This is a genomic window from Ferruginibacter profundus, assembly GCF_054783275.1.
In genome coordinates this window covers 1,034,927-1,092,597 of record NZ_BAAGQW010000001.1, presented here as the reverse complement: position 1 = coordinate 1,092,597, position 57,671 = coordinate 1,034,927, and the positions used below count along the sequence as shown (strand labels likewise).

The following is a 57,671-nucleotide window of genomic DNA, read 5'->3' as shown; positions in this document are numbered from 1 at the left end:
TCCGCAATGGATAAAGGCTAAACAATTGGTGAAAGATGGTGCGATAGGAGAGCTGAAAAATATACAGTCTTTCTTTTCCTATTATAATGCAGATGCCAACAATATCCGCAATAAAAAAGATGCAGGTGGTGGCGGCCTGATGGACATCGGATGTTATTGTATATCCGTGGCCCGTTTTATTTTTAATGAAGAACCCCTGGCTGTTTTTGGAAATATAGAATTTGATCCTGTAATGCAAACCGATCGGATGGCCTCAGGTATTTTAAAGTTCAGTAAAGGCGATTCCACCTTTACCTGCTCTACACAACTGATGCCTTACCAGAGCGTACAAATTTCCGGTACCACCGGCAGGATAGCAATGGACATTCCGTTTAATGCACCACCGGCAACTCCAACACGTATATGGTTGCATACAAAAACAGGAGCAGAAGAGATATTGTTTGAAGCCGTTGATCAATATACTTTACAGGGCGATGCCTTTTCAAAAGCAATCCTGAACGATACAGCGGTACCAACTGACCTGCAGGATGCGGTAAATAATATGGTGGTGACAGATGCTGTTTTTAAAAGTTCGGCAGCAGGGAAGTGGGTAATGATATAAAAAGTAGTTTGTCGTGATTACCCCTTTTAATTTCGTTTTTACACAGCAGTATTATAAAATTGTTGATAGATATTTGTGTTGTTACAACAAATAGCAACAATAACAATAAAAATTAAAAAGATGGAAACACAAAACAAAACCGTGCTTACAATAGCAGCCACTATTAATGCACCGGTACAAAAAGTATGGGCGTACTGGACAACGCCAAAAGATATTGTGCAATGGAATGCCGCATCAGATGACTGGCATACCACAAAAGCAGAAAATGACCTGCGTGTGGGTGGCCATTTCAGCAGCAGGATGGAAGCAAAAGATGGCAGCTTTGGCTTTGATTTCGGGGGCGTATATGATGCAGTAACTCCCGGCGAGTATATTGAATACACATTGGGCGATGGAAGAAAAGTGAAAATTAATTTTACGCCGGTTGGTGATACCACAAAAGTAGTGAGCAACTTTGAAGCAGAGAGCCAGAATCCTGTAGAAATGCAGCAGGGTGGATGGCAGGCTATTCTCGATAATTTTAAAAAATACACCGAAGCCAATTAACCATTACTGTTGATTAATAAAAAGCCCTGTGCACACGGGGCTTTTTTTATTGCAGCTGCCTTAGCTTTGCAGTAAACAATTTTAACCTGGTAAATACAATGGCTGCAATTATTAATTTTCAACCGCTTTTAAAAAATGACCTTGTAATTGCAATGCCGCTGCAGGCTGAAGATTTTGAAGCATTGTACAATGCAGCATCAGATCCTTTAATATGGGAACAGCATCCTAATAAAAACAGGTACCAGCGTACGGAGTTTGAAAATTATTTTAAAGGTGCCATAGAATCCGGCGGCGCATTTGTAGTGAAAGACGCTGTTACCAATGCCATCATCGGCAGCTCCCGTTATAGCGATTACGATGCAGCCACTGATACCGTTGCCATTGGGTATACTTTTTTTATACGCAGCCATTGGGGTACCGGCCATAATTATGCGCTTAAAAAATTAATGCTGCAATATATCTTTCAATTTGTTGAGGTTGTACATTTTTATATTGGTGCCGTAAATAAACGGTCACAAATTTCCCTGGAAAGATTTGGTGCTGTAAAAACAGGTGAAAAAGAAATGGCTTACTATGGAGAGCCTGCCAAGCTGGATTATATCTATACTATTACCAGAGCGCAATGGGCACAATTAAATAAGTAATAATTTTATCTATGTAAAACGGTAGTTAATGTGCTGCTGTTACTGTAAGCTTCACAACAAAAAATATATTTTTGATGTAACCAGGCACCGGAAATTTTTCCGGGGTTAAATTAAAAATTATGATTGGCTTTGTGAATAGTAAGTTAGTTGTTATTTTAAGCATACCGCTCACTTTTTTACTCATCTGTATTGAATTATACATTGGCTACAGGCAACAACAAAAATATTATGCTTATACAGATACCAGGGATAATATTTTACTGGGCCTTTTATTTGCCGGTGCAGAAGCACTGTTGGGTGGTGCCTGCCTGCTGATGCTGATAGCGGTATATGACCATGGTTTTAAGATGGCCCCGGTACATATTTACCTGTATTGGTTAACCCTTTATTTTGCCGAAGACCTTATTTACTATACCATGCATTACCTCGATCATCATGTAAGATTATTATGGGCAGGGCATATCACACATCATTCTTCTGACCAGTTTAATTTTTCAGTAGGGGTAAGGGCCGCTATTTTTGAACCGGTAGAAAAATTCTTTTTCTTTATACCATTAGCCTTGCTGGGGTACCGGCCAATTGATATCCTGCTTATTTACATCATCTCTCAAACCTATGGCACATTAGCCCATACAAGGCTTATAAAAAAGATGGGCATACTGGAATATTTTATGGTTACGCCATCACACCACAGGGTTCATCACGCAAAAAATATAAAATACCTGGATAAGAATTTTGGCATGACCATTATTTTATGGGATAAATTATTTGGCACTTTTCAAAAAGAAGAACAGGAAGAGCCTGTGGAATTTGGAATAAGAAAAGCAACACCGTATAAAGATTTTGCAGATGTGGTTACGTACGAAATAAAACAGCTTGTGAACGATACCCGCAAACCTGTTGCATTCAAACAAAAAATGAAATACCTTTTTGGCCCGCCTGGTTACAGCCACGATGGCAGCACACAAACTACCCGGGAATTGCAAAAGCAACAAGCCCGTGTAAGGGATGTTAACTGATACGTTTAAACAGCACTATTTTATTAGCGGGAAATTGTATAATTTCACAGTATAATCTCACAATATGAAAAAACTTTTTTTGGTGGTATTGCTGCTGCAATTTACATGTACAGGTTTTGCACAAACGCTCAGCCATGTTGCTTTATCCAATGGTATCACCCTTACCTCATTTTCATTTATTACTGATCAGCAGGCTATCATCAGGATTTCTCCCGACGGGAAGATGATGGAATGGGGAACTGAACTGGAACCCGGAAGGATGGGCTATTACCAGGGCAAACTGCAACCTTATATGGGCAGGGTGGAATATTACGGACAGGAAGCTGATGAAGCATTTCGTGGTAAAGTAAAAAGTATCGGCACCTGCAATATTACTTATTACACCTCCTCTCAACCCGAATCACAAAAGGGGAAAGTGAGAACTATCGGCTCGGTATTGCTGGATTATTATATGACCTATGATAACGAAAGCTTTGCCGGTAAGTTAAAATCTGCCGGTAATGTTGCGATTACTTACTATGCTTCATTTGATAACGAATCTTTTAAAGGCAAATTAAAATCTGTTGGTAACACATCGCTTACGTACTACTCTATATTTGATGATAAATTCAACAAAGGAAAAATAAAAAGTATCGGCTCTTATAATTATGCCTGGTATAATAATTTTGACCGTAAAGAATTGCAGGGTGCTCTGAAAACCGGTAATATGTTGCAAAAGATAAATGGCGTTACGTATAATATCTGGCAATAAACCAATGCCCCTGGTATAAGGTTACAGCAAATAAAAAGACCGTTATTAAAACGGTCTTTTTATTTGCTTTTTTACACAGTATATTGGTAAGATTTTATGGTTTATTTTTTTCTCCAGCTTCCCCTGATCCACGTATTACCACGGCGGGAATTTTGCCAATGCCCGGGTGTTCTTACATAACCGGTATGCGGTGATGTTTCCCAATGCCCCCCGGTGTACCGGTATTTTTTACCTTTCGGCTGCCATTCTTCATCTACCCATACATGATTGGGACCGGGTTGCGGTGGTCGCTGTACTGCGTGGTAAGCAGGCTTTACATCTACAAATAATTGTGCCGAAGCTGAACCAGATACCATACAAAGTACCGCAACGGCTAATAGTAATCCTGGTAATCTTTTTTTCATCAGTGAAATATTTATTTGGTTAAAAAATAATGAAGTAACCAAAATATATCACTGCCTGTTTTATAAAACGGTTTGCCGGCAAGCCATTTAACGGTTTTATTTATTGGTTGAATCATCAGATGCAAGATGAGCCATGTTCAGCCATTATTTGTTACACAATGGTTGGTATAAATTACATAATTCACACTTCAAATGCCTGCGGCTGAAAAAAAATAAGCCGCCTTAATTATACAAAGAAAGTTCATGCCGCTGTGTGAACTTTCTTTTTTTATGCAGCATAGATGAATAAAAGTGGTTAGCCCGGAAAGTTTACTTTTGTACTGATGACGCTTAAACAAAAAATATACGATCATTATGTACAGGTGATCGAAGATAAAGTGCAATTGCTGCAACAGGTGCTGGCCGACCTTAAAGAAAGTGGCGCCAACGAAACCAAAAGTACGGCCGGGGATAAACATGAAACGGCATTAGCCATGCTGCAGATTGAGCAAGCCAATAACCGGGAGCAACTGGAAAAACTGTTGTTGCAAAAAGCAGCTATCGGAAAAATTAATCCGGCTATTGTTGCCAATATAATTGTTAACGGAAGCCTGGTTAAAACCAACCGCGGATTTTTGTTTGTAAGCATTGCTGCAGGCAAAGCTGTAATTGATGGTAATACGGTAATAGCACTTTCGCCGCAATCGCCGCTGGGCATGCAGCTAATGGGATTACAGGCAGGTGATAAGGCTGAAGTGAATGGCAATGAGTATGTCATTGAAAATATTGCGTAAGCCAGTTACAAGGTGCGGCTGAAAGCCAGTAAAATCAGGTGTTCCGGTGAAAATACCACTTAGCGGTAATAAAAAAGTAAATCCAAAACTTTATCTTAACAGTCGTAATACCCGGGGCAGAACAGGCGTCATTAAAATTTCAGCTTTATGCCATCACCATTATTTTTTATCAGCTATACACGTACAGATGCAACATTTGCTTTGCAGCTTGCCAAAGACATTAAAAATGCCGGCATCAATTTATGGATAGACCAACTGGATATTGCCGCTGGTGCAAGATGGGATCTTGAAGTAGAAAAAGCTTTAAAAAGTGCCGATGGCATTCTTGTCATCTTAAGTCCGCAATCAGTAAGCTCCAACAATGTTTTAGACGAGATATCCTATGCTTTTGATGAAGGAAAAAGAATTATTCCCATTCACCTGGCTGCCTGCGAAGTGCCATTTCGCATAAGAAGACTGCAATACGTTGATTTTTCAACTGATTATAACGAAGGGCTTACCCACCTGCTGCAACAAATACCAAGAGACGATAAAAGTATAATAATTGAAACGGCAACAGGAGAGCAACGTTTAACGGAAGCGATTACTGCGGCACCTGTAATTAAATCGGCCGGCATTGCTAAACGATACTATATTTTAACGGGCTTGCTGGCCATTATTCTCGCCGTAGCCGGTATTTTCATTCTGCCACGCCTGTTCAGGAATGAAAATGCAAAAAATACAACGGTAGCCACTACTGACAGCAGTATAAAAAAAGATACTGGTGCCGGTACACAAGATACAGATACTGCTAAAATCATAGCGGGTACAGCAGCTGCTGAAAAAGATGCACCCGTAAAAAATAAATTTCCGGAAGAAAAAAACGTAAAGGAGCCTGCTGCTGCAATACCCGGAATTACAGGAACAGATTTTTATAAAAAAGCACTGGTATTCTACAATAGCAAAAACTACGGCGCAGCCATTATAAATTGTTCAGCCGCCATTGACAGGAACTACAGGGATGCTGCGGTGTATAAATTAAGAGGAGAAAGTTACCAGGATAATAAAATGCCCAATGATGCTATTGCTGATTATAACATTGCACTGGGTAAAAACGCCGGCGATGTGGAAGTAATATTGAAACGGGGTATCTGCTATCTCTCCACGGCAAATAAGGAGCTGGCTTGTAAAGATTTTGAAAAAGCAGCAGCTGCCGGTGATAAAACTGCAAAAGATTTTTCTGCAAAGTATTGCCTGAAACCCGCAATGATTGATGCTGCCACAATTGTAAATAAGATATCGGTAAAAGTAACCAGGGTTATAGTGAATACAATATTGATCAAAGGCAAAGCAACCTACAGTTACATGTATTCATTAACGGGAGAAAAAAAATACCTGGAGAATATAAAAGAGATACACTACAAATTTGTTGATGCTGCCGGCAAAAGTTTTTATACTACTTCGTTGGATGCAGCAGGTAGTTTTGCTATAAAGAGAATTCAATCTGAATCAATGAAAGAAATTTACATCACTGTGTATGCAAAAGACGGAACCATTTCTGGTTTACAAAAAAAACAATTTGCCAGCCCGGGAGGGCCGCAGTTATTGAATCCTGTTTTGCATCAATAGTTTTTAATTATTTCACCAGGAAAATTTTATCCGAACCGGCTTTCCTGATATACACCGGTAGGCCTTTGTCGCCGGTTGGTCCGTCTTTACCATGTGAGCCCCTGCCTGCTTCAGGATCGGTGGAAGTGGAGTAATCTGCAGCAGCACTTCCTCCTGAACCTCCATAGCCACCACGGCCACCTTCATTGGAATAAACAAGGCATGGGCAATTGATAAATGCAAAAGCAGTGGAATCAAAATACACTTCAATATTTCCTCCCTTGCCGCCTTTACCACCATCGCCACCCGACCCGCCGGAAGTAGCACTTTTTTTACCATCCTTTGATAAACCTGTTCCGCCTGCACCACCGCTTCCACCATTACCACCGTCGGCAATAAATTTTATTTGCCCCTTCTGCGGATCTAAGTAAAAAGTATCTTTTTGAGCTCTGGTATTTGCAGCAGCAATTATTTGTAATACTACATTATTAGCTTCGGCGGGTATTGCAGCAATATTAATACGCACTGCAGCACCTGCTTTTCCTTCGCTGCCATCCCTGCCACTGTTAGCCATGCGGAATAATCTTATTAATACCCACCTGTGATCACCATCTTTTCCATTTTTAGCAGCTTCAGGTTTATAATTAACGATCTGTACACCGCCGGTTTTAAGCTGACCAGAAGTTTTGGAAAATGAAAATAAAATGATGAAAACCAGGAATAGGTATTGCAATGCAGCTTTCATAAAAAAATAATATGCGGATGGTTGAATGGTTTGTATTGCCCTGGTAAAGGTATAAAAAATGCCGGCATTAAAACCGGCACTTTACATTGTATAAAACTAACTAAAAAAATGGTTGTTCATCAAACGATATAATTCCATTCGTGTATATCGGCAACTTGTCCTGTGCGTATTAACTCCAGTTGCTCTTTTAATTTATTGTGCACACTGTTTTGGTTGTATGCAGGCAGGGTGTGATCAACACCATTAATATTGATGACGGCGATTGGTGCAACCACTGCAGCAGTACCTGCGCCAAATGCAGCGCTGATTGTTTTAGCTGCAAATGCATTTTCCAGTTCAGTAATGCTTACCGGCCTTTCTTCTGTTGCATAACCAAGATCGTTGGCCAAAGTTAATAATGAGTCTCTTGTTACACCATCTAAAATAGAATCCGAAAGCGGGGGAGTAACCAAGGTATTATTGATCACAAACATCGCATTCATCATGCCCGATTCTTCAATGAACTGGTTGTCTTTTCCTCCTGTCCACAGTACCTGGTCGTAGCCTTGTTGTTTGGCTAATTGTGTGGGATAAAATGCACCGCCGTAATTACCACCGCATTTTGCAAACCCGGTACCACCTTTGGCGGCACGGATATAAGTGTTCTCTACTTTTACTTTTATGGAATTTGCAAATAAGGATGGCACAGGCCCGGTGAAAATAATAAAACGATATTCGTCGGCGATCTTTACACCAAACTTTGCTTCGCTGGCATACATGAATGGGCGTATGTACAAGGCACTGCCGCTTTCAGTTGGCACCCAGCCTTTATCTGTTTCAATTAAACGCATTAACCCTTCAGTAAAAATTTCTTTAGGTATTGGGGCCATGCACATCCTGTCTAAAGATTTTAAAAAGCGGTCGTAATGTTTATCCATCCTGAAAATATTAATGCGGCCATCTTTCATTTTAAATGCCTTCATGCCTTCAAATACCGTTTGGCCATAATGCAAGGCCAATGTAGTAGGGCTTAAAGAAAGATTTGCAAACGGAACTACCTGCGGCATTTGCCATTCGCCATTGGCATAATCGCATAGCAGCATGTGGTCGGCAACATACTTTCCGAATTCAAGGTTTTTAAAATCCACATCCTGTAATTTAGAATGCCTGGTTTTTTGTACGGGAATATCAACGGTTAATTCCATATAGTTTTGTTTTTGGTTAGCCTTAATTTATTAATAGATGCAAACCTGTCCCTGGCCGATTGGCAAAACAGAAGCGATCACATCTTTTTTCATTTTTTCATCATATAATTTTTCAAGTGCCCAGCCAACAAGGTCAACTGCTGCAAGGCAACCTGCTGCTGTTCCAATATTGCCATGGGTTACTAAATGCGTATCCTCCATTACTGTAACACCAAAATTTCTCAACGCTTCAAACGCTGTAGGGTACGTTGTGGCAGAAAGCCCTTTTAAATGGCCCAGTGCAGCAATGATCAGGGCGCCTGAACACATGGAACAAATGATCTGCTTTTCAGGATCTAATTTAAAACGGCTTAAATATGCTGCATCATTGATCAGCGTTCTTGCTCCTTTGCCACTGCCAAAAAATACCATGTCTGCATCATTACATTCCTCTATCAATCCATGTGTAGCAAGGTCAAGTCCGCAACTTGATCTGTGTGAACCTGCAGTGCCCGCAATCTTTACCTGGAAATCCTTGTCACGCATTCTTACCCTGTTCAGCAGGTCCCAGGTAAGAAAAATATCAATGTCGGTGAAATTATCAAAGGCAACGATAACAGCTTTTTTCATGTTTAATTGTTTACTAATTGAGTATTGTTTTTTTCTGTAAGCCTGTTTGCCAATAGTTGCTCAGTGATATCGATCTCCATTTTCACATTGGCCCTTGCATATACATTGTTCTCCACCGGTAAATGTTTAAACCCGATCTGCTCATACAACTTTATGGCATTGGCATTTTTAGTATTAGAGTAGAGGATCACTTTAGTGGCACCCAATGTTTTCGCTTTTTCAAAACTGGCATAGCTTAATGCTGCTGCAATTCCTTTACGCCTGAATTTTTCACCCACCGCCATTTTGGTAAACTCATAGGTTTGTGCATCTACTTTTCTCAAGCCTACAGTTCCTGCTGCCTCACCATTGTACAAGGCCATTAATATAGCACCGCCATCTTTCAATATGGCTTCTTCAGGATTGGTGAGTACGTATTCATCCACCGGTTCCATGGTAAACCAGGCTTCAATCCATTGCCGGTTAAATTCTTCAAAGTAAGGCTGGTATTTTGCTTCGTATGGCACAATGCTGATGCTGTTCATAGCTGTCTTTTTTCTTTTTCACTTTTACGATACAAAATTTGTACTTTTATTTTGTTTAAAACAGATGCAGATTTGTTATTTTTGACTATATCAGATTTATTATGAAGAAAAATAAATTTCATTCAGAAGATCATTTATACCTGCAGGTAGCCGATGGATTAGAGCAGATGATTGCAGGTGAAGTATTGCGTATCGGAGATAAATTACCCTCTGTACGTGTATTGAGCGAAGAGTACGGAATCAGCATGGGCACTGCATTCCAGGCCTATTATCATTTAGAGGGAAGAGGGCTTATTGAATCAAGGCCTAAGTCGGGTTACTATGTCCGTTTCAATCACCAGCGCTTTCCGCAATTGCCCGACCAGGTAAAACCAGACGCTTTGTCACATAATGTGAGTGTGAAAGAAATGATCGCTTCCATTTATGCGGATATTGCTGCAAAAGATGTGATCAATTTTGCATTGGGTGTTCCTGATCCTTCATTATTACCTGCGGCAAAGATTAATAAGTCGGTAGTGTATGCTTTACGGAATTCGAAAGACCATTGTATCAGTTACGAACACACGCAGGGCAACCAGGAGTTACGCCAGCAGGTTGCAAAATTATCTTTTAACTGGGGTGGTAAAATAAAACCGGAAGAAGTGATCATTACCAGTGGTTGCCTGGAAGCGGTGATGATGTGTTTAAAAGCAGTGACCAATCATGGTGATACCGTAGCTGTTGAATGCCCCACTTATTTTGGCATTTATCAATCGATAGAGAACCTGGGCTTAAAAGTGGTGGAGATACAGGCTGATCCCGTTGACGGGCTTGACCTGGTGGCACTGCAGAAAGCGATTAAAAAATTTCCTATCAAAGCCTGTGTAGCGGTGCCTAATTTCAATAATCCGCTGGGTACATGTATGAGTGATGAGAATAAAAAGAAATTAGTAGAGATCATCACCAAACATAATATCCCCTTGATTGAGGATGATACTTATGGCGAATTACATTTTGGCAAGAACCGGCCCACGGCGTGTAAAGTATACGATACCAAAGGCCTGGTGATGTATTGTGCTTCCCTGTCAAAATCACTGGCGCCGGGCTACCGTATTGGCTGGGCATTGCCCGGTAAATTTTTTGAACAGGTAAAACAGATCAAACGCATTCAGAATATCAGCAGCCCTTCATTAACCCAGGCGGCAATGGCGCACTATTTAAAAAACGGCCGGTATGAGTATCATTTAAAAAATCTGCGCAAGGCATTGCATACGCAAAGCCTGCGGTATATGCAGGCGCTTATTGAATATTTTCCTGCAGATACAAAAATTTCCAGGCCTGCCGGTGGCTTTACTTTCTGGATTGAACTCAATCCGAAAATAGATTCGTTTAAGCTGCGTACCGAAGCAATGAAACATAAAATCTCTATTGTGCCGGGAAAAATTTTTTCTGCCAGTATCGATTACTCTAACTATATACGGTTGAGTTTTGGTAAACCCTGGAGTGATGATGCCGATTATGGTTTGATGATGTTGGGCAAGATCATCAAAAAAATGCTATAGTAGTATTTACAGGTAATATTACGTAGCAAAAAAAGTTAATTAAAATTTGTCTCTTTGTTTCAGATTGTAAGATTCAGTTTATATCTTACAATCGTAACCTTAAACCAACCATGAAAAACCAGCCCCAGGCCAATTTCCCTCAAGTGGATAAATATTCCTTTACAAGAGACAACGATGCCAATAAAACGAATGCGTTGTATAATGAACTGCTGCAACTTCCTGATGTGATCTTTCAGACAGACCTTGATTTTATGATTACCGGCTGGAATGATGCTGCAGAAAAGATATGTTCGCTTTCTGAAGTAAAGGCAAAGAATATTTTTGAACTGGACAATATTAATTTTTCAGCCGGCTCTATTGAAGCAATGAAGCAGCAATTCCGCAATAATGGTATATGGAATGGCAATATTCATTTTAACCGGAAAGACGGAATGGATATTTATTTTCGCTCATCCGCTAATTACATTATGGATGCTGAAGGAAAACCTGTTTCCATAATCATTGTGAACCATAATATCAACCAGCAGATAATTGCATCGCAAAAACTGGTGGAAACAGAAGCCATGTATAAAATGGTGATTGATGCGCTTGACCAGGGAGTACTGCTTATAGAAGCAAACGGAATGATTATGGCTGCTAATACAAAGGCATCAGAAATTCTTGGCGTGCCACAGGAAAACCTGATAGGCCAGATTCCTGTAAGCGGGGGCAGATGGAAAGTATTCCGTGCCAATGGAAAACCTTTTCCTGATTGTGAACTGCCGGCAGTGGTAAGCCTGCAAACCGGTTTTCCCCAGAAAGATGTTGAAGTTTGTATTGAAAAACCTGATGGCAAATGTTTCCGGATATTGATCAGCAGCCAGGCAATTGTAAGGGAAGGTGAGTTTAATCCTTATGCGGTGGTGGTATCTTTTACTGATATCAGTGCCGGCAAAGTACATGCTGTATTTGAATAATCCACCGCTTACCTGCTAACGCACATTCTCCCGGAAATTTCACCTGCAAAATATTGTGGTTTACCGACGATTTGGTTACAATAGCCTAATGCCCTTTTTCTATGGTGCAGGCACGATATACATTTGTATTACAAAAACAACAAGCAATGGAAAATAATTTTAAAAGCGACAGGAGACAGGAGGGCAGGATATTTGCCGGTATAATTTTAGTAGGCGTTGGTGCAGCACTGCTGCTGCGTAACTCAGGGTTCCCTTTCCCCAAGTGGCTGTTCAGCTGGCCGGTTATACTGATACTGGTAGGTATTTACAGTGGCTTTAAACACAACTTTAAAAACAATAGCTGGATCATCATGATTGGTATTGGTGGTTTTTTTCTTGTAGACAGGTTTATACCCGATATGAGATTGGCCCCTTATTTCTGGCCGGTGATCATTATTGCGGCAGGGGTACTTTTTATACTTCGCCCCGACAGAAATGGTTGGCTGCATAATAACGATGATGGAAAAAAAAATGAACCGGCTAATGTAACCGGTACTACATGGCAAAAAACAGAAAGCAATAATTATGAGACCGACGATACTGATTTTTTAAAACTATCATCTGTTTTCAGTGGTGTCGAAAGAAGTATGGTATCTAAAAATTTCCAGGGGGGCAGAGTAAGTTGTGTTTTTGGCGGTGCCGATATCGACCTTACGCAGGCTGATATACAAGGTAAAAAAGAGATCAGGTTTGAAGTGGTGTTTGGCGGCGTAAAATTAATTGTACCTCCAAACTGGGTGATATACAATCAGCTTGATGGCGTATTTCATGGGGTGGAAGATAAGAGAAGGTATAATGCTGCCATTGATGTGGCTGCCGAAAAAGTTTTAATACTTAAAGGTTCTGTAATATTTGGCGGGGTGGAGATCAAGAGCTACTAAATTAATAATAAGCCTTTGCAAAATGACCAGCTAAAATAATCCGATGAGAAGAAATGTTCAACGCTCAATTTTCAATATTCAATACTTAATGTAAAACACTGGTGCTTTTTCGCCGAACATTGAAAATTGAGCGTTGAATATTGATCATTTTCTTACAACAGCTGAAGCGTAAATAACATTAAACAGTGTCACTATTAACTAAAAACTATCTGCAATGAACTGGTATATGGCAAAGTTGGTGTATCAATTTATTTGCGGTAACGGCCAGCACACTGCACAATTTAACGAACAACTCCGTTTGATTGTTGCCGAAGATGTATTGCATGCTTTTTATAAAGCCAGGCTGATCGGGGAGAGAGAAACTTTGGATATTGTAAATAATGGCATGCTGATACAATGGAAATTTATTGATGTAACAGAAATTTTACCCGTAGATAATTTATCAGACGGAGCCGAATTATGGTCGTTCATGAATGAAGATACAGATGCCGCATTGTATATTCGCAATACACAGCAAAAGGCCGGCAGGTTACTGGAGCAGGGCATGTATGAAATTGATACCTACTAAACACAAAAAGTATTGGCGCAAAAAAATAATATCCGCAGCAACAGAAAAGCAAATACCGGCCTGGTGTTTATTGCATGGTGGCTGGCATGTGCCGGCATTCATGTATGGATATTGCAGTATTTTGGCAGTACCTATAACCAAGCAGTAGCAGACGCCGCAGTAAGCTATCTTTTACTTGCCATGTTTTGCCTTTTCATCATCAATAATATGCGGTATTACCTTCCCAAAAAAGAAAAATACCTGTACGTTATTGTAATGTCGTTTGCCATAACTGCTTTATGGCTGGCATTGATGAATTTTATTTTAAAGGCCATTTATAAACAGGATGACATGTACCTGCAATTGTTGCAACGTACATTAGTGATCCGTTACGTGGTTTCGTTTTTAATGATTGCCTGTAATATTCTTTTAAGCCTGATCTGGTACACGCAAAAAGAACAACAGGAAGAAAACGACAGAAGAACCGCCACTGAAAAATTAGCCCGGGATGCAGAATTAAATAAGTTACGCCAGCAATTGCAGCCCCATTTTTTATTCAACAGCCTTAATTCGATAAGTGCATTAACAGGGCAGCAACCGGAAAAAGCAAGGCATATGATTCAGCAGTTGTCTGATTTTTTACGGGGCACTTTACGTAACGAAGGGCAGCAATGGGTAAGCCTGAAAGATGAGATGGAATATTTGCAGCTGTACCTGGATATTGAAAAAGTACGTTTTGGGTACAGGCTGCAATCTAAAACCGATTGTGAAGCCACAGCCTTGCAAATGATGTTGCCTTCCATGTTGCTGCAACCATTGGTAGAAAATGCCATTAAGTTTGGTTTGTACGATACCATTGGCGAGGTGGAAATATTAATTACAGCAAAAAACAGCAACGGCATGCTGGAGGTTACAGTACAAAACCCTTTTGATGAATCTACTGCAATGCCAATGAAAGGAACAGGGTTTGGGCTTGCCTCTATCAGGCGACGATTGTTCCTGCTATTTGGCCGGCAGGATCTCTTGCAGATAAAAAAAGAAGCCACACAATTTGTAGTGATCATCAGTATTCCGCAAATTGCAGGCGAAAAAAAATAATGCCAGAAATACGGCTGTATTTATTGGTGTCCATTTGTGTAATGGGGGGCCATCCGGAAGCTACACAGTAGTTTAAATAAATTTGAAATGATGAAAGCAATTATAATAGACGACGAACCATTGGCAAGATCAATAATAAAAGAATACCTGCAACCTTATACTGATATTGTTTTGGCAGAAGAATGCAGCGATGGCTTTGAGGGATTAAAAGCCATACAGCAACACCAGCCCGATCTTATTTTTTTAGATATTCAAATGCCCAAGATCAATGGCTTTGAAATGCTGGAACTGGTAGATAATCCGCCATTAGTAATATTCACTACCGCATTTGAGGAATATGCCATCAAGGCATTTGACGCACATGCTGCTGATTACTTATTAAAACCATTCAGTAAAGACCGTTTTGATAAAGCCATTCAAAAAATGCTGTTGCATAAAACCAATATGGCGCAGGCTGTTGCGGCTACTGCATTGCAAACTCCCGCAGCAAGCAACCGTATAGTGGTAAAAGATAATGGCAAAATAAAGATCATTCCATTGTCGCAGGTGCAATACATTGAAGCTGCAGACGATTATGTGAAAATATTTACGGCAGAAGGGAATTTTTTAAAAAAGAAAACCATGCAGTATTTTGAAGACAATTTACCACAACAGGAATTCATCCGCATACATCGTTCCTGCATTGTAAATGCACAGCTGATCACACGTATAACACCGTACGAAAAAGAAAGTCATCTGGCCTTGCTCACAACAGGCGCACAATTGCCAGTGAGTAAAGCGGGTTACAGCAAATTAAAAACAGTGCTGGGTATTTAAAAATTAATCCCCGTAAAAAATAAAAGAGAAGGCGGATCATATTTCCAGCTTCTCCAGCACGAGCAATGTTTCTAAAAATTCATTCCAGGCCTGCTGCCATTTATCTTTTGCAGCGCCAATTTTTTCATGGTGTTCGGCTCCGGCTTCGCCTTTAGCCTTCATGTACTCTTCCATTTTTTCAAGCGCTTCTTTGTTTAACTCCTCTAAACGTTTTTTGGGTTCCATAACATTTATTTTTATAAAATTACGCTTTATAAACAGCTGCTGCAAGTAATCTGCAATCAATCTGTATTCTTACCGGCAACTGTTTTTTTTGCGGCGGCAAAAACACTTTTCCATAGCAGGTAAAAAAATGATTTGCTAACATCTCTTTCCTGGTCAATCACATTTTTCCGTAATACGCCATTTTGCGGATTATTATCTTTTGCAATTAAGTTAGCTACAAAGCTTTCCACACCCTTCTTCTTATTGTCAGCAGAGTCATTCTTTAAAATATCTATTTTTAGATTTTCGTACAAAAATGTAGAAGTGCCTTTGGCAACGGCGTCATTTCCTGTAAGTTCAAAACTTAGCTTGTTTACCTTGCCGGTTCTTATCGCAACCATTCCTAACGGGATCGTGACCGGGTTTAGTACGGTGGCATTAAACCCTCCCGCAATGCCGGACACATCAAAAGCGCCGTTCTTTGTATCCAGGGGAAGCTTCCAGGTGGTTTGCAAATTGCTTACTCCCATAAACAGGGCATTGGCATTTAATACCAACAGGTTATTTTTACTGATGAGGCTTTCAATATTGGTTACATTAGTGATTGTTGCGTTTACATTTTTAAAAAATACCGTGGCAGTTTGTTTAGAGACGGCTGCTTTTTCTTTATAGGCCACATAACCATTTTTAATGACCACATTTTTTATGTTTACCGGAAAATCAATTTTACGTAGTACCTGGTGCGGATAAGATCCGACTTTACTGGAAAGGTTGGGCGCAACAGTCCTGTCATCAAAAATCCTGATATCCGGCTCAAATACCATTGTCTCAGCTTCCAGCTTCTTATCTTTTAAGAATAAATTATTATTGATGCCGTTCAGCTCAATATTTTTAACATTCAATGTATACAGATCTTCCTGGTACCTGGAGCTTTTAGAAAATGCAGCTTCCGGTAATTGCGGTATCATTGAAAAATTATTTACATGCAATGTTGCATTGGCGCTATTGAGTGCAAAAGCACCTACGTTAATTTTGTATCGTTTATTTGCCGACAGGAATGAAAATCCATCGCCGGACAGTATCCATTTACTTCTGCCAATAAGATTTCTTATGCTGGTGCCCGAATATAATTTCTGGATGTCCGTAGCGGAAAATTTTACATTGGCAATGGAAAGGGGAGGTTCAGCAGGTTTTGATTTATTGTAGACGAGTATCTTTGTGTTACCAATATTGATCCTGCTGAGTACAGCTTCATCAAAATAATTATTGTCGATATCTATTTCATCAGATGAGGTATCAACAGATTTTTTTTTATTTTGTTTCAGATAAAAGGTCAACAGGCCGCCATCGCTGGTTAATTCATCGGCCTTCAGCAGTTGCTTTAATATAAAAGAATCGGTAGCTATTGCATTGATGGCTGTGTTATTTACATTAAATACCAGTTGTTGCTCATTGTTTCTCTGCTGAAAATTTTTCACCTTCATAAACCTACCCGGGGCATTATATTCCAGGTCGGTAAAAGTTGCCTTGTGTTTTTCTCCCTTTACAGCAATCTCTTTTACTTTTACCACCACGTCGTTTATAAAGTAACTGATGATGTTATTGTAATCTTTGCTACTGTTGATGCTGAAGTTTTTTAAGTGAATAGAAATGTTTTTTAAAGCCGTATGCGGATCGCCGGTTTTATCTGCAAAATTTAAAAAGCCATTTTCTATTATGATCTCACCTGCATGGATGCTGTTGTATTTTCCCAGCAGTTTTTCGTAGATGGCGAGGCTATCATTACTGTTCAATATTTTTTCTTTAGTTGTTCCTGAACGGATGATATATACAACCGGGTGAATGATCTCTATAGATCCGGCATCCACAGCCGTATTATGCAGCAATGCCCCGATATTGGCATTTTTAACTGCAACTTTATCTATGCGTACATTGTAAATGGTATTTGCAGAAGCCGTATCAAATTGTAATAATTGTTGTTGCAAAGAATCTGATTGCAGTACCACATTATAGAAAGCTGCATTGCCGTTTTCTTCATCAATGGCCGAACTATCGTAATGCACATAGTACAAGTTGTTGGTGCCTTTATGCAAAGCATTTTCTATAGCATCCCTGATGATATTTTTTTTGTGTTGCTGCCAGTAGAACCAGCCTGCCAATAATGCTATTGAAACAACAACAAAAGCTATTTTTATAAATTTTTTCACAGTACGGTTCATTTAAAAAGGCATACCCAACGCAATATTTAAAACAAGATTCTCTTTTCTCCAGGCACTGCTTCCAAAATCAACCTGGTTCAACACCCATCTTTGCGATGAGGGTAAAAAAGGTTTCCTCAACGGAATACCAAGATCCGCCCTGATCACCAAAACAGTAGCATCAAAACGTAAACCAATACCCGAAGCCACTGCTAATTCCTTATACCAGTCTTTACCCAGTTTTGCACCGGGGCCAAATGCCAGGGTATCTTTTGTCCAGATATTGCCGGCATCAAAAAATATGGCGCCGCTAACGATCCGGGTAAGCGGAATTCTAATCTCAGAATTGAATAGCAATTTATAATCACCACCGATGATCTGGAAAAACTGCTGGTCTGCAGCTGAAGGCTGGTGGGTACCCGGCCCTAAGCTACGTACCCGGAATCCACGAACAGAAGCTGATCCACCGATAATATATTGTTTGGCAAAGGGCAACATAGCCGAATTATTATAGGGTATGCCAATGCCAACCTGGAAACGGTTTGCCCAATCCCATTTATTGGTAAAGCGATGCGTATAATGCAGATCAAAATCTGTTTTTACATATTGTGCAAATGGTGTATTAAAAACTTTTTTTTCTCTTACTCCTTTTGCACCTGTTATTAACCCGGTTATATTGCCGGAGAGATCGATGCTGGCATTAAAATACCACTTGTCTTTCCTGCTGCGCTGTGTGCTGTTGTAGGTGTAGGAAAAAAAAGTGCCCAGTATGGCTTCGGAATATACATTTAATAAAATGGCAGGAGTAATAAGCGCCTGTTTGTAAAAACTATCCGTTACATTACTGGCATTCAGGTAACTTAATGCTATTGGTGCCAGCGTAAATTCATTTCTTATATTTTGTTTCCAGGTAAAATCGTATTGCAGGCGGAATAAATTCTTGGTATAAAATAATTGCTTCCGGTATAATTCGTAACCGGTTAATAAATTAGTATTGGGGGTGTAATAATTGTTTTCCCTGATATGAAAGAAGGGGATAGCATAGCGGGGAAATTTGATCCCCACTTCGCCACCAATACGAAAACTATTGTTATTACGGGTTGAATCTGCAAATGACACTTCAACCCCGGTATAAGCTTTTACTGTAAGCAACTCTGCACCGTGAAAAAGATTCCTGTTCTTCCAGTTTACGCTTACCTGTGTACCCAACGAATTATTATCTTTAGAAAAACCATCAATCTCCCCCTGGAAGGATTTCTTTTTAGCAGGCGTTAAATAATAATATACATTCAGTTTATGATTAGCAGAATCTTTTACCGCTTCAAAACGATTCTTTACAAATTTAAAAGCACCCAGGCTGATAAAGCGGTTTAAAGTGGTGTTTTGTGCTCGACTGCTATATACACTTCCCGGCCGGTAGGTAATGGTTTGTGCAAACAGGCGGGGATTAAATTTCTTCGCAGTGTCTTTAATAATCAGTCCTTCGTACGGAATTGCGCCCAGCATACTGGTATCCAGTTTTGCTGCAACTAAAGAGTAATCTGCAAATACGATGATCTTATTAATACTGTAAGGATATTTTGCTTTTTCGGGTGTGGATTTTTTCAGGTTCAGGTACAATGCCAGTTCCCTCTTACCAATCGTGGTATCTGCATAGGCCATCAGGTAATCGGGATTAAAATAAAAATATCCTTTTGTTTTCAGGAAAATATCCAACTCATCTCTTTCGGCACTGATATCACTTAAGCGATAAGGCTGCCCGGTTTTAAGGATACCTCTTTTCTGTCGCTGTTCTAATAATTTCAGCAATGCAGAACTATCACTCACCCAGGTAATGCTTTTAATATGGTACTGTGGTTGTATCTGTGCTTTGTAAACAGCTTTTACAAAATAGCCTTTGCTGCTGGTGTCTCCCTGTACTGTAGAATGAAAGTAACCGGTGTTTTCCATAAATGCCTGCATGTTTTCTGCAGTAACGGCTGCGTTTACCCTGCTACTGAGTACAGGCGGCTCACCTAATTTTTTTCGTAAAAATGCCCGCAGGCCTTTCTCGTTTTTATTGGCATCCGGTTCACCAATTTTATACCACCACCATACTTTATATGGTTGTCCTAATAAAAATTTATTGCGTCGTGGTGTTACAGCAAGTTTTAATTGTTTTTTCAATTGCTTGCTGCTGGTTGTTACTGCGTCATTCTTTGTAACTTTAATGGTAGCACCAGTATATAATTTTTCCCCTGCAGGCAAATAGCGCCTTACACTGCACGATGATGCAAAGACCAATATTATAAATACTATAAAATTTATTCTTTTCATGAATAGTTGCAATGAATTATTTTTTCTTTTTTCTTCTGAATAATTCATTGAATCTGTCATAGTCCATGGTTACTAAAAATCCCAGGCCCGTTTCTACCACGTAGCCATCCAGCACTACTTCAAACTGGTTTTTACGATAGGCCCGCAATAAATATTTTCCATCCCCGGTTAATTTATATGCAATGGTAACATCCGGTATAAAACTGTTATTGGCTTTGGAAGCCGCATCCTGCCCCTGTACACCAAAGTTTTTACCTACACTCACAGTTATCCTGTCGTCTAAAAATGTTTTACTTAATGCCACATTCAGGTCAGTACGTTGTGCGTTGCCTCCGTTACTGTAATCACGGTAGCTGTTAAGGTTAAGGTCTATATCAACGCCCTTTAAAAGATTGCCCGCTATTTCATTTAACGCACCTGATAAAAACTGGCTTACGCTCTGCCGTGCGATATCATTAAAATCATTTCCGTTTCCTTTAAAGAAATCACTGCTTTGTTCCCCGGTAAATCTTCCCAATAGTAACAGCGAAAAAACCTGTTTATTGGTAGCTGATTCATCGCCCCTTATCTGGGTGAGTTTATTTTCAATCGTTGTTCTCAGGTCGCTGCTGATCACTGCATTTTCTTCTGTTAATTGGATGTCAAATTTTATAACGGGCTTGCTGATCTCGCCGGTTAAATACAACACTACTTTAAAAGGAACTTTCTGGTTAAACGAATTGGCAAGCAACGGATCAACGCTTCCTACTTCATTACCCAGCAGGTCTTTTGCTGCCGTATTAACTGTGTAAGCCGCAACAACATCCAGTTTGGCCCTGGTAGGTTCGCCGCCAAATACAATGGTGCTGCCTTTTTGAAGAATGAATTTTCTTTGAAGGAACTGGTAATTGAAAAGATAGTAGCCATTATCCAGGTCGTAATTACCGGCAAGAATTATATTGCCACCGGGATCAACACCTGCATTCAGCCTGGCGTCTCCCTGCACTTTAATTTCATCGCCGGTTACAGGGTCAATAATAATAGTTAATGCTGCTTTCTTTTGAATTTCAATATTCAGGTTGTAATTCAGAAACTGCGCAAAATTTGATTGTACATCTCTTTCCTCTACAAATGGCGTTACCGGGGGATTGATATCAAACGTATCACGATCTATAAATCGTACAATGGTTCTTCCCTCATCTTTACCATAACTTTTTTCAGGAATAACAATGGTGATATTGCTTTTATCTTTTACGTAAATATCACCTTCAATATCGGGAGAAACAGAATTGCCTGTAATGGCAATATTGGCATCAACTGCCGCAAATCCGTACAACTCGTTGGTCAATGATCTAGGGGCATTGATCACGATAAAATCTGTGGCACTGATATCCAGTCTCAGGTCAAAAATATTTTTTGGATTAACAGTAACAGCGCCATCAATTTTCATCTGGTGGTTCAATGAATCCCTGATGGTAAAATTATCCAGTTTTATTACCGGGTAATCAAAAATTATCTTCTGGTTGTCTGCTTTAAAAGCTGTACCAAGATCGGTAACAGTAAACCGGGTGGTATCAAAATTTATTGCACCCTTCCACCTGGGGTCAGCAAATTTTCCATTCACAGTAAAGTCGCCGTGAATATTGCCTGTAGCATTCTTTAATTTACCGCCTGAAAAGCCTTGCAATGTGGCAATGTTTAACTTTTTTATATCGGTAAACAGGTCGAATTCCTGCTGCACGTTATTCAGGTAATAATTCCCATTTGCAGTAATATCATTTCCGTTTCCGATTAGTGTAAGGGTTGCCGTGATATTGTTTTCAGATTGTTTTTGCGCTGAGCCGGTTAATGTGCCCATGGGCTGTTGCATTACCTGTAAGTCAGTAATTGTAAGATGGCCTGTAAAGGCGGGAATATTTTTATAGAGATCGTTCACTTCCATTTTTGCATCCATGATGCCTGAAGCAAACAGCGTATCATTACTTATAATTGCACTGATACTTTTTAAATTGAAATTATCAATAGCAATATCGATAGGGCTGTTCACTATTTCTGCCCTGCTTTTAATGGAAATAGCAGCAGTATCACTGGTGACCAAAAAATTATGAATGATCAAACCGGCGGGAGAATAGTTGATATAGTTATCTGTTGCAACATTCCACTTTTCGTAATTGAGCAGTAAACTATCCTTTAGCCTGAAGGAATAGATACTATTGTTTTCAGAAAGAGAGGCCTTTAATCCAAACCAGTCTTTTCTTTTATTATCCTGCGTTAAGGCACTCACTGAAATGCTGTCCCTTGCAGCACTACCTTTTAAAGCCGTACCATAAAAAATATTGGTTCTATAATTTAAAGTGTCAAAAGTTATCGCATAATTAATGCGTTCATTTTTTGATCCCAAATTGATATTGCCATTTCTTAAAGCCTTATCCTCATAGGCAAGATAGGGGAGTGTTATGCCCAGGTTTAATGCACTATCTGTATTGGCAGATGTAAAACTGCCTTTAAAATTAATATCATTGTAATCCTTTAGCCCGGGTATAATACCAATAAGGAACGGATGTTTTTTTATATTGCCATCAAAGCTGAGTTGCTGATCGGGAATGTTTTTTACATTTATCGAATCGGATATTTTATAATAATGATTTACATATTGTACAATGGCATCACCCACTTTATCATAGTCAAATGCACCGTTTGCATGCAGGTTGGCAAAGGGTGCATTAAAATTAATGTCGTCTTTCCCTTCAGCAGATGATGCCACCAGCGAAATACTATCCAGCGCATAAAAATTCCTGCCGCTTTGCATTTTTATCGAATCAATTACTGTATTGATGTTAAGGTTACGGGGTTGTAAATTATCCGCATGGATATTGGCAGCTAAAGAAAAATTCAGGGTGTCTTTATATAAATGTAATTTTTGTAATTGTGCTGTATCCACTTTTACAAATCCATTGATTGAGGGATACTCTTTCTGCACAGTAGCTTTTATAGTGTAATGCAATTGTAAACTGCTGTCATTGATAGCTCCTTTGCTATCAATAATCCCGGCATTAAAAACAGCAAGTACTTCAGCATGGCGGTAGTTGTATTTATTATACTGTAGTTGTTGTACAGATGCGGTAATGGTGCTCTGCATGGTTTTATAGTTAAAGCCTTTGCCCTTTGCAGTAAATGCACCGGTTACTTTTCCAATTATAGTATCCTGCCTGATCAGTTTGCCAATCTCATAATTATTGGTGGTAATAAACAGGTCGTAGACTGAAGTTTCAGGATCGGTCATATTTTTTATAAATCCTTTTACAGTTGCTTGCCCGTAGCTGTCATTAATTTTAACATCAGCAACCAGGTTTTTTATATCGCCTTTTAAAAGGCCGCTGATGCTCACTTTATCCGGAAGGTTTATTTCCGGTGGTAATGCTCCCGGTGGTATAAATCCAAGAATGATATTCTTATCTATCGTGCCGCTTCTTATGGCAAAGTCATATTTTAGTTTTGCAGGGTCCGACATATTTTTGAGTGTGAAAATGCCATTGAATGCAATACCCTTTCCATTGGTTTGTATATCGGCCACCAGGTTTTCTTTATTGCCTGTAATGTGCCCGGTTAAATTAAATACATCGGGTAATTGCGCAAGCAGGGATTGATTTTCTTTAGGTACAAATTTTAAAAGATCGGATTTTAAAAAATTACTTTTATCAATATACAGGTCGTAGTAAAATTTTGAAACATCGGTAAGATTGTATAAAGTGCCGTGTGCATTTAAGCTGGTGCCGGAAAAGCCGATAAGTTGCAGGTAAGGTAAATACACCTGTGCAAGATTACCGCGTAACTCAGTATTAAAATGAACCGCATTATTGGCAAACTGCTGTGGTGGAAAAGATGTTTTTAACCCTGGAACCAGGAGATACAGGTCATTAAACGCAATGGTGGAATTTTTAAGTACTGCAGATAATAAACTGTTCCTGGGATTAGTGGCAATACCATTAAGGCTGTCGTATTTTATTTCAAAGAGATTTTGCAAAAGTGTTTGCGGCGATTTTACATATAACTCTTTAGCAGAAAGAATAGAATCTGTCATTAAAAAATTGGCATGCACCGTATCCAGTATAAAACCGCTGGTGTCTTTAAAACTTAATTGTTTTACTAATGCGGCCGTTTTATTTTTCGCAAAACTGAATGCAGTAATATTGGCAGCAAGGTTTTTTATATTGAAATGCCCGAAATCGAATCCTCCTGCTTCAGGCAGATTATTATTATCGTAACTGATATGATTATTGTGCAGCACAATTTCTTTTGCATTGATCAGCCAGGGCATATCGTTACCGGCTGCGTTGTTATTTGCAGCAGTTTTTTTATCTGCATTCTTTGGGTTGGTAAATTGAATAACAGAACTGTCCAGCAACAATTCATCAGCTGTTGCCAGAGTATGATCCAGGTCAAACAAAGCATTTTGCAATCCTAAATGCGTTATGGTATTGGCATAATACAGCCCTGAAATTTTATCAGTTACCATTACGTTTACATCCCTGATATCAAAACCGGCTGCTGATACATGTAAGCCGTAAGCAGGTTCGCCTGTGCCGGTAGCCGTATTGGAATAAACGGAGTCTTTTACAGTATGCTTGTAAGTATGCATAAAGAAATCAATACCCGAGGCATCAAGATCTTTAATACCAAAATTTACCCTGTCGGGTTGAAAGGTATTTAAAGTAGCATCGAATTGCTGTATGCCCGCAGTAAAATCCCTGCCGTCATTTTTATCTTTAAAGCGTAAAGAAACATGGTCAAGTATCAGCCTGTCTAAACTTATTTTTAAAGCCGCAGTATCTTTCACTACAGGGGCGGCTGGTTTGGCTCCCGCAAATGCATCAATCACAAACTGGTAATTGAATGCCGGATCTTCTTCGGTACGGTTGATATTCACGATAATATTTTTCAGCAATAATTTTTGAATACTGGTATTACCCCTTATCAATTGAAGCATATTGATATCCACCGCGATCTTTTCACCGAAAATCAAAGTGTCTTTTTTTTGATCTTCTATATAAACAGATTTGATTTCGATCCATTCAGGTAAGCTGTAATCTATAGCGCCAATACTAACCCTGGTTTTTAGCCTGTCTTCCAGGTAATGCTGTACCTTATTTCTTACTATTCGTTTGCCAACCGGAAGGTTAATGAACAATAAAAAAAGGCATAACAATATCACCACACATCCAAGTATGTACAATATTATTTTACCGGTTTTTTTTATTATTTTTTTATACGACATTTAGTTGTAACGAGCCGCTCCTGCAAAACCTCTATCCGCCATAGGATTTTTTGGATTGTTTTTTATTCACAACGCCGGCAAGTTTCTTTTCGGTTTTAGTTTGTGGTGTAATGCTTTTTTTATCCGAAGGCAGATGCGGAAAGCCCGGGTAATCCTGGTCTATCTTTGCATCAGGATTTTGTTGCACTTCCTCTTCTTTTTTAATTGGTTTGGCCATGTTATCTGGTTATATAAAATCAATAAGGTCCTGGTTCAATTTTTCTTTTTCTGTAAACCAAAGTCCGTGTGGTGCCCCTTCATACACTTTAAGTACAGCTCCTGCTATCAGCAGTACCGATTTTTCGGCTGTTAATTTTATCGGCACTGTTTTATCTTTATCGCCATGTATGATCAATGTAGGTACATTTATTTTCAGCAGGTCCTTTCTGAAATCGGTAGAAGAAAAAGACCTGGCGCATTCAATGGTGGCAACAGGCGACGCATCCATGGCTTTGTTTAAGGCACTGTTTAAATAAGCTTCGCTTACCGGCTGGTTTAATATACCTAAGCTGTAAAAATCTTTATTGAAGCCTTCTAAAAATGTAGGCCGGTCATCCATCAGGGCTTTTTGATTGGCAGTAAAATGTTCCTGCGGCACACCATCAGGATTATCATCTGTTTTTAACAAAAATGGTACAACTGCACTTATCAAAACAACTTTTGAAACTCTTGCATCACCATACAATGAAAAATATTTTGCAATTTCTCCGCCACCCATCGAAAAGCCAACCAATGTAACGTCTGTAAGATTTAAATCATCCAGTAAAGCCTTAAGGTCGCTGGCCAGAGTATTGTAATCATAACCTGTAAACGGCCTGTCTGATTGGCCAAAACCCCTTCTGTCGTAAATAATACAGCGTAAACCATGTTGTGGCAATTGCGTTACCTGGTATTCCCACATCGAGCCGCTTAATGGCCAGCCATGGATGAAGACCACCGGCTTTCCTTTACCAAGATCCTCGTAATAAATTTTTACAGGTTTTTCATTGTTTTGAACAGAATGTATAAAGGGCATATTGATGGTTTTATGTAATTGAAATAGAAAAATCTGACGCTTTAATGTTGATTACCGGAAGCTTAAGAACGGTAGATTTATACCTTGTTAAAGGTCAGTATATCTTATACGAAAACTGTTACATAACTTTATTAAGAAGTTACATTATTCACACATTGCAAAATACTATCCGGTCAATGCAAATTCTGAACTATCTTCAATGCATGTAGTAAATTCATGAAGCCCTTCTACCAAAATACTATACCTGAAACCCTGGACCGGCTGAAAACATCAGCATCAGGTTTAAACAGCGATGCGGTGGTAGCATTACAACATGAATTTGGTGCGAATGTGTTGCAGGAAGCCCCGCAAAAAAGTAAATTCTCTATACTTTTTTCACAGTTCACAGATGTGATGATCCTTATATTGATTGGTGCTGCTGTCATTTCATTCCTGGTAGGTGAACATACCGATGCCTATGTAATACTGGCCATCATTATCGGCAATGCCTGGATCGGTTATTACCAGGAGTATAATGCGGAGCAATCCGTTCGGATGCTGCAGAAAATGGCGGCTCAATTTGCGGTAGTGCTGCGTAATAATGATCCAGCAAAAATTGAAGCCGGGCAGCTGGTGCCCGGCGATATTATTTTATTGGAAGCGGGAGACATTGTACCGGCCGATGCAAGATTGATGGAAGTACATTCTTTTAAAACTGAAGAAGCTTCTTTAACCGGCGAAAGTCATTCTGTTGAAAAGATAACTGACCCTGTAAAAGATGAAAATCCTGTTCCCGGCGATCAGCAAAACATGATCTTTAAAGGAACTGTTGTTAGTAATGGTTCTGCCAAAGCCATTGTTACCAGCATTGGTATGAATACCGAAATAGGAAAGATTGCAGGCCTGCTGAAAGTAGCACCGCAGAAAACGCCATTGCAAAAAAGGCTGGCTGTTTTCAGTAAACAGTTAGCCGTTATTGTTATAATAATTTGTGCCGCAGTTTTTGGTATTGGCATGTGGCGGGGTGAAAATGCATTTGAAATGTTTCTTACCGCATTATCATTGGCAGTAGCAGCATTACCTGAAGCATTGCCTGCTGTTATCACCATTGCATTGGCACAGGGTGCCAGGCGAATGGTAAAACAAAATGCCCTGATGCGAAAATTACCTGCGGTGGAAACCTTAGGTTCGGTTACTTATATCTGCAGCGATAAAACCGGTACACTTACACAAAATGTAATGACGGTTGAGAAACTGGAAGCGGCAACAGGTAAAGAAGAGCTGTTAAAGCATGCGATGGTGTTAAACAACGAAGTAAGATTTTCGGGTGAGGGTTTATTGGGAGACTCTACAGAAACTGCTTTAGTAGATCATGCTTTAGAAAAAGGGCATACCAAGGAAGGATCAGATGCCGCATTTCCGTTAATAGCCAAACTGCCCTTCGATTCTGACCGGATGCGAATGAGTACTTTGCATCAGCATGATGACAAATGGATCTTATTTACAAAAGGTGCCCCTATAAAAATGACAGAGGTACTGAGTGAAAAATATAAAGAACAGGTTCCCGGGTGGTTGAACACAAACAGGGAATGGGCCGCTGATGGTTTACGGGTATTATTTTTCGGGTATAAAATTTTCGATACCGATCCCGGCGAAATAAAACTGAGTTTTGAAAATGAACTCGATTTTTTAGGCATCACGGCAATGATAGATCCGCCGAGGGAGGAAGTGATCGCTGCCATTGCACAATGCAAAACAGCTGGCATCAGATCTGTAATGATCACCGGCGATCAGCCACTCACTGCTACCGCTATAGCCACACGCCTGGGAATGATTAAAGAAGGCCACCAGGGCGTAAAGACCGGGGCCGATTTGGAAAAACTGTCACCTGAAGCATTTGGCGAAATTGTAAAAAATACAACGGTGTATGCAAGAGTATCTCCCGAACAAAAATTAAATATTGTAAAAGCCCTGCAAAAAAACGGGGAGTTTGTTGCCATGACGGGTGATGGTGTAAACGATGCGCCATCATTAAAGCAATCGGATATTGGTGTTGCAATGGGCATTACAGGAACCGATGTATCTAAAGAAGCTGCGGATATGATATTACTGGACGATAATTTTGCCACCATTGTAAAAGCGGTTCGAGAAGGCAGGAGGATCTATGAAAATATCAGGAAATTTATTTTGTATGTACTGTCCTGTAACCTGGGAGAAATCCTGACGATTTTTCTTGCCCCCATTCTTGGTTTTGCAATTCCGCTGTTGCCTATTCATTTGCTATGGATAAACCTGGTTACAGATGGTTTGCCGGGCCTGGCACTTGTAGCAGAACCTGCAGAAAAAGATATAATGAACAGGCCGCCACGGCCACCCAAAGAAAATTTATTTGCCGGAGGAATGGTAACAAAAATTCTGCTCACGGGTGCAATACTTACCACTGCATCCATCTTTGTACAATGGTGGGCGGTAAACCAGGGATACAATGTAAAAGAGCAACAAACAATGGTATTTACAACACTCTGCTTTGTACAGCTGGTTAATGCACTCTCCGTAAGATTTGTTTATCATTCGGTTTTCTCCCTGGCAATTTTTGCCAACAGGGGCATGTGGGGCTCTATTATTTTAACGGTAGCCTTACAATTACTGATCATATACGTTCCCTTTATGCAGCCCGTTTTTAAAACGGTTCCCTTGCAATGGCAACCAATGCTCCTCATCATCGCAGTTACAATGGGTGCCCTGTTATGCATCGAGCTTTTAAAGTTGTTGCATAAAAAGCAATAATACCATTACTGTAACTATTTTACAAACAAGTATGCCTGCAAAGGGTAGTATTAGAATTATTCAATTATCTTCATAACCTAAATTAAAAATTGCTTGTTATGAAGACCATAAAATTTTTCACCATTTTTTTATTGATTATGATCAGCGTTATAAATGCCGCCCCGGCACAACAAAAACAATTTAAAGCATTAGTAGTAACCACCACCAGGGGCTGGCACCACGAATCTATACACAATGGATTTATCACCATTAAAGAATTAGGGGTAAAGAATTTTTTTGATGTGGTACTTTGGGAAGATCCGAAGGGATTTACAGATAAATATGTGGAGCAATTCCAGGTGATCATCTTTTTAAATACTACAGGCGATATTTTTGATTCGTCACAACAAAAAGTAATGGAACGTTTTATACAATCCGGCAAGGGTTATGTGGGCATACACAGCGCTTCGGATACAGAGTATGACTGGGACTGGTATAATAAACTGGTAGGCCGTATGTTTTATATTCATCCGGTAATTCAAACAGCACAACTGAATATCGTTGATGATAAATTCCCCGGCCTGCAGGGTTTTGCCAATAATAAACTATGGACCGATGAATGGTACCAGTTTGGCCCCGAAAAAGTTGCTGACTTAAAATATATTCTTGCTGTGGATGAATCTTCTTACAATCCCAAAGCAAACTGGGGCGAAAAGAAAGGCGAGGGCATGGGCAAAATGCATCCTGTCAGCTGGTACCACAATTTTGATGGCGGACGGGCTTTCTACACAGCACTGGGGCATTTGCCTACTGTTTACAACGATCCTGCATTTTTAAATCATTTGTATGCAGGCATATTCTGGGCTGCTACCGGAAAAAAATAATCCGGATACTAGAAATTAATACTACTGCCGCCAGCGATTAAAAACCTGGCGGCAGTTTAGTAAAATATAAAAATCAGTTTCAGTTATTGTAAATGTGCTGCCGGATCAATTGCCGGCGGTGATAAAATTTAAAAAAATAAATTGTGTATTTTTTACACAATAATCAATAAATTTACATCCTAAATTTAAAACGATGCTATATAAAAGATTGCTTGCTGCTGTGTTTGCAGTAGTAATTGGTACTGCTGCTTTAGCCCAGACCAAAACAACTGTTCTTTCTCCCAACAAAAACATTACACTTAATTTCTGGCTTGGTGATAACGGGGCACCAATGTATGAAGTGTTGTACAAAAACAAATCCATCATGCTGCCTTCGCATATGGGCTTAGCTATAAAAGAAACCATGACCGATAAGGCCTTGCCTTCCTTAACTGATAATTTAACGGAGGTTGCTAACATGCAAATAAGTTCAAACACCACGTGGAAGCCGGTTTGGGGCGATGTAAAAGAAATACGGGATAATTATACACAACTGAGTGTAAAGCTTAGCCAGAAAGTTACTGATGCTATTGAATTTACCATTGTGTTTAAGGTTTTTGATGACGGCGTTGGTTTCCGTTATGAATTTCCTGAACAGAAAAACCTGAAACATTTTATTGTGGCAGACGAAAAAACGGAGTTTCACCTTACCGGAAATCACAAGGCTTTCTGGATACCCGGTGACTATGATAGTAATGAATTTAGTCCGAATGTAACTAACCTGGATGAGGTTAACGGTGAAGACCCGAAATATGCTGCCAGCATTTTTGCTCACCAGTTCTTTGATAAAGATGCCGTACAAACTCCCCTGATGCTTAAATCGGCAGATGGCTTATATATCAACATTCATGAAGCGGCATTGGTAAACTATCCTGCTATGAATTTACATGTTGATAAAACATCTTTCAATTTAACTTCAAAACTGGTACCGGATGCCTTGGGTAATAAAGCCTATTTGCAAACGCCTGCTAAAACACCCTGGAGAACGATCATCGTTTCTGATAAAGCAACCGACATTCTTGCTTCCCATACTATCTTAAACTTAAACGAGCCTTCGGTAATTAAAGATCCCAGCTGGATTAAACCCACCAAGTATGTTGGCGTATGGTGGGAAATGCACGTAGGCAAATCAACCTGGGATTATGCAGGCAGCCAGAATGCCACCAGCTTTGATACAAAGAATTTAAAAGCTTCGGGCAAACATGGCGCTACTACGGCTAATGTTAAGCGTTATATTGATTTTGCATCAAAAAATGGTTTGGATGGTGTGTTGGTAGAAGGATGGAATGTGGGTTGGGAAGATTGGTTTGGCCAATACAAGGAAAACGTATTTGATTTTGTTACACCATATCCTGATTTTGATGTAAAGGAATTACACCGTTATGCTGCATCCAAAAAAGTAAAGCTGATCATGCACCACGAAACATCAGGATCGGCCACCAATTACGAAAGGCAGATGGATACGGCCTATCGTTTTATGAAGGCCAACGGCTACGATGCTGTAAAGACGGGCTATGTAGGCCATATCATTCCCCGTGGCGAACATCACGACGGGCAATGGATGGTAAATCACTATGTGAGAGTGGCGCAAAAAACCGCCAGCTATAAAATTATGCTGGATGCACATGAACCCGTCAGGCCTACAGGCTTAAGCCGCACCTATCCAAACTGGCTGGCGTGTGAAGCAGCACGTGGTATGGAATTTAATGCATGGAGCGAAGGCAATAAACCAAGGCACGAAACTATATTTCCATTCACCAGGTTTATGGGTGGCCCGATGGATTATACACCAGGTATTTTTCAATTAGAATTAAATTACTGGGATAAAAATAAAAAAGAAACCATTCATACCACATTGGCAAAGCAACTGGCTTTGTATGTAACTATTTGCAGCCCGTTGCAAATGGCAGCCGATCTGCCCGAAGTGTATGAAAAGAAAATGGATGCATTTCAGTTTATTAAAGATGTGGCGCTTGATTGGGATGATAGTAAATACCTGGAAGCAGAACCCGGTGAATACATTACTGAAGCAAGAAAAGCCAAAGGCACCAACAACTGGTTTGTAGGAGCCATCACTAACGAGAATGCAAGAACAGCAACTGTTGATCTGTCTTTTTTAGATGCAGGTAAAAAATATACGGCTACTATTTATGCCGATGCTGATGATGCAGATTTTGAAAAAAATCCTGCTGCCTATAAGATCACCAAACAGGTGGTGGATAGTAAAATGGTACTAAGCCTTAAACTGGCAAGGGGAGGAGGTTGTGCGATAAGTATTACACCTGCGAAATAAAACAAAACATCAACAGGTCATAAAAAATTAACCGCTTCATTTTTACATGAAGCGTTTTTTTATTAAGCACAATAGTCAGGAGAAACTATTCATGTACCATCTTATTTTCTTTATTGATGTAAAATACTTTTCCTCCTTTAATCACCCTTGCCTCGCCGTTTTCAAAACAATCTGAAAAATCGTAGGAAGGTTTTATTAACCAGTTTCCTTTGGGATCTATATAACCCCAGTAGCCTTTTACATTGGAAGCAGGAGCAAGGCCTTCTGCAAAACTGCGGGCACTGGCAAATTCAAACGGTATGGCAGTTTCGCCTTTGGTATTAATAAAACCAAAGAGATTGCTTTTTGAAACAGCTGCCAGTCCATTGCTAAAGCTTACCGCATCATCAAATATTGGCTCGGTAATGGCTTTACCGGTACTGTCAAGGTACAACCATTTTGTGTCCAGTCTTACTGCAGCAAACCCTTCCTTAAAAGTTAAGCCTTCATCGTATTGGGGTTTTACAATCTCCACACCTTCTTTATTTACATAACCTACCTTATCATTTTTTTTAACTTTAGAAAGCCCGCAGATACAGTTATCTACAAAGTCGTAATTCTTTTCCCATTTTTGTGCATAGTTATTAAGTATAGGAAAAAAGAAAAGCAGCAGGAATATCTTTTTCATAAAATAAGTTTTAGATGAAAAAATAAATTGTGCCTACAAAGTATAGCTGTGTAAGCACAAAAAATATGACGGGGAGAAGTGAAAATGATGATTTTGGTTCTATTGAACGCAGCACTTTACTAAAACATGGCAGCCGCATTAAGAAGCAGGGATTTGGCTGAAAATGGGCCGATCGACCGCAGCAACCGGGGCAAACACAACAGCTTTGGAGGCTTATTTTACCCCGTTTCAGCAACCTGTATTAATGTTTTTTACCAGTTAACCTGCCCATTTACCGTTCGTAAAATCAGCAAAAAAACGACTTGTCTTAAAAAATAAAATCTCAAATAATTAATAATCAATTACTTATTCTGTGTGTGTGCCCTGAAATTTTCAATAATACTACCTCAATCTATACTACTTTGTTTTGCATAGTACTAAATTCCGCCTTATCTTTGTGTTATCAAGGTAATCAAACAAAAGGGTTGCCGGAAACAAAAAGTATAAACCATAAAAACTTCAAACAATGAACACACAAAACAAAAGCTTATTTACATCAATAAGCAAAAGCGAAACAAAAGCATTAACTACCATCGTTAAAGAAACTTTAGCCTTTGGACTGGTTAACCAGGAAAAACATTTTACTGCTGCTGACTTGTGGAATATCCAACGCCAGAAAAGAAGTACACAAAGAAGGCATTTTGCATAATTGCATGTTTTGATGATTGCCATAGGAGTTCACAACTTATGCTGTTAAGTATAGCCACACTCAACCAACTAAGTACAACCGAACACCTATGGCCCCTGGCGGTGAAAGCAGCTTTGCCGGAATGCAATTACAATAATAATAACCTCTTTAAGCGGATAATTATCCCCAACGGATTCATCCTGAATTCCTGATTCAATTTCGGATTATTTACAGCCATTTAAAAACGGTGTATGAAAAATACCATTTTTCAACAGCCACATTCCCGTGCAATAAGGTTATGGCACTGGCTTACAGCAATAGTTACAGCGCTTTTATTATTTACTATTATCGTGAGCAAATCTTTTTTAAGCGGCTGGCATGCCGGTTATGTAATTGATCATGCTGCCCTGGGTGGTGGTACCAAACTAAACGTAGCGCAGATCAATATTATAGTTGATGCACTACGCAATACCATCTGGAAATGGCATACCAGGTTTGGTTATGTGTTAACTGGCTTGCTGGTTTTCAGGATACTGCTGGAATTTTTTCAGCCCCGTAAACAACGTTTTATTTATAAAATGAAAAATGCGTTTACTGCATATAAAAGCAATGACAACAAAAAAACGGCCCGTCATTTTCTTATAGTAAGATTTATTTACCTGCTCTTTTATGCTCTCATTATTGTAATAGCCGGAACAGGGTTGTGGTTATCTTTCAATAACGATGTGCCCCCGGGCCAAACTCCACTCCATCATACCATACACGATGTTCACGAAGCCTGTTTTAATTTTTTACTGTTATTTCTGCTGCTACACCTGGTTGGAATAATAAAAGCAGAACGGGGTCAACATAAGAATATCGTATCCGGAATGATACATGGCGGAAAAGCGATGGATAATGAACCCGGCCTGTAAACCTGCCTGGCACTTTTTAAAGCTTTTTAATAAAAGTATGCCAATGTAATTTCTCATTGGTAATTGTAGTGTAAATTCACCGCATGAAAATTGCATTCTTCTCCACGCAACCTTACGACAAGGAATATTTTAAACGCTATAACCTTCAGCACAAGATCACATTTTTTGAAGCACAGTTAAATGAGCAAACGGTAAATCTTGCCAAAGGCAATGATGCCATCTGTGCTTTTGTAAACGACAGGTTGAATGCCGAAGTAATTAAAGCATTAGCAGAAACCGGTGTTAAAATTATTGCACAACGTTGTGCAGGTTTCAATAATGTTGATCTTGTTGCAGCAAGAGAAAACAATATGGCTGTGGTACGTGTACCGGCTTACTCACCGCATGCAGTAGCAGAACATGCGCTGGCATTGATCATGACGCTTAACCGCAAAACGCATAAAGCCTATAACCGTGTACGGGAAGGCAATTTTTCACTCGATCGCTTAACCGGTTTTGACCTGTACGGTAAAACTGTTGGCGTAATTGGTACCGGTAAGATCGGGCAATGCTTTGCACATATCATGCTTGGCCTTGGTTGCAAAGTTTTGGCTTTTGATATCATTGCCAATAAAGAGCTTGAAGCAGCAGGCGTTGAATATTTACCATTGATGGAAGTATTGCAGCAAAGCAATGTTATTTCTCTTCATTGTCCGCTAACGGAACAAACCAAACATCTCATCAACAGTACTACATTGGATATGATGAAAGATGGCACCATGCTCATTAATACCAGCCGTGGTGCATTGATAGATACCAGGGATGCTATTGAAGCATTGAAAAGAGGAAGGCTTGGTTATTTAGGCATTGATGTATACGAACAGGAAGAAAAATTATTCTTTCACGACCTGAGTGAAAATATCATTGAAGACGATATCATCATGCGCCTGCTCAGTTTTCCCAATGTGCTCATTACATCCCACCAGGGGTTTTTAACTGACGAAGCACTCACCCAGATTGCATTGGTAACCCTGCAAAACCTCAGCGATTTTGAACAAGGTAAAAAACTGGAAAATGCAGTGTAATCACTAAAAGATCGCTTTGTACAAAAAGAAACATCCATTTTAAATATCTTTTTACCGGATTAGCAGCATCAGGTAAAGCCCTCATGCGCTTTCCTTATATAACTTAAATGCCTGTTTGGTTTAAAACAGTGCATTAAAAATCTCTGTGTTTAAACAATTCTTTTCCTTAAATTGCTTATTACTTTAACGATCTGGTATGAAACAAATCTTCCTTGTCCTTTCTGTTTTTATTTTTTCTACTGCCACCGCACAACAATGGCAATCACTTTTTAATGGCAAAGACCTTAGCGGCTGGAAACAAATTGGTGGTGCTGCCCAATACAAAGTAAGCAATGGCGAAATAATGGGCATATCTGTGGCCAATACCCCCAATTCGTTCTTAACTACAGAAAAAGATTATGGCGATTTTATTTTTGAAACAGAAGTAAAATTAGATGCTGCAGTAAACTCCGGCATACAATTCAGGAGCGAAAGTGTTGCCGGTTATCAAAACGGAAGGGTACATGGCTACCAGATGGAAATAGATCCTTCTGCTCGTAAATGGAGTGGTGGTGTTTATGATGAATCAAGAAGAGGCTGGTTATATCCCATGGAATTGAATGAAAAAAATAAAATGGATTTTAAAACCGGCCAATGGTACAAATACAGGATTGAATGTGTAGGTAATAATATAAAAACTTTTATCAACGGCAAACTGATGGCGCAGGTAATTGATGATGTTACTGCAAAAGGTTTCTTTGCATTGCAGGTGCATTCAGTTGGCAGTGAAGCCGAAGCCGGAAGAGCTATCCACTGGCGCAACATCCGTATTCAAACTTCCAACTTAAAAACAACACCTGACAACCCCGAATTACGTGTGGCTAATTTTATTCCCAATAATATTTCTGCTGCCGAGGCAAAACAAGGTTATAAATTATTATGGGATGGTAAAACCACCAATGGTTGGAGAGGAGCAAATAAAGAAAAATTTCCTGAAAAAGGCTGGGAAATAAAAGATGGCGAATTGCATGTGCTGTCATCTGCAGGTGCCGAATCTCAAAACGGCGGCGATATTGTAACCACCGGCGAATACGGTGCTTTTATTTTACAATTCGATTTTAAAATAACCGACAGTGCCAACAGCGGCGTAAAATATTTTGTTACCGAAAAAGAAAAGAGCAGCGGTTCTGCTATAGGGTTAGAATACCAGATACTGGATGATGAAAAACATCCTGATGCCAAACTGGGTTCTATTGGTAACAGAACACAGGCTTCCCTATACGATCTTATACCGTCTGTAAAACATCCCAATGCCAAAAGAAATATCGGCGAATGGAATAAGGGTATGGTGGTGGTTTATCCTGATAATCATATTGAACACTGGCTGAATGGCATTAAAGTACTGGAATACCAGCGTGGCACACCATATTATTATGCGCTGGTGGCAAGAAGTAAATATGAAAAATGGCCCAACTTTGGGATGGCCGAAAAAGGGCACCTTTTATTACAGGATCATGGTAATCATGTAATGTTCAGAAGCATTAAAATAAAAGAACTGCAATAATATTTAACTACTAAAACATTTGTTATGCCATTAAACCGCCGCAGATTTTTAAAACAATCCACCAAAGCAGGTATTGCTTTGTATGCCGGTATTGCCGGGCTCAATGCAAAATCCTATGCCAACATTTTAGGCGCTAATGATCGTGTAAGGGTAGGCGTGGTAGGTTTTTCTGACCGGTTCAGGAACTCTCATTTCCCTTCCTTTATGAACCATCAGCAAGAGCTGAATTTTGATATTGTAGCGGTATCGGATATCTGGAAATTAAGAAGAGAAATGGGGGCAGATTTTTTAAAAAGCAAAATGGGGCATGATATCACTGCCTGTAAAAACAATGATGAGTTATATGCATTAAAAGACCTGGATGCTGTGTTCATCAGCACTGCCGATTTTCAACATGCATTACATACTATTGAAGCGGTTAAAAATAAAAAAGATGCTTATGTGGAAAAGCCTTTTGCAGAAACAATGGAGGATGCAAGAGCAGCATTAAAAGCCGTAAAAGCCTCACAACAAATTGTGCAGATAGGTTCGCAACGCAGGAGTGGCGCCAACTATCATGCAGCTGCAAAATTTATACAGGATGGAAAATTTGGTCCCGTTACTATGGTGGAATTATCATGGAATGTAAACCAGCCCGGCCGCTGGCGCAGGCCCGATTTAGTTGCGCAATGCAAAGAGGAAGACCTGGATTGGAAAAGATATTTAATGAACCGGCCTTACGAAAAATTTGATCCCAGAAAATACCTGGAGTACCGTTTGTTCTGGCCCTATTCATCCGGCATGCCCGGTCAATGGATGAGTCACCAGATTGATACGGTGCATTGGTTCACCGGTATGGAGCATCCGAGAAGTGTGGTAGCCAACGGCGGTATTTATCAATGGAAGGACGGCAGAAAAAACTGGGATACTACAACTGCTGTATTTGATTACGGTCCTGAAAATGACGCCAGCAACGGTTTCCAGGTAGTATTCACTTCACGTATGCACAATGGTGATGAAAATCCTTCTGAAATTTATTATTCCAATGGTGGAGAATTAAACCTGATCACCAATAAAGTTTCGCCAAAGGGCGGCTTAACACAAAAGATGGCGGAAGCAATGAATATGCAGGCCAACTTATTGCCTGAGCTTAACCTTTCTGATATTGCAGTAAAAGCCGTGGCTTCTGCCAACACAGGTGCAGATATTTTAACTTCCAGCCACGTACGCAACTGGATGGAATGTATACGCAGCCGCAAACAACCCAACGCTCCGGTTGAAGCTGGTTACATGCATTCCATTGCCTGCATCATGGTAAATGCAGCAGTACGCACCGGGCAAAAAGCTACTTTTAATACCACCACACAGGAAGTGATGGCAGGAGGAAAAGTGTTTAAATACTAAAACGTCAATCGTGAATGGTCAATCGTGAGTGGTGAATCGTGAATTTGCACGCTGTGGTCAAAAGCTGCAACGGGAACAGTTAACTCATCATTTACGATTGACTATTCACGCCTCACGTCTCACTAACTTACCTGTACTGTCCTGATTCAGCCCGTTATTTTTACAATTGGCCGCCAGTTATTTCCGGTTGCAGCGTCTAATGTTAAATAACTAACCGGTATGAGGAAATTTTGCCTGCTTTTTCCCCTGACAATTTTATTATGGACGGCCACACAGGCGCAAAAAACAACCGGATTGATAAAGGGTGTGATAATGGATACTACCGGCAAACAACCCCTGGCCGGCGCTACTGTATCTGTAATATTTACAAAGGATTCCACCATGGCCACTTTTGCCGTGAGCGATAAGGAAGGCCTGTTTGAAATAAAAGATCTTGCCAGTGAAGCGTATAAGATTCATATTACTTTTAAAGGCTTTGAGCCTTACCAGAAATCATTTGTTATCACCGATACAAAGCAAATAATTGACCTGGGTAAAATAATAATGAAACCCGACCTGCATACACTGGATACTTTTGTGGTAACCAGCGATGTGCCTATCCAGATAAAAGGCGATACTACACAGTTTAATGCTACTGCGTTTAAAACCGTACCCAATGCCACAGCCGAAGACCTGCTGAAAAAATTACCCGGTGTGGAAGTAGATGTTGATGGCAATGTAAAAGCACAGGGCGAAGATGTAACAAAGATATATGTGGACGGTAAGGAGTTTTTTGGTAAAGACCCTAAAATGGCTACCAAGAATATTACAGCAGACATGATACAAAGTGTACAGGTATACGATGACATGAGCGACCAGGCAAAGTTTACCCGTATTGATGATGGCAGCCGCAGTAAAACCATCAATATTGTACTAAAGAAAAACCGCCGTAAGGGCTATTTTGGAAAAGCAGTAGCCGGCGTGGGTGATAATGAACGTTACCTTACTTCGCTTACGGCTAACCGTTTTAACGAAACCAGGCGTATTTCGCTGGTGGCTTCTTCCAATAATATTAATAAGCAGGGCTTTGGCTCCAACGATATTGTAAGCCGTATGGGTGGCTATAGTGGTGGCGGGGCACGTACTGTAAGTACCGGTGCCCGTGGTGGCGGCGGTGCTGTTGCAGGTAATGGCCTTACTACTTCTTCTTCAATTGGCGTTAACTATATCGATAAAATAGGCAGGAAAATAGATGTTACCGGAAGCTACAATTATTCTGAAACCCGTAACCGGAGAGAACAAACCAGCTACAGGGAATCTACCTTTTTTAATGATTCTTCTGCAACAGAAAACAGCAGTAATATATCCTTGAATACCAACCGCAATCACCAGGTTAATGTAAGGCTGGAATTTTATATTGATTCAATGAATTCAATTTTGTATACGCCGAATATTTCTTTTCAGCATGCTGACAGTTATACCGAAGTCAATTCATCCGCGATGGCCATTAAACCTTCGGTTAAATATTTATCCAATAGCCGCAATGCTGTTTATAATAGCGAAAGAGATGGTTCAAGTATCAATAACGAATTGCTTTACCGCCGGAGGTTTAAAAAGGTTGGCCGTACATTTACTTTAGGATATTCCAACGGCATTGACAAAAGTACCGGCAGTGGTACCAATATTTCTCCTATCATATTTTATAATGCAGATGGTTCTGTTGCTGCCACGATTGACCAGAATTTTGAAAGTGCACAAAAAACAAGAAGCGCCAATAATGTGATCACCAGTTCTTTTACCGAAATGTTTGGTAAAAATATAATACTGGAAATGAATTATGCTTACACCAACAGGCACAGTACTTCAGATAAAGATGCTTACGACTATAACGCTTCTTCCAAACAATTTGATATCATTAACAGGCAACAGACCAATTATTTTGAAAATGATTTTATAGCACATCGTTATGGAGGCAATTTCCGTTTCCAGAAGCTTAAATATAGTTTCCAGGTGGGTACTTCTGTACAAACATCGCAACTGGATAATAAAAGCATCCGCGGTATTTACCAGGTTAATGGTAAGGATTCTGTCATCAGGACCAAACAGGATTATACCAATCTTTTCCCTACCGCTAATTTTACCTATAATTTTTCCAGGAAAACCAATCTTGCCATTCATTACCGTGGCCGCACCAACCAACCAACAGTCAACCAGTTGCAGGATGTACCCGACCTTACTAATATTCTGCGTATCAACATTGGTAATCCCGGTTTAAAACAGGAGTTCGGGCATAATGTAGATATCAGTTTTAAAACTTTAAATGCGGTAACGTATAAATATTTGAACATTACACTTAATGGTTCGCAAACCAGCAACCGTATTGTTAACAGCACCGACAGTTTAACTTTAACTACGTTGAAAAATCTTGGCTTACCCGATTCTTTGTTGCGCCCGGGTGTACAGATCATCAGGCCATTGAATTTAAACGGTGCTTACAATATGTCTTCTAATATTACCGTGGGCATTCCGTTTAAAAAAATGAAGGGCAGCAGTGTGAACTTTACCAATGTGGTCAATTACAATCACAGTTTAAGTATGCTGTACAAGCAACTGAATGTTACCAACACGTTTACGCTATCGCAATCGGCCGGTGTTAATCTTGATATCAAAAACAAATTCAATTTTGGACTAAGGGCAAGGGTAGCGTACTCCCAGGCAAGGTATAGTATAGCACAGGGTAAAAATAATACCGATTATTATACGCAGACCTATTCAACGGATATGAATTATTACATAACCAAAACGCTGATCATTTCCACTGATTTTGATTATATCCGTTATACCGGCCAGTCTGCGGGGTATAACAGAAATATTCCATTATGGAATGCTAATCTTGCCAAACAACTTTTTAAAAAGAAGAACGGGGAGGTTAAGTTTTCTGTAAATGACCTGCTTAACCAAAACCAAAGCATAACCCGTATGCAGGGAGAAAATTATTATTACGACAGCCGGACGGTGGTGTTAAAACGCTATTTCTTACTGACCTTTACCTATAATTTAAACCGCTTTGGGGGAAGGCCGCCGCAGGGTGCTGGCGGTAATAACAGGATGCAACGGGGTAACGGAGGTGGAAATGGCGGCAACAGAAGAGGAAACTGATCAATCAGTTCGCCATTGTAATTGCAGGTAATTTTTTAAAACTATACCTTACTCTGTTTCGTACATGCGTAACCGGTTATTAAGCTGCACAATTTGTTGTTGCATGGCATGTATGCGCTGCAGCAGGTAGGTGATGGTTTCAATACCTTCCAGGTTAATATCCATTTCGTAATATAAACGCACCAGTTTTTCCAGCCGGTTTAATTGATTAACCGGCACAAATGTTTTTTCTTCCGCATGAATGATCTCTACAAGCCCGCTTTGCTGTAATGCATAAATAAAAGACAGCTCAATATTATGGTGCATACAAAATTCATCTGCAGGTATCATTTCTTCTGTTTGCATACAAAAGGTTTTATTTGAGTTTTGATAATTGAGTGAATAATGCTTTTTGTTCTTCTGTAAGATTAACGGGTAATTTTACTTCGTAGGTCACATACAAATCGCCGGCTGCTCCTTCTTTTTTGTACACCGGAAATCCTTTTCCTTTCAACCTTATTTTTGTGCCGCTTTGTGTTTCAGGATTTACTTTCAGTTTTACTTTTCCATCTAAGGTGTCAATAGTAGTTTCTCCGCCCAGTAAGGCAGTATACAAGTCGATGTTTTCTGTAGTAAACAAATCGCTGCCCGAACGTTTAAAGCGTGGGTGAGGGGCAATGGAAAATGTAATATACAGGTCGCCCGAAGGGCCGCCATTTACACCGGGAGCCCCGTATCCCTTTAACTTTATGATCTGTCCGTTCTCAATTCCAGCAGGAATAGTGATGCGGATATTTTTCCCGTTTACAGTAAGTGTTTGCTGGTGCGTTTTCATGGCATCAGTTAAATTCAGCCTCAGCTCAGCATTATAATCCTGTCCACGATATTTAGCCTGGCTTTTCCTGCCGGAGCCGCCAAACATCGATTCAAAAAAACTGGAGAAATCACTGTCATCATCTCCCGAAAAACGATTGTCGCCTGCATAGCGGGAACTGGTTCTGGCTTGTTGCTCAAACTGATCTGCATGTTGCCAGTCCTTTCCATACTGGTCGTATTTTTTTCTTTTTTCTGCGTCGCTTAATACTTCATTGGCCTCATTGATCTGTTGAAATTTCTGATGGGCATCTTTGTCGTTCGGGTTAAGATCCGGATGCAGCTTCCGGGCCAGTTTACGGTAGGCTTTCTTAATGTCTTCTTCCGAAGCATTCTTATCAACACCTAAAATTTTGTAATAATCTATAAATTCCATCGGGCTGATTTTTGGCTTTTGATAATACCCTGCAAAGGTAGGTTACATCAATACAACAGGGATTGTTTTTTTAAACAACCTTTGGCAAAAGCAGGTTTTAAATATGTGAATTATGCAAATTGTTTACAATGTTGTGTAACGACACCAATAAATAATTTTCCACCTTTGCATTACCTCACTTACACAAGAATAACCTTTTCTCATATGCAGTTAGTTTTTGGTAAAACCCCTGTTTCTACAGGGGTTTACATTTTCAGGCATATAAAAAAGAACTAAAAAAAATCCCCGGTATTTTACAACCGGGGATTTTTGCTTTTATAATTTCAGTGCATTATTCTTTACTGATCTTTTTATTGATCACACCGTCTTTAGTTTCGATACGTAAAAAATATTGCCCTGCGGCTACATTATCAAGTGGCAAACGATAGCTGTTTCCGGCAGGTACAACATCGGCAACCAACTGGCCGGTGCTGCTGTACAATTGAATGCGGCTCATTGCAGACCTCGATTGTACCAGTACAAAAGCGGAAGCCGGATTAGGTGTAATGCTGATAGTATTGGGATTATCAATTTTTATAGCCACCGTTTTGCTATAACTATACCGGCCATCCACATCTACCTGTTTAATGCGGTAATAGTTAAGTCCGTCTGCAGGGAAAGGATGATTTTGTGAATAGGCTTTCTGTGCTGTATTGGCAGCAGATGCCGGCACTGTATATAAAGGTGAGAATTTAGTGCCGTCTACGCTATATTCCACTTCGTAACGGCTTACATTAATCTCATTTTCCACTTTCCAGTTTAATGCAACCTGTTTGTTGGTTTTTAATGTGGCTGTAAAGTCGAGCCAGGTAACAGGCAAAGGGCCGGCAGCGGCACAATTAGCCAATGATACACTAAGGTTGTATGACGAACCTGAAGTGGGCAATACATTTACATCATGTACCACAATGGTAAATGGCTGCCCTGCTGGAGCTGTAAAACTATATTGCATAGAAGCGCTGGATGATCCCGGGTCGGCCAGGTAATTGGTACTGGGTGTTGCAGGAACAAAACCCACATTATTAAATGCAGCGGTATAAAGGTTAACACCATTGGCTGCAGTAACAATTACCGTAACACATTGGCTGGTAGTATTGGTATTGGTAAACGTATATGCATCATATTGCCTTGAACCTACCGCTGTGGTTAAGCCGGGGTTTGCTTTAGGAACCGCACAGGTAGAAGATACCCCACTTCGGCTAATCCTTCCCGTTTGTTGTCCTGAAGTGGACGTAAATCCTGCACCTGTTGGGGGTACAGCACCTAATGAGGAATTGATACTAAGGCCGGGTTGAAAACCAAGTGCTTTCCTTATAAGAAATACTTTAGGGCTGGTGCCGCCACCGCCAAAAGTAACGGTTAGTGTAAAATTCATTATTGCACCACAGGCTAAAGCATTACTTACTGTAAATGCATAAGGCGTACCGGTATTGGTGGCATTGCCTCCCGATGCAGTGATAGTGCCATAGGAGGCGTTACCCTGTGTAATGGTTACTCCTGCCGTGGAGGAAGTAAGTACGGCAGTAACACCGGTAGCATTTACCAGCGAAGGGTCTGTTAACTGAACCAGCATGGTACCGTTTTCGCCCGGCTCCACATAGGTATTACTATTGGTACCGGTTGCACCTTCCGATACGGTTACAGTGCCTACAACAATATTGGAAACAGGAGTGGGGCTTAAAGATTGCATGGCCTGGAAAGCCTGGACAATACCACTGCCACTTAAATTATCGTAACCTGCACCTTCAATGTCTAATGCGGTAGACACCAACGCCGTTCTTATTTGAGCGGCGGTTAATGCAGGGTTAGATGATTTTAATAAAGCCGCAATAGCACCTGCATGAGGCGCCGCTGCAGAAGTGCCATAAAACGGGTTCAATCCGCTGCTAGCCCCCAATGTAGTGGAAACACCATCGGCTGCAGTGATATCCGGTTTATTGCGTACGGTACCACCGTTAGTACCAAATAAAAAATTACCCGGTGTGATTGCCGTACCTGTTGGATTGTAAAACACACGACGCAAACCATCAGAGCTGAATGTTTCTACCTGGTTAGCAGCTACAAATACTCCGGGAAAAGGGCCTGGCGAAACAGCTGGCGTTGCAGCCACGCTAAACGCATTTACTGCAGCAGTATGCCCATGTATCTGTCCGTTGGTGGCTACCGTAAGTGTTCCCCTGATGGTATTGATGGCAAATGCCCTTACTGCAGCCGCAGTTGTTTTATAAACAATTAAACGGTCGCCGGCCACAAGTGTGGGGGATGCCGAAACCTGTTCGTAGGGGTTTTGTGTGCCCGATTGTACGTTGGTGGAAGATCCTTTTATTGTTCCGCCGGAGCTTACCAGGAACAGGTCATAATCATTACCTGAAGCACCCGATGGATCGGCCCAGTTTAAATTGTATACTGTATTTTTTGACAGGATAATATCGCCGTTAACCGGTGTGCCTACTGTACCAAAATTGTGAATGGTGCCGGTTTTTCCGCCCGGCGGATTAAATACAGGCGATCCTGCATCATTAAAATCTCCTTCATAATATCCCGAAGTGCCTTTTCCCAGGGAACCTTCGTTTCCGGCAGAAGAAAAATACAAAGCGCCTCCGGCAGTAACTGTATTTACAGCTTGTGCAACAATACCATCCTGGAAAACCGGTTCATCAAAATAAAAAATATCGTCTATGATAATGTCGCAATTGTTGGGTGCATTACGCAAAGCAGTAATGTTGCTGGCAAATGATGCTTCGCTTATAAATGCAGAAGCAAAATATAATTGTGCTTTCGGTGCTACATCATGAACGATCTGCAACATGGCTCTCCCTTCATCGCTACCCGTTGCAAAATCAACCAGAACGGTTACCGGTGTGGTATTGCCAAGTGGGTTGCCAACGCCCGGCAATTCGCCATTGGCAACATCGGTTGCGGCAACGCCCAATGCGTTATAGCTATCAGATAATACGCCGATCTTTATACCCTGACCTTCGTATCCGTAAGTATTTCTTACATCATCTGCACGGTGAGCATGGTCGCCCTGTGAATTTACAAGTCCTGTTAAAATATCTTCGGTTGTGTTATACTGCTTTAAATAATTGGTTAATTGGGCACGTACTTTTACGGCACGTTGTGCAAAAGGAATACGAACTTTTTTGGGCGTAAAAGAAAACGCCTTTTGTAAGATACTGTTTACATGCGGTTGCATGGGCATAGCGGCTACCACAGGATGCGGCAGGTGTGTGTTATCCGACCCAACCGTCATTGCAATTACAGCGGGTTGTATAAAACTTACATCAGTATGTGCTGCTAATGTTTCTACTGCCGACAGATTCAGCTCGGCCCTGATGCTGTGGTATTCCCACGACGGGTATATCACATGCCCGCCCAGCGCTTCAATCTTTGCCAGCAGGTCTTCTGTAACAGTGGCACTGATATCTACGGTAAGTTTGCCGGTAGCATCTGCATTTACATTGGCGGGTTCAAGATCTACACCATCCACCATTTTTTGTCCGCGGCTTTCTCTTACAGCCTGCAGCAAACGGGAATCAATTTTTTGCTGTGCCGGGGTACGGGAATTTTTTTCTCCCAATAGCAGCTCTATGTCATGCCTTAATTTAGGACTTTCCTGGGCCTTAACAGTATTGACAGAGCAAATCAATACCATAGCAATGGCACATAAGATGTAGCACTTAGATCTCATAAAATCAGTTTTAGTAGATAATAATAATAAAAGCGGTGCAGAGAAGGATTTTCCAGGAAAATAGATGGGCCTATAAAAGTAATAGAAAATCTGGTTATTAATAGTTTTTATTTATTCATAATTACTTTTATTTTTTTTATGGCCCTGCAGTCAGAAGAAAATACCCGTAGCAGGGTATACCACACCGGCTTTTGATCGTATACATTTATACAAAAATTATAGATGAAAAAATTATGGAAGCTTTTGACTGTTGTATTGTTTTTACAAACGGCAGCTACGGCACAACAAAATAATAATACAGAGTTGCCCGCCATTACAGCTGCCAATGCCCGAGCCTTTTTTATTCCTGCAACAGTGTGCAGCAGTTTTAAAATTACGGAGGCAAAAGGCGATGCCTGGATGAAGGTATATAATAACACGGCCGGCGACGCTAAATTGCAAAGGGTAAATGACATCCGCTGGCAGGCTGCATCAAAAGAAGAAGCATTGCAATGGTACCAGGATAATATTACTATGTTGAGTGAAGGAGGAAAAGACATTACAGACCAGGTGAGCAAACCTGCTGGAGTTGCCGCGTGGAATGTATATGAAGCCAGTGATGCCATGAAAAAGATGATGGCAGGCATGGGGATAAAACAAAATCAGTACACGTATACTTTTGTAGCAGATAAATATGTGGCTAAAATATTTGTTGGCGTAAATGATGCAACCTCATTAAAAGAAACCTGGAGCTTTGTAAAAGAAGGATTGATTGCTGTACTTAAAGCAAGCGGTAATCCTAAACTGGCTTCGTTGGTATTGTAGTCGTGAATCGTCAATCGTGAAACGTGAGTAACAGTCTTCCGGTTAAGCAGCTTTCAAAAATAAAAAACTATTTCACCACGCACAACTCACCACTTACGAATGAGAAATTTGCATGCTTTCGATGCCCCCCATTCACGATTCACGCCTCACGTCTCACGATTCACGCCTCACGCCTCACGATTCACGCCTCACGAAATTCCCTGTTAGTAGTATTGCAGATACACCACCAATTTATTAATATTGAGGCATAAAATTCCTCATGATAAGAAGGGCTGTGTATACATTGGTACTTTGCTATGCAGCAGTGTTTGCACATGCGCAGGTAAAGCTGGATGTAAAGAGCAGCAATAACGGCATTCAGTATGGCTTCGGGGTAAAGGCCCAGGTTGAATTCAGCACAGTACAACAAACACAACCACCACATATAAGGATTGCTGTAACAGGAGGCATTGGTTCTTCTTTTATTGATAATAATATTTATCCCACGCTTAATACAGAATTGCAATTGTATACTAACGGCCTGGGCAGCAGTAAGCCCGGTAAAAAGAAGCCGTGCGTAAATATTGATTTTGTTACCGCACTTACTTTGACCGCCGGCGTAAAGGATTTTTTGCAGCAAAACCGGCAGCAACTTTTCGTCAACCGCAATGTGCCCCTTTATTATTTTGCTGATTTTGGTTTGCCGGCATTAAAAAATCCTTTTGCATATTCTTTCTCCGTGGGTACCAATTTTATTTTTAACAACGATCCTGGTAAGCAATTTCAACGAACCGGTTTTGTGAATTTTCATTTTAACCGTTTCCAGTTATCGTATTCCAACGACGGTGGTGTGCCTTTATCCAATATTTATTTGGGAGACAGGAAAGACCGTTATTATACCGGAAGCGTATTACTCAGTTATCATGGCCGGCCATACACTGCCGTAAACCTGGTAGAATTGAGTTATCATAAATTTACCGGTTATACCCAAAATGCTTTTGAAGCCAGCAACCAGTTTGATTTTGCCTATGTGAATTACAAAAAGACGGAGCAACGCTATTACAATAAAAGTTTGTTTACGCTCAATATTGCCAATCCTGTAAAAGGTTATGGAATAAATGTAAAATTGTACAATAAAACAAAATGGGATGTGCAACACCTGATCCACTGGTCCATTTACAATTCCTATCATATTGTTCCGTATAAAGAGCACCTGTCGTTCAGTGGTACTTATTACCTGTCACAAACAACCATTGGTTTAAAATGAAAAGCATAAGTACCATATTATTTTGTGCCGCCTTATTTTTTTCCTGTGCCAGGAAGTTCAGCATTTCTGCTGCCTTTAGAAAAGGAATACCGGAAGGGATGCAGCAACTGGTATTAGACAGCAGTTACCATCTTTACATCAGGGAAGTGTTTTTAGATACCAGCGATGCCGGCGATAAAATGGTACTCATCAATAATAATAATTCCACTGCAGGCAATAAATTAATTGAGATTGAATACCTGCTATTATCGCAGCTACAAAACAAGGCTGTGTATATTGCCACCATACCGGATAAGTATCAAACCTATTATGCAAAAAAAGCAAAGTACCTTACAAGAGAATATCTGAATGCTTACGATTTCAGCACTTTTCGTTTTGGGAAAAGGGCAACAGGCGACAGTGCCATAATTTTTGAAAACACCATTACCAGGCACAGCGATACCTGGAATTACAAAATTGAAAAAGACAGCATCTTACATGTGTATGAAGTAGTGGAACGCATCAACGGCGATGCCGGTAACGTATACTTTGCCGATGAAGCATTAAGCCGTAATGCAAGTTTTGTACGCACAGATAGTTTTCGTATTGCCTTCAGAAATATGGATAAGGAAAAGAAGGTGGAAACAAAAAGAGGACGGCCGCCACTGCAACGCTTCAGCAAAGACAATATTATTTATTACCGTAACGATGGAAATAAATACACCATTTATTTCAGGTTTAATAAAACCCTGCCTCCACGCTATAAAGATTCAACGATCAGCTTTGGCAATACCCGGCTGGTAAATGCTCCTTTCTAAAAAAATCCCTGTCATTATAAATTTGAAAACTGTGAAGATATCCGTACCTTAATGGTACAGAATATTTGTATCTGCACCCATCCAAACCCGTTTTTTAGACATCTATTGTAAAAATATCTTTACCCGCAGGCATCCTATGCATGCTCTTGTACGTATATAAGATTGACTGCTGTTTTCTGGTATTTAAACTTTATCTTTAGTAACACAACTTTTTCATGTGCTGAATTTTAAAACCTTTATCTGTAACCGGTTTTATTGTTTTTCAAAGCAAATACTATTTGCTGTTGTGTTCTTTACTTGCAGTATCACTTCCCCTGCACAGGATTGCCCGCCTAATATAGATTTTGAAGAAGGTACCTTTAACGGATGGACCTGCTATACCGGAGGTGTTGCCGCTGTTGGCGGCCAGAATGTAATTTCATTAACAGCATCGGGGCCTATTGCAGGAAGGCATACCATAATGTCTGCTTTCCCGGGAGATGGTATGGACCCTTATGGTAATTTCCCTGTTAACTGCCCCAACGGAAGCGGCCACTCCATTAAATTGGGTAACACATCCGGCGGTGCAGAGGCTGAGGGTGTGTCCTACGAATTTGTTATTCCTGCCGGTGTTAATGAATACAACCTTATCTATCATTATGCCGTGGTTTTCCAGGATCCTAACCACCAGCAATATGAGCAACCCCGGATGGAGATAGAGATCACCAATATAACTGATAATAAGATCATCACCTGTTCTTCATTTGCATTCTTTCCTTATGGTACACCTTTACCGGGTTTCGAAATGTCAGAAAATCCCGGAGGCAGTACTCCCGTGTGGTTTAAAAAATGGTCGGCGGTATCTATCAATTTAGATAATAATGCCGGAAAGCGGATACGTTTATTTTTTAAAACAGCCGATTGTACTTTCAGAAGGCATTTCGGGTATGCATACATCGATGTTAACTCCGAATGCAGCGGCAGGTTTGAAGGCGCTTCTTTTTGTCCCGATGATTCAACAGTGAATGTAGTAGCGCCTTACGGCTACCAGGGCTATACCTGGTACAACAGCACTTTTACACAGGTATTGGGTACACAGCAAACGCTTACATTTACGCCACCGCCTGTAACGAGTATGTCTGTTGCCGTTGTATTAACGCCGTATGATGGTTACGGTTGTGTAGATACTTTATATACCGATATCACGGATAATTTAGTTGTGGAAGCCAATGCCGGGCCGGATACGGTTTCCTGCAATCATAATCCTGTACCCATAGGGTCGCCACCAAAGCTGGGTGTAAGGTACCAGTGGTCTCCGGCTACCGGGCTTTCCAACCCGGATATTGCCAATCCTCTTGCTTTGCCAGATGTTACCACCACCTATGTACTAACGGCAAGGAGTAACGGCGGAGGCTGCCTGCATACTGATACCGTAATTGTAAAAGCGGCATTGGTAGATAACAGCATACAATTACTGGGCAAAACTGATTTTTGTATTGGCAGTGGTGATAGCGCCGTACTGGTGGTGCAACCGGCAGACAGCATTCAATGGTTCAGGGATAATGTGGCTATACCTGGCGCACATTCCACCATTTACAGGGTTACACAAACGGGATTGTACTATGCCATACTATTTGGCGGCAATGGCTGCTCTTTAACTACAGTAACCAAACAGATCAATATTGCTTCTGTGCCGGTATCCGCTTTTTCTGTAAACAAACCCAACCAGTGCCTTTTTGGTAACCAGTATATTTTAAAGAATAACAGTACCAATGCTGTTGGAGACATGATATACAAATGGACCTTTGGCGATGGCAACGAAGCCACTACAAGAGATGTTACCTACAGTTATAAAAAAGCAGGAAAATACACGATCAAACTGGTCGTGAGCAGTATCAGTGTTTGTGCAGATAGTACCAGTTTTGATATCGTTATTTATCAAAATGCTGTAGCCGCTTTTGCCGTAGAGCCTACCTGTGTTAACCTGCCGGTGCTGGTAACCAATAATACGCAGGACACAGTTGGATCACCATTAAGTTATTCCTGGTCTTTCGGAAACGGGCAGACATCACTTGTAAAAGATCCGCCGGCACAAATTTATACGGCGGCAGGAATTTACAATATAAGCCTGGCAGTAAGCTCTGCACAATGTCCTTTTCCTGTACACACCACTACGCATACCGTTGTAATAGACAGGCCTAAACCCGGCACTACCTATCCTTTGGAATGGGCTGTGATCAACTTACCGCTCGACCTGCATGCCAGGTCTTTCGGTGAAACTGTTTTATGGAACCCGGCTGTTAATCTTGATAATGCTTCCAGTTTCAACCCGGTATTTAAAGGAACCACCGAACAATTGTATACCATTGATATCAAAACAAAGACCGGCTGCCTTACCACCGATACTCAAATGGTAAAGATTGTAAAGAGCATTGAGATTTTTGTACCCAATGCGTTTACACCTAATGGTGATGGCTTTAATGATGACCTGAAACCGGTATTCTATGGTATCAGGCAATTGAAATATTTCAGGGTGTATAACCGCTGGGGGCAATTGTTTTATCAAACCCAAACCATGAAACAAGGCTGGGATGGTACTTTTAAAAATGTAAAACAGGAGATGCAAACCGTGGTATGGGTATTGGAGGCTTTAGGCGTGGATGGTGTTATGTATACCAGGAGAGGAACAAGTATTTTACTAAGGTAAGAGAGTGGGTCACTTCAGCAAAGGTGGCTCACTCCGGTTAATGTATAGCGATTATGCCACAGGGTGAGCCACCCTTTAAGGGGTGACCCACCCGCAACAAATTCATATTTCAAAATAAAAATGATTGTGGTTGCTGCAGCCCGGGTTAAACGCAGCTTTGCAAAAAGGGCAACTGTAATTACTTTGTAAGTATTGATGGATGGTCATTTCTGTACCACAGCTGCCACATAATACCGCTTTGGTATCAAACTCATTTTTGGGCCATACTATGGCAGTATGCCTTGCGTCCTGCTGGTGGCAATAAATACAAGGGTAATACGTATTGCAGCATTTCATTTTAATGGCGATGATATCCAGTGGAGAATGGTAATGCTCACACCTGGTATTATCATCCACCGTTTTTCCCTTTACCGGTACTGTTAGTTTTGAGGCCATGCAAAAAAAGATTAAGTATTAAGGCCTCCGCTTACTTCAATTCGCTGTCCGTTGATCCATTTAGCATCATCGGTACATAAAAAAGCCACCACGCTGCCGATATCATCTGCTGCGCCTACACGGCCCAGGGGAGACAGGCTACTCATCATGGCTTTTGCCTGCGGATTGCTCCGTATAAAAGCATTATTAAAATCAGTTTCTACCGGCCCTGGTGCCACTACATTGGCACCGATACCTTTTGCGCCTAATTCTTTGGCCAGGTATTTTGTAAATACTTCAATAGCGCCTTTCATAGAGGCATAAACAGAATAACCCGGGTTAGAAAAACGGGTGGTACCGGTTGAGATATTAATGATCCTTCCACCGGGATTTAAAATGGGTACACAATGCTGTGTTAAAAAATAAACACCTTTAAAATGCACATTTAAAAAATCGGTGAATAATTCTTCGGTTACATCCATAAAAGGAACAGTGGCACCCATACCGGCATTGTTTATCAAAAAATCAAATGAGCCGGTGTTCCATTTTATCTTCAGCGTTTCTTTTACAGTTCTTACAAAGTCGTTAAGAGAAGCAAACAGGCTCATATCCAAATGTAAGGCAATGGCATTTTGTCCCAAGGCTTCTATTTCTTTTACCACTTCCTGTGCTTCGGCTTCTTTGGTACGATAGGTGATAATAACATCGATACCTTTTCTGGCAATGCTGAGTGCCATATCTTTTCCCAGGCCGCGGCTGCCACCGGTTACCAATGCAATTTTTGTTGCTGTGCTCATGTAAATATTTTAAAAGTGAAGAACAAAGTTATATTGAAACAATTGGCCATCAAAAATGTTTATTAATGCAATACATTTGTTGTGTAAATAGTACATAATGATGGATAAGCGGATCATTTATATCATGGGAGTGTCGGGGTCGGGAAAAACAACAATAGGGGAGTTACTGTCAGCAAAAACAGGCATCCCTTTTTTTGATGCAGATGATTTTCATTCACCGGCTAATAAAGAAAAGATGAGATCGGGGCATCCGTTAACTGACGAAGACCGTAAAGACTGGTTGCAAAAAATACATACGCTCACTATGGAGCAAATGCAAAATAACGGGGCCATCATTGCCTGCTCTGCACTTAAAGAAGAATACCGGCAAACCTTAAGCAGGGGCATTAAAAATATGTTATGGGTATTTTTAAAAGGCGATTACGCCACTATATACAAGCGCATTCAGAACCGTACGGGACACTATATGCCGGCATCACTTTTACAATCGCAGTTTGATAGCCTGGAAATACCTGCCGGTGCATTTACCGTAGATATCGAGAAGACACCTGCTGAAATTGTGGAGCTGATTCTTCGGCAATTAGAGCCACAATAAATTTTCAAGGCCATTAAAAATCAGAAAATTCCAGCGGCTGTATAAACATAATATCAATATGCGATACATTATGCTGGTATTCCGGCAGGGCCGATAAAGTTTTCCATGCAGGATCGCTGCTGAATGCTTTCCAGTGTGCATCCCGGTCTGCTTTATTATTGTAACAGGTCATGTACATAAGGTTTGGCATGTGGCTGCCCGCAATTACTTCCGAATAAAAAACAGCATTGGCATTAATACGTTTAAAAATATCAATTTCGTTGCCCTGGTTAAACATCTGTACTTTATTGGCAAATATTTTTTCTGTAGCCCCTTCGTAACTGCGGAGTTCGTACACCCTTTCATTTTTAGGTACGGTAAGAACGGGCAATTGCATTTGTGGCGCCAATGGAAATGCTTTCAGGAATATCACTTCCATTCTTGTATAAGGTGGTGCTGTGTATGGGGCATTGATATAACCTGCACCTGCACGCTGGTATTCAGCATCTTTATTTAATTTTTCAGCTATAGCATACTGGTTGTTCAGGCTTTTAACGGGCATGTATACATACATGGTTTTTACAACCGATGTATCATTGGCCAAAGACTTGAACACGCCAATATTTTTATACCCTAATTTATGAAGTGCCGGTAACAGGGCATCTTTAAAATAATTCGTCAAAACAGTTTCCTGTGCTGCTGTGGCGTATTGATATACTGTAAGCTGGTACATTTCCCGTTTAGGTTTTTTACCTGCAAAAGCAGCAGCAGCCAGTAAAAAAAATACAGCGTAAGATAGAAGGAATTTGGTTGAAAAAGATTTCATGATGATTTAACTTTTAAATTGCAGCAACAATTTATAAGAAAATATTCATTGGAGCATATTTTGTTTTAAAGACAGCCTTAACAACATTATGGAAATACTAACTGAATACTCCACGCTCAATTGGGTATTGATCTTACTGGGGGCTTTTATCATCGGGCTTTCAAAAGCGGGGCTAAAAGGTATCGACATGATGAATGTAACCCTGATGGCCATTGTATTTGGAGGCAAAGCGTCTACAGGCATTGTATTGCCACTGCTATGTGTGGCCGATGTAATGGCGGTATTGTATTACCACCGCCATGCCCAATGGCCGCATTTCCGGAAGCTGCTGCCCTGGATGGTGGCAGGCATTTTAATTGGTGTGTATGTAGGAAAAGATATGAATGAAGCACTGTTCAGGAAGATCATGGCAGTGATCATTGTGCTTACGGTGATCATTATGTTTTGGTTAGAGATGAGAAAAACACCGGTGGTACCCGGTAATAAACTCTTTGCATCGGGGCTTGGGCTGGCATCAGGCTTTACAACCATGCTGGGTAATCTTGCCGGTGCATTCTCCAATATTTATTTTTTAGCCATGCGCATGCCTAAGAATGATTTTATTGGTACGGCTGCCTGGGTATTCCTGGTGATCAACTGGTTTAAACTACCCTTCCAGGTCATCTACTGGAAAAATATCACTGCAACGTCATTACAAACCGATCTTTTTTTATTGCCGGCATTGCTGATCGGTTTTTTGGCCGGTTTAAAAATTGTAGCCAGAATAAAAGATGATGGGTACAGGAAAATAATACTGGTATTAACATTGGCAGGAGCCATTGTAATTTTTCTGAAGAGATAATTGACTTGCCCCCAAAAAAATTACAAAACAATCGTCCGGAAAGTGAGGTTAACTCTTGGTTTTGATACCTGCGTGGTAGGTGGCAGGCGGTGCAGCCAGTTGGTTTGTGTGGCATCTTTCATCACCAGTAAACTGCCATGTTGCAATACTACCGAAACAGTTGTTTTGTTTACCTTATGTTTAAAAGAAAATTTCCTTTCGGCACCAAAACTCAGGGATGCAATAGCGCCGTTTTTCTTCAACGCTTTTTCTGCATCACTATGCCAGGCCATGCCTTCGCTGCCATTATGATATAAATTCAATAAACAGGAATTAAATTGTTCGCCGGTTTTTATTTCTGTCATTGTTTTTAATGCCAGTAATTCCGGTGTCCATAGCAAGGCTTTTTTGGTAGTATTGGAATACGTGTAATCAAAATCACTATCACCATACCAGGCTACTTTTCTTTTGGTAACGATATGTTTGCCCATAATAAAGGCTTCATCATTTTTCCATTCAATGCTATGCAATAAAATATCAAGGTAATGATTCGCTTGTTGCACAGTCATTAACCTTCCATAATAATTTACCGTTCCGCCTTCGGGTAATAAATTGATATTTTCAGTGGGTTCGTTACTGAACAGATCCATGTTGTGTTTTTTTATACAACAATTAGTAAAATGAAATTGTTTTTAATTTATGGCCTGCATTTTATGCGTCCACCAAATGTCCTACTTCGGCATCAAAACTGATATACTGCGAAAACAATTTAGCCAGTTGCCCTTTTTCTACTTCTGAACGGATCATTTTTTTAGGAATGATGAGAGCGCTGGTGGAATGCAAAAAAAGGTAAATATAGTCCGGCGTTTCCTGTTTTTTTATAAATGCGGCCCATTGAAATTTTGTTTCCTTAACACTGTCTTTTACCACCACACCGGTTTCAGAAAAAATATAATCTGTCATATTAAACACTGCGGCGTTCTCGCTGTTGGCCGCATATTTTAAAGCCTGCTTTTTTAATCTTGGTTTGGCAGAAAGTATAGGAAAAAACAAGAGGAATACAATGATCGGTACTCCAATAAAATCAAACGGGCTGATATTGCCTGACTGAACCGCCAGCGAAATATTGTAAATGCAAACAATGGAGAAAATAATGATCAGCGGGCGCAGGCTTTTATAGATCAGTTTCTTTTTGCCCGGCGCATCTATTTGTACATACACCGAGAAATTTACAAAGTCTTCATTGGTAAGGGCATAGCGTAGTGAGATCATAATGATTTAAAGATAAGAATATTTTCAGTGATAGTAATTAGGCAGGCATACCAATAATGATTTATAGGGCGCATACATCACTTAGCCTGCAGGACCCCATTGAGCTACCTTCCAATATAATTCATTCTCAAATTTAATGGTTGCATTATTGGTTGTGTCAGTAAAGATAATAGTACGCACAAAAATGGATGCGGTTGGCTTATCTGTTCCCCTGTATTCGGTGGGATGATAGAATTTTACATAAATATCACCAACAGCCCCCCTGATATTTTTTATGGGAACAATACCATTGCCATAATCATTGCAATATTCAAACAAAGTAGCTTTACCGGGTGGGTAAATAATTAATTCAGCCGTGCTGCCGGTCGCCGTGTCAATATGAATTTTAAAGCAGCTGTCATATTGTACGGCAGCAGCGAGGTGCAAAACCAATACATATTGACTGTCGATGATCTTGTAAAAATGATCTGCACAGGCCCTGGCATATATTTGCCGGATTGTATCAGCCGATTTGAAGCAATCAAACCTGTAAGGTTTTATAATGGTATCAATTGCCGGTGATTTTTGTTGCACAGCAATGCTATGATCAGCACTGTTACCCCGGCAACTAAACAACGCAATAGTAAAACAATAAAAAAGTAATTTAAGCATTAGTGTTTATTATTAAGATGCAGCAACGGTATTATTTCCACTACATTTTAAATTGCCACTTACAGATCGAAAGAGAAAAAATATACTCTTTTCTTTTTGGTATCGTGCCATAAATACGAATTGATATGGCCCTGCACTTTTCCATAAGCCGTATGGTTATTAATAAATGCAGTATCCCACCAGCTGGTGGGGGAGGAA

Annotated in this window: 50 protein-coding genes (2 of these 50 running past the window's edge); 28 read left to right on the top strand and 22 right to left on the bottom strand. The window is 40.3% G+C overall.

Going from position 1 to position 57,671, the window contains the following annotated elements:
• The 5 genes from ACYVM0_RS04590 to ACYVM0_RS04570 all read left to right on the top strand — a co-directional run.
• Positions 1–601, top strand: the 3' portion of a protein-coding gene (locus ACYVM0_RS04590) for a Gfo/Idh/MocA family protein (protein ID WP_460553155.1). It extends 389 nt beyond the left edge of the window; 601 of the gene's 990 nt are visible here — the last part of the coding sequence; the start codon falls outside the window, past its left edge; it ends in the stop codon at positions 599–601.
• Positions 602–721: 120 nt separating this feature from the next.
• On the top strand, positions 722–1,147 hold the full coding sequence (locus ACYVM0_RS04585) for an SRPBCC family protein (protein ID WP_460553152.1): 426 nt from the start codon (positions 722–724) through the stop codon (positions 1,145–1,147).
• A 98-nt stretch (positions 1,148–1,245) separates the two neighbouring features.
• The gene (locus ACYVM0_RS04580) at positions 1,246–1,791 is read left to right on the top strand and encodes a GNAT family N-acetyltransferase (RefSeq protein WP_460553149.1); all 546 of its coding nucleotides are present in this window, start codon (positions 1,246–1,248) and stop codon (positions 1,789–1,791) included.
• A gap of 131 nt (positions 1,792–1,922) precedes the next feature.
• A complete protein-coding gene (locus ACYVM0_RS04575) occupies positions 1,923–2,810 on the top strand; it encodes a sterol desaturase family protein (protein ID WP_460553145.1) in 888 nt (295 codons plus the stop codon).
• 64 nt (positions 2,811–2,874) lie between these two features.
• Complete coding sequence (locus ACYVM0_RS04570) at positions 2,875–3,561, top strand: hypothetical protein (RefSeq protein WP_460553143.1); 687 nt, start codon at positions 2,875–2,877, stop codon at positions 3,559–3,561.
• Between the two features lie 101 nt (positions 3,562–3,662).
• Here the strand turns inward: ACYVM0_RS04570 and ACYVM0_RS04565 are convergent, their stop codons facing one another.
• Positions 3,663–3,965 carry a hypothetical protein gene (locus ACYVM0_RS04565; RefSeq protein ID WP_460553140.1) on the bottom strand — a complete coding sequence of 101 codons (303 nt, stop codon included), beginning with the start codon at positions 3,963–3,965 and terminating at the stop codon, positions 3,663–3,665.
• A gap of 323 nt (positions 3,966–4,288) precedes the next feature.
• On the opposite strand from ACYVM0_RS04565, the gene ACYVM0_RS04560 reads away from it, so the two are divergent.
• Together ACYVM0_RS04560 and ACYVM0_RS04555 are read left to right on the top strand one after the other, a co-directional pair.
• The gene (locus tag ACYVM0_RS04560) at positions 4,289–4,738 is read left to right on the top strand and encodes a hypothetical protein (protein ID WP_460553137.1); all 450 of its coding nucleotides are present in this window, start codon (positions 4,289–4,291) and stop codon (positions 4,736–4,738) included.
• Between the two features lie 147 nt (positions 4,739–4,885).
• On the top strand, positions 4,886–6,346 hold the full coding sequence (locus ACYVM0_RS04555) for a TIR domain-containing protein (RefSeq protein WP_460553134.1): 1,461 nt from the start codon (positions 4,886–4,888) through the stop codon (positions 6,344–6,346).
• A 7-nt stretch (positions 6,347–6,353) separates the two neighbouring features.
• Here the strand turns inward: ACYVM0_RS04555 and ACYVM0_RS04550 are convergent, their stop codons facing one another.
• The 4 genes from ACYVM0_RS04550 to ACYVM0_RS04535 all read right to left on the bottom strand — a co-directional run bounded on the left by ACYVM0_RS04550 (position 6,354) and on the right by ACYVM0_RS04535 (position 9,387).
• Entirely contained in the window at positions 6,354–7,070 is a 717-nt protein-coding gene (locus ACYVM0_RS04550) for a hypothetical protein (RefSeq protein ID WP_460553131.1), read from the bottom strand.
• A 119-nt stretch (positions 7,071–7,189) separates the two neighbouring features.
• Entirely contained in the window at positions 7,190–8,254 is a 1,065-nt protein-coding gene (locus tag ACYVM0_RS04545; RefSeq protein ID WP_460553128.1) for a branched-chain amino acid transaminase, read from the bottom strand.
• 30 nt (positions 8,255–8,284) lie between these two features.
• Positions 8,285–8,863 (bottom strand): type 1 glutamine amidotransferase family protein, encoded by a 579-nt coding sequence (locus tag ACYVM0_RS04540; RefSeq protein WP_460553125.1) that lies wholly within the window; start codon positions 8,861–8,863, stop codon positions 8,285–8,287.
• A gap of 2 nt (positions 8,864–8,865) precedes the next feature.
• Complete coding sequence (locus ACYVM0_RS04535; protein WP_460553122.1) at positions 8,866–9,387, bottom strand: GNAT family N-acetyltransferase; 522 nt, start codon at positions 9,385–9,387, stop codon at positions 8,866–8,868.
• Positions 9,388–9,488: 101 nt separating this feature from the next.
• On the opposite strand from ACYVM0_RS04535, the gene ACYVM0_RS04530 reads away from it, so the two are divergent.
• From ACYVM0_RS04530 to ACYVM0_RS04505, 6 genes are all read left to right on the top strand, one after another.
• The gene (locus ACYVM0_RS04530) at positions 9,489–10,928 is read left to right on the top strand and encodes an aminotransferase-like domain-containing protein (protein ID WP_460553119.1); all 1,440 of its coding nucleotides are present in this window, start codon (positions 9,489–9,491) and stop codon (positions 10,926–10,928) included.
• Between the two features lie 110 nt (positions 10,929–11,038).
• The gene (locus ACYVM0_RS04525) at positions 11,039–11,884 is read left to right on the top strand and encodes a PAS domain-containing protein (RefSeq protein ID WP_460553116.1); all 846 of its coding nucleotides are present in this window, start codon (positions 11,039–11,041) and stop codon (positions 11,882–11,884) included.
• A gap of 146 nt (positions 11,885–12,030) precedes the next feature.
• Positions 12,031–12,804 (top strand): LiaF transmembrane domain-containing protein, encoded by a 774-nt coding sequence (locus tag ACYVM0_RS04520; RefSeq protein ID WP_460553113.1) that lies wholly within the window; start codon positions 12,031–12,033, stop codon positions 12,802–12,804.
• Between the two features lie 214 nt (positions 12,805–13,018).
• On the top strand, positions 13,019–13,372 hold the full coding sequence (locus tag ACYVM0_RS04515; protein ID WP_460553110.1) for a DUF4288 domain-containing protein: 354 nt from the start codon (positions 13,019–13,021) through the stop codon (positions 13,370–13,372).
• A 12-nt stretch (positions 13,373–13,384) separates the two neighbouring features.
• The gene (locus tag ACYVM0_RS04510; RefSeq protein WP_460553107.1) at positions 13,385–14,449 is read left to right on the top strand and encodes a sensor histidine kinase; all 1,065 of its coding nucleotides are present in this window, start codon (positions 13,385–13,387) and stop codon (positions 14,447–14,449) included.
• An 87-nt stretch (positions 14,450–14,536) separates the two neighbouring features.
• Positions 14,537–15,265 carry a LytR/AlgR family response regulator transcription factor gene (locus ACYVM0_RS04505; RefSeq protein ID WP_460553104.1) on the top strand — a complete coding sequence of 243 codons (729 nt, stop codon included), beginning with the start codon at positions 14,537–14,539 and terminating at the stop codon, positions 15,263–15,265.
• Positions 15,266–15,301: 36 nt separating this feature from the next.
• On the opposite strand, the gene ACYVM0_RS04500 is transcribed toward ACYVM0_RS04505, so the two are convergent.
• From ACYVM0_RS04500 to ACYVM0_RS04475, 6 genes are read right to left on the bottom strand one after another with little or no spacing between them, the layout of a single operon-like run.
• Positions 15,302–15,490, bottom strand: coding sequence for a hypothetical protein (locus tag ACYVM0_RS04500; RefSeq protein WP_460553101.1), 189 nt, complete (start codon positions 15,488–15,490; stop codon positions 15,302–15,304).
• A 56-nt stretch (positions 15,491–15,546) separates the two neighbouring features.
• Positions 15,547–17,676 carry a hypothetical protein gene (locus tag ACYVM0_RS04495; RefSeq protein WP_460553098.1) on the bottom strand — a complete coding sequence of 710 codons (2,130 nt, stop codon included), beginning with the start codon at positions 17,674–17,676 and terminating at the stop codon, positions 15,547–15,549.
• A gap of 12 nt (positions 17,677–17,688) precedes the next feature.
• Positions 17,689–20,043 carry a translocation and assembly module lipoprotein TamL gene (gene tamL / locus ACYVM0_RS04490; RefSeq protein WP_460553095.1) on the bottom strand — a complete coding sequence of 785 codons (2,355 nt, stop codon included), beginning with the start codon at positions 20,041–20,043 and terminating at the stop codon, positions 17,689–17,691.
• Positions 20,000–25,237 carry a translocation/assembly module TamB domain-containing protein gene (locus ACYVM0_RS04485; RefSeq protein ID WP_460553092.1) on the bottom strand — a complete coding sequence of 1,746 codons (5,238 nt, stop codon included), beginning with the start codon at positions 25,235–25,237 and terminating at the stop codon, positions 20,000–20,002. Before ACYVM0_RS04485 ends, tamL begins: the two co-directional genes overlap by 44 nt.
• Positions 25,238–25,268: 31 nt before the next feature.
• The gene (locus ACYVM0_RS04480; protein ID WP_460553089.1) at positions 25,269–25,454 is read right to left on the bottom strand and encodes a hypothetical protein; all 186 of its coding nucleotides are present in this window, start codon (positions 25,452–25,454) and stop codon (positions 25,269–25,271) included.
• A gap of 9 nt (positions 25,455–25,463) precedes the next feature.
• A complete protein-coding gene (locus ACYVM0_RS04475; protein WP_460553086.1) occupies positions 25,464–26,291 on the bottom strand; it encodes an alpha/beta fold hydrolase in 828 nt (275 codons plus the stop codon).
• 216 nt (positions 26,292–26,507) lie between these two features.
• On the opposite strand from ACYVM0_RS04475, the gene ACYVM0_RS04470 reads away from it, so the two are divergent.
• The 3 genes from ACYVM0_RS04470 (at position 26,508) to ACYVM0_RS04460 (ending at position 32,252) form a co-directional block, all read left to right on the top strand.
• Positions 26,508–29,057: a cation-translocating P-type ATPase gene (locus ACYVM0_RS04470; RefSeq protein ID WP_460553083.1), complete on the top strand. Its 2,550-nt coding sequence runs from the start codon at positions 26,508–26,510 to the stop codon at positions 29,055–29,057.
• Positions 29,058–29,155: 98 nt separating this feature from the next.
• A complete protein-coding gene (locus tag ACYVM0_RS04465) occupies positions 29,156–29,920 on the top strand; it encodes a ThuA domain-containing protein (protein ID WP_460553080.1) in 765 nt (254 codons plus the stop codon).
• A gap of 193 nt (positions 29,921–30,113) precedes the next feature.
• Complete coding sequence (locus ACYVM0_RS04460) at positions 30,114–32,252, top strand: glycoside hydrolase family 97 protein (protein WP_460553077.1); 2,139 nt, start codon at positions 30,114–30,116, stop codon at positions 32,250–32,252.
• An 85-nt stretch (positions 32,253–32,337) separates the two neighbouring features.
• Here ACYVM0_RS04460 and ACYVM0_RS04455 read toward each other — a convergent pair whose 3' ends face one another.
• A complete protein-coding gene (locus ACYVM0_RS04455) occupies positions 32,338–32,919 on the bottom strand; it encodes a WG repeat-containing protein (RefSeq protein ID WP_460553074.1) in 582 nt (193 codons plus the stop codon).
• 505 nt (positions 32,920–33,424) lie between these two features.
• Here ACYVM0_RS04455 and ACYVM0_RS04450 point away from each other — a divergent pair.
• The 6 genes from ACYVM0_RS04450 to ACYVM0_RS04425 all read left to right on the top strand — a co-directional run bounded on the left by ACYVM0_RS04450 (position 33,425) and on the right by ACYVM0_RS04425 (position 41,628).
• Positions 33,425–33,607 carry a hypothetical protein gene (locus ACYVM0_RS04450; protein ID WP_460553071.1) on the top strand — a complete coding sequence of 61 codons (183 nt, stop codon included), beginning with the start codon at positions 33,425–33,427 and terminating at the stop codon, positions 33,605–33,607.
• Positions 33,608–33,837: 230 nt separating this feature from the next.
• Complete coding sequence (locus tag ACYVM0_RS04445) at positions 33,838–34,500, top strand: cytochrome b/b6 domain-containing protein (protein ID WP_460553068.1); 663 nt, start codon at positions 33,838–33,840, stop codon at positions 34,498–34,500.
• Positions 34,501–34,583: 83 nt separating this feature from the next.
• On the top strand, positions 34,584–35,564 hold the full coding sequence (locus ACYVM0_RS04440) for a 2-hydroxyacid dehydrogenase (protein WP_460553065.1): 981 nt from the start codon (positions 34,584–34,586) through the stop codon (positions 35,562–35,564).
• 196 nt (positions 35,565–35,760) lie between these two features.
• Positions 35,761–37,107, top strand: a complete 1,347-nt coding sequence (locus tag ACYVM0_RS04435) for a 3-keto-disaccharide hydrolase (RefSeq protein WP_460553062.1) — start codon at positions 35,761–35,763, stop codon at positions 37,105–37,107.
• 24 nt (positions 37,108–37,131) lie between these two features.
• Positions 37,132–38,490, top strand: coding sequence for a Gfo/Idh/MocA family protein (locus tag ACYVM0_RS04430; protein WP_460553059.1), 1,359 nt, complete (start codon positions 37,132–37,134; stop codon positions 38,488–38,490).
• Between the two features lie 219 nt (positions 38,491–38,709).
• The gene (locus tag ACYVM0_RS04425; RefSeq protein ID WP_460553056.1) at positions 38,710–41,628 is read left to right on the top strand and encodes an outer membrane beta-barrel protein; all 2,919 of its coding nucleotides are present in this window, start codon (positions 38,710–38,712) and stop codon (positions 41,626–41,628) included.
• 48 nt (positions 41,629–41,676) lie between these two features.
• Here ACYVM0_RS04425 and ACYVM0_RS04420 read toward each other — a convergent pair whose 3' ends face one another.
• The 3 genes from ACYVM0_RS04420 to ACYVM0_RS04410 form a co-directional block, all read right to left on the bottom strand.
• Complete coding sequence (locus ACYVM0_RS04420) at positions 41,677–41,973, bottom strand: chaperone modulator CbpM (RefSeq protein ID WP_460553053.1); 297 nt, start codon at positions 41,971–41,973, stop codon at positions 41,677–41,679.
• A 10-nt stretch (positions 41,974–41,983) separates the two neighbouring features.
• Positions 41,984–42,856: a J domain-containing protein gene (locus ACYVM0_RS04415; RefSeq protein WP_460553050.1), complete on the bottom strand. Its 873-nt coding sequence runs from the start codon at positions 42,854–42,856 to the stop codon at positions 41,984–41,986.
• A gap of 331 nt (positions 42,857–43,187) precedes the next feature.
• Entirely contained in the window at positions 43,188–46,586 is a 3,399-nt protein-coding gene (locus ACYVM0_RS04410; protein ID WP_460553047.1) for a S8 family serine peptidase, read from the bottom strand.
• A gap of 222 nt (positions 46,587–46,808) precedes the next feature.
• On the opposite strand from ACYVM0_RS04410, the gene ACYVM0_RS04405 reads away from it, so the two are divergent.
• The 4 genes from ACYVM0_RS04405 (at position 46,809) to ACYVM0_RS04390 (ending at position 52,119) form a co-directional block, all read left to right on the top strand.
• A complete protein-coding gene (locus ACYVM0_RS04405) occupies positions 46,809–47,390 on the top strand; it encodes a hypothetical protein (protein WP_460553045.1) in 582 nt (193 codons plus the stop codon).
• 259 nt (positions 47,391–47,649) lie between these two features.
• A complete protein-coding gene (locus tag ACYVM0_RS04400; protein ID WP_460553042.1) occupies positions 47,650–48,636 on the top strand; it encodes a polymorphic toxin type 23 domain-containing protein in 987 nt (328 codons plus the stop codon).
• Positions 48,633–49,433 carry a hypothetical protein gene (locus ACYVM0_RS04395; protein ID WP_460553039.1) on the top strand — a complete coding sequence of 267 codons (801 nt, stop codon included), beginning with the start codon at positions 48,633–48,635 and terminating at the stop codon, positions 49,431–49,433. The genes ACYVM0_RS04400 and ACYVM0_RS04395 overlap by 4 nt, the downstream gene beginning before the upstream one ends.
• A gap of 286 nt (positions 49,434–49,719) precedes the next feature.
• Positions 49,720–52,119 carry a PKD domain-containing protein gene (locus ACYVM0_RS04390; protein ID WP_460553036.1) on the top strand — a complete coding sequence of 800 codons (2,400 nt, stop codon included), beginning with the start codon at positions 49,720–49,722 and terminating at the stop codon, positions 52,117–52,119.
• Positions 52,120–52,221: 102 nt separating this feature from the next.
• Here the strand turns inward: ACYVM0_RS04390 and ACYVM0_RS04385 are convergent, their stop codons facing one another.
• Entirely contained in the window at positions 52,222–52,554 is a 333-nt protein-coding gene (locus tag ACYVM0_RS04385) for a CHY zinc finger protein (RefSeq protein WP_460553033.1), read from the bottom strand.
• 11 nt (positions 52,555–52,565) lie between these two features.
• Positions 52,566–53,330, bottom strand: a complete 765-nt coding sequence (locus ACYVM0_RS04380) for an SDR family NAD(P)-dependent oxidoreductase (protein WP_460553030.1) — start codon at positions 53,328–53,330, stop codon at positions 52,566–52,568.
• A gap of 97 nt (positions 53,331–53,427) precedes the next feature.
• Between ACYVM0_RS04380 and ACYVM0_RS04375 the strand changes: the two genes are divergently transcribed.
• Complete coding sequence (locus ACYVM0_RS04375; RefSeq protein WP_460553027.1) at positions 53,428–53,925, top strand: gluconokinase; 498 nt, start codon at positions 53,428–53,430, stop codon at positions 53,923–53,925.
• 13 nt (positions 53,926–53,938) lie between these two features.
• Here the strand turns inward: ACYVM0_RS04375 and ACYVM0_RS04370 are convergent, their stop codons facing one another.
• Complete coding sequence (locus tag ACYVM0_RS04370; protein ID WP_460553024.1) at positions 53,939–54,730, bottom strand: NIPSNAP family protein; 792 nt, start codon at positions 54,728–54,730, stop codon at positions 53,939–53,941.
• Positions 54,731–54,818: 88 nt separating this feature from the next.
• Here ACYVM0_RS04370 and ACYVM0_RS04365 point away from each other — a divergent pair, with 88 nt between their 5' ends.
• Positions 54,819–55,571 (top strand): sulfite exporter TauE/SafE family protein, encoded by a 753-nt coding sequence (locus tag ACYVM0_RS04365; protein ID WP_460553021.1) that lies wholly within the window; start codon positions 54,819–54,821, stop codon positions 55,569–55,571.
• A gap of 20 nt (positions 55,572–55,591) precedes the next feature.
• On the opposite strand, the gene ACYVM0_RS04360 is transcribed toward ACYVM0_RS04365, so the two are convergent.
• From ACYVM0_RS04360 to ACYVM0_RS04345, 4 genes are all read right to left on the bottom strand, one after another.
• Positions 55,592–56,200, bottom strand: coding sequence for an alpha-ketoglutarate-dependent dioxygenase AlkB family protein (locus ACYVM0_RS04360; RefSeq protein ID WP_460553018.1), 609 nt, complete (start codon positions 56,198–56,200; stop codon positions 55,592–55,594).
• 61 nt (positions 56,201–56,261) lie between these two features.
• On the bottom strand, positions 56,262–56,822 hold the full coding sequence (locus ACYVM0_RS04355; RefSeq protein WP_460553015.1) for a YcxB family protein: 561 nt from the start codon (positions 56,820–56,822) through the stop codon (positions 56,262–56,264).
• Between the two features lie 81 nt (positions 56,823–56,903).
• The gene (locus ACYVM0_RS04350; protein WP_460553012.1) at positions 56,904–57,473 is read right to left on the bottom strand and encodes a hypothetical protein; all 570 of its coding nucleotides are present in this window, start codon (positions 57,471–57,473) and stop codon (positions 56,904–56,906) included.
• A gap of 59 nt (positions 57,474–57,532) precedes the next feature.
• Positions 57,533–57,671, bottom strand: the end of a protein-coding gene (locus ACYVM0_RS04345) for a hypothetical protein (protein ID WP_460553009.1). The gene runs 482 nt beyond the window's last position; only the last 139 of its 621 coding nucleotides appear in the window; its start codon lies beyond the right edge, outside the window; it ends in the stop codon at positions 57,533–57,535.

Bases quoted from the DNA above. Each gene is read 5' to 3' on its own strand.
- ACYVM0_RS04425 (WP_460553056.1), top strand. From the start codon at position 38,710: ATGAGGAAATTTTGCCTGCTTTTTCCCCTGACAATTTTATTATGGACG.
- ACYVM0_RS04355 (WP_460553015.1), bottom strand. From the start codon at position 56,822: ATGATCTCACTACGCTATGCCCTTACCAATGAAGACTTTGTAAATTTC.
- ACYVM0_RS04375 (WP_460553027.1), top strand. From the start codon at position 53,428: ATGATGGATAAGCGGATCATTTATATCATGGGAGTGTCGGGGTCGGGA.
- ACYVM0_RS04385 (WP_460553033.1), bottom strand. From the start codon at position 52,554: ATGGCCTCAAAACTAACAGTACCGGTAAAGGGAAAAACGGTGGATGAT.
- ACYVM0_RS04400 (WP_460553042.1), top strand. From the start codon at position 47,650: ATGATAAGAAGGGCTGTGTATACATTGGTACTTTGCTATGCAGCAGTG.
- ACYVM0_RS04445 (WP_460553068.1), top strand. From the start codon at position 33,838: ATGAAAAATACCATTTTTCAACAGCCACATTCCCGTGCAATAAGGTTA.
- ACYVM0_RS04465 (WP_460553080.1), top strand. From the start codon at position 29,156: ATGAAGACCATAAAATTTTTCACCATTTTTTTATTGATTATGATCAGC.
- ACYVM0_RS04475 (WP_460553086.1), bottom strand. From the start codon at position 26,291: ATGCCCTTTATACATTCTGTTCAAAACAATGAAAAACCTGTAAAAATT.
- ACYVM0_RS04525 (WP_460553116.1), top strand. From the start codon at position 11,039: ATGAAAAACCAGCCCCAGGCCAATTTCCCTCAAGTGGATAAATATTCC.
- ACYVM0_RS04435 (WP_460553062.1), top strand. From the start codon at position 35,761: ATGAAACAAATCTTCCTTGTCCTTTCTGTTTTTATTTTTTCTACTGCC.
- ACYVM0_RS04410 (WP_460553047.1), bottom strand. From the start codon at position 46,586: ATGAGATCTAAGTGCTACATCTTATGTGCCATTGCTATGGTATTGATT.
- ACYVM0_RS04565 (WP_460553140.1), bottom strand. From the start codon at position 3,965: ATGAAAAAAAGATTACCAGGATTACTATTAGCCGTTGCGGTACTTTGT.
- ACYVM0_RS04520 (WP_460553113.1), top strand. From the start codon at position 12,031: ATGGAAAATAATTTTAAAAGCGACAGGAGACAGGAGGGCAGGATATTT.
- ACYVM0_RS04560 (WP_460553137.1), top strand. From the start codon at position 4,289: ATGACGCTTAAACAAAAAATATACGATCATTATGTACAGGTGATCGAA.
- ACYVM0_RS04420 (WP_460553053.1), bottom strand. From the start codon at position 41,973: ATGCAAACAGAAGAAATGATACCTGCAGATGAATTTTGTATGCACCAT.
- ACYVM0_RS04460 (WP_460553077.1), top strand. From the start codon at position 30,114: ATGCTATATAAAAGATTGCTTGCTGCTGTGTTTGCAGTAGTAATTGGT.
- ACYVM0_RS04440 (WP_460553065.1), top strand. From the start codon at position 34,584: ATGAAAATTGCATTCTTCTCCACGCAACCTTACGACAAGGAATATTTT.
- ACYVM0_RS04485 (WP_460553092.1), bottom strand. From the start codon at position 25,237: ATGTCGTATAAAAAAATAATAAAAAAAACCGGTAAAATAATATTGTAC.
- ACYVM0_RS04470 (WP_460553083.1), top strand. From the start codon at position 26,508: ATGAAGCCCTTCTACCAAAATACTATACCTGAAACCCTGGACCGGCTG.
- ACYVM0_RS04360 (WP_460553018.1), bottom strand. From the start codon at position 56,200: ATGGATCTGTTCAGTAACGAACCCACTGAAAATATCAATTTATTACCC.
- ACYVM0_RS04500 (WP_460553101.1), bottom strand. From the start codon at position 15,490: ATGGAACCCAAAAAACGTTTAGAGGAGTTAAACAAAGAAGCGCTTGAA.
- ACYVM0_RS04370 (WP_460553024.1), bottom strand. From the start codon at position 54,730: ATGAAATCTTTTTCAACCAAATTCCTTCTATCTTACGCTGTATTTTTT.
- ACYVM0_RS04395 (WP_460553039.1), top strand. From the start codon at position 48,633: ATGAAAAGCATAAGTACCATATTATTTTGTGCCGCCTTATTTTTTTCC.
- ACYVM0_RS04480 (WP_460553089.1), bottom strand. From the start codon at position 25,454: ATGGCCAAACCAATTAAAAAAGAAGAGGAAGTGCAACAAAATCCTGAT.
- ACYVM0_RS04405 (WP_460553045.1), top strand. From the start codon at position 46,809: ATGAAAAAATTATGGAAGCTTTTGACTGTTGTATTGTTTTTACAAACG.
- ACYVM0_RS04555 (WP_460553134.1), top strand. From the start codon at position 4,886: ATGCCATCACCATTATTTTTTATCAGCTATACACGTACAGATGCAACA.
- ACYVM0_RS04535 (WP_460553122.1), bottom strand. From the start codon at position 9,387: ATGAACAGCATCAGCATTGTGCCATACGAAGCAAAATACCAGCCTTAC.
- ACYVM0_RS04540 (WP_460553125.1), bottom strand. From the start codon at position 8,863: ATGAAAAAAGCTGTTATCGTTGCCTTTGATAATTTCACCGACATTGAT.
- ACYVM0_RS04415 (WP_460553050.1), bottom strand. From the start codon at position 42,856: ATGGAATTTATAGATTATTACAAAATTTTAGGTGTTGATAAGAATGCT.
- ACYVM0_RS04585 (WP_460553152.1), top strand. From the start codon at position 722: ATGGAAACACAAAACAAAACCGTGCTTACAATAGCAGCCACTATTAAT.
- ACYVM0_RS04505 (WP_460553104.1), top strand. From the start codon at position 14,537: ATGATGAAAGCAATTATAATAGACGACGAACCATTGGCAAGATCAATA.
- ACYVM0_RS04580 (WP_460553149.1), top strand. From the start codon at position 1,246: ATGGCTGCAATTATTAATTTTCAACCGCTTTTAAAAAATGACCTTGTA.
- ACYVM0_RS04380 (WP_460553030.1), bottom strand. From the start codon at position 53,330: ATGAGCACAGCAACAAAAATTGCATTGGTAACCGGTGGCAGCCGCGGC.
- ACYVM0_RS04545 (WP_460553128.1), bottom strand. From the start codon at position 8,254: ATGGAATTAACCGTTGATATTCCCGTACAAAAAACCAGGCATTCTAAA.
- ACYVM0_RS04570 (WP_460553143.1), top strand. From the start codon at position 2,875: ATGAAAAAACTTTTTTTGGTGGTATTGCTGCTGCAATTTACATGTACA.
- ACYVM0_RS04530 (WP_460553119.1), top strand. From the start codon at position 9,489: ATGAAGAAAAATAAATTTCATTCAGAAGATCATTTATACCTGCAGGTA.
- ACYVM0_RS04455 (WP_460553074.1), bottom strand. From the start codon at position 32,919: ATGAAAAAGATATTCCTGCTGCTTTTCTTTTTTCCTATACTTAATAAC.
- ACYVM0_RS04515 (WP_460553110.1), top strand. From the start codon at position 13,019: ATGAACTGGTATATGGCAAAGTTGGTGTATCAATTTATTTGCGGTAAC.
- ACYVM0_RS04450 (WP_460553071.1), top strand. From the start codon at position 33,425: ATGAACACACAAAACAAAAGCTTATTTACATCAATAAGCAAAAGCGAA.
- ACYVM0_RS04550 (WP_460553131.1), bottom strand. From the start codon at position 7,070: ATGAAAGCTGCATTGCAATACCTATTCCTGGTTTTCATCATTTTATTT.
- tamL (WP_460553095.1), bottom strand. From the start codon at position 20,043: ATGACAGATTCAATGAATTATTCAGAAGAAAAAAGAAAAAATAATTCA.
- ACYVM0_RS04350 (WP_460553012.1), bottom strand. From the start codon at position 57,473: ATGCTTAAATTACTTTTTTATTGTTTTACTATTGCGTTGTTTAGTTGC.
- ACYVM0_RS04430 (WP_460553059.1), top strand. From the start codon at position 37,132: ATGCCATTAAACCGCCGCAGATTTTTAAAACAATCCACCAAAGCAGGT.
- ACYVM0_RS04365 (WP_460553021.1), top strand. From the start codon at position 54,819: ATGGAAATACTAACTGAATACTCCACGCTCAATTGGGTATTGATCTTA.